The organism is Skermanella sp. TT6, from assembly GCF_016653635.2.
In the GTDB taxonomy this organism is placed as follows: domain Bacteria; phylum Pseudomonadota; class Alphaproteobacteria; order Azospirillales; family Azospirillaceae; genus Skermanella; species Skermanella cutis.
This window is the reverse complement of record NZ_CP067420.1, coordinates 397,907-454,143: the sequence shown is the minus strand read 5'-3', so window position 1 is coordinate 454,143 and position 56,237 is coordinate 397,907. Positions and strand designations below refer to the sequence as shown.

The window sequence follows — 56,237 nt, the reverse complement described above, 5'->3', positions numbered from 1 at the left end:
CGGCGACGGGGTCACCAAGACCGCCCATGCGCGCTACGTCGTCGAGGAGTTGGGCAAGCGCCGGCCGGCGGTGATCTACCAGACCACCGCCTACGGCCAGAGCGGCCAGGCGCACCTGCGCGACGCCTTCGCCAAGCTGGGCGTCGAGCCGGTGTTCGAGGAGGGCGTGGATCCCGGCATCCGCGACATGCTGCCGGTGCTGACCAAGGCCATGGCGGCCGACCCCGACGTGCTGGTCCTGCACCTGCACTCCGGCCCGACGGCGCTGTTCGTGCGGCAGGCGGCCGCCCTGAATCCCGGCGTGCCGATCGTCGCCGGCTCGGCGATGCACCAGCCCTCCACCGCGGCGCTGCTGGAGCCGGCCGAGCTGACGGGCGTCTGCGCCGAGACCTCGGCCTCGCCGGTGTCGGGCGGCTCGCCGGAGATGGAACGCTTCACCGCCGACTACCGCGCCGCCTTCGGCACCGAGCCGGACGCCTTCGCGCTCGGCCAGTACGACGGCATCCGCATGGTGCTGGACGCGGCGGCCAAGGGGGCGGAGACGCCTGAAGCCGTGCGCGACGCGCTGGCCAAGGGGACGTACCGCGGGCTCGCCATGACCTACCGCTCCGACGGCAGGGGCAATATGGCCCATTCCGCCGTGATCGTCTGCTACGACGGGTCGTCGCGCGTTCCCGCGGTGGCGAAGCGCTACGACGTGGCGCCGTGACGGGTGTCGCGCAGCTGCTGGTCAACGGCGTGGCGCTGGGCGCCGCCTATGCGCTGGTCGCCCTGGGCTTCGTGCTGGTGCTGAACGCGACCTCGGCCGTCAATTTCGCCCAGGGCGACCTGGTCATGGCCGGCGGCTTCCTGGCAGTGGCCCTGGCGGGGCTGATTCCCCTGCCCGGCATCCTGCTGCTGCCGCTGGTGGCGGCGCTGATGGCGGCGCTGGGGCTGCTGGTGTCGCTGCTGGCCTACCTGCCGCTTCGGCGCCGTCCCCCGGTCAGCGTCTTCATCAGCACCATCGCGGTCGGCATCATCCTGCAGAACGGCGCCACCCTGCTGTTCGGGCCGGAACCGAAGGCGGCGCCGGCGCTGTTCGGAGGCGGAACGCTGGAGATCGCCGGCCTGCTCGTGCCCGAGCAGTCGCTCGCGGTCGTGGCCGTGGCCGGGCTGCTGATCCTGGGCCAGCACTGGCTGTTCGCCCGCACCCAGCTGGGCCGGCGGCTGCGGGCGACCGCCCAGGATCCGGAGATGGCGCGGGCCTGCGGCATCCCCGTGACGGCGATGGTCGCCTTCACCTTCGCGCTGGGCGCCGCGCTGGCGGGCGCCGCAGGGCTGCTGCTTTCCAACCAGTTCTTCGTGACGCCCACGGCGGGCAGCGGGCTGATCCTGAAGGCCTACATCGCCGTGACCATCGGCGGCTGGGGATCGGTCGCGGGCGCCGTCGCCGGCGCGCTGCTGATCGCCGCGTTCGAGGTGCTGGTGTCCGCCACCCTGTCCTATTCGGCCGCGACGGCGGCGCTTTACCTGGCGCTGCTGGCGATCCTGGCGGTGCGCCCCCAGGGCCTGTTCGGCGAGGCGGCCCGCAGCCGTGCCTGAGTCCCGCCTCCCAGGAATCCCCGGACGCGGGGCCGCGCCCCTGCTGGCGGCGGCCGGCGCAGGCTTGGCGGCCTACGCGCTGCTGTTCGCCGATCCGTACGGGCTGCGGGTGCTGACCGTGGCCGGGGTCTACGCGCTGGCCGTGACCGGCTACCAGATGATCTTCGGCAATGCCGGCGCCCTGTCGCTGGCGCAGGGCACCTTCTACGGCATCGGCGCCTATGTCACCGGCATCCTGGGCAGCCGGTGGGGCCTCGGCTTCGAGGTGACCTTCCCGCTCTCGGTCCTGGCGCCGACCCTGCTGGCCCTGGTCGTGGCGGCACCGGTGCTCCGGCTGGAAAGCCATTATTTCGCCCTGGCGACGCTCGGCATCGGGCAGGTGGTGCTGCTCGCCGCGGTGGAGTGGCAGGGCCTGACCGGCGGCTCCAACGGGATCGCCGGCGTGCCGGGGATCGAGCTGTTCGGCTGGCGTCCCGGGCGGGGCCTGGGCCTGGCGCTGTTCGTCTGGACCCTGGCGGCGCTGGGCGCCCTGGCGGCGTGGCGGATCGGGCGGGGCCTGCGCGGGCTGGCCTTTCCCCTGATGCGCGACACGCCGGCGGCGGCCCGCACGCTGGGCATCGACATCGACCGGCTGCGGCTGGAATGCTTCGCCCTGGGCGCCGCCTATGCCGGCGCCGCCGGCGCGCTCGCCGCCCATATCCAGCGGGTGGTGTCGCCCGAGGTGCTGGAGTTCCCGGTCATGGTCACGATCCTGACCATGGCGGTGATCGGCGGGCTGGGCAGCGTCGCGGGGGCGCTGGCCGGCGCCGTCCTGCTGACCCAGTTGCCCGAGTGGTTCCGCGGGCTGGAAGGCGGCTACCTGTTGCTGTACGGCGTGGCCCTGCTGGCGACGGTGGTGGCGGCGCCGTGGGGGCTGGTCAGCCTGGCGGAGCGGCTGCGCGCGCGCTGGCTTCCCGAGCCGCCCCGCCCGCTGCCGTCCGCGCTGGCGCCGGAGCCCCGGCCGGCGGCCCCGTTCCGCGGCCCGGCACTGTATGTCGAAGGTTTCTCCAAGTCCTTCGGAGGCGTCCGGGCGGTCGACGGCGTCGGCCTGACGGTCGATCCCGGCGAGATCCTGGGGGTGATCGGCCCCAACGGATCGGGCAAGACGACGCTGATCAACCTGGTGACCGGCCTGGAGAAGCCGGACGCCGGCAGGCTGTACGTGCGGGGCGTGGAGCTGACCGGGCGGACGCCGCACGCGATCGCCCGCGCCGGCGTCGCGCGGACCTTCCAGACCGCCAGCCTGCCGCCCGGGACGGAGGCGCTGGGCGCCGTCGCGGCGGCGCGGATCACCCTCGACCGGGACGTACGGGAGGCGGAGGCGCACGCGATGCATTTCCTGGAAAGGGCCGGCGCCGCCGACCTGGCCCGCGAGCCTTGCGCCACCCTGCCGCCGGGGCTGCGGCGGCGGGTCGAGCTCGCCCGCGCCCTGGCCCGGCAGCCCGCCGTCCTGCTGCTGGACGAGCCGGCCGCCGGCCTGACCGAAGCCGAGCAGGCCGAGCTTGCCGGGACTCTCCGCGCGGCGGCCGACGCCGGTGCCGCCGTGCTGATCGTGGAACACAACATGCCGTTCCTGCTGCCGCTGGCCGACCGGATCACCTGCCTGGACGAGGGCCGCGTCATCGCCGAGGGGACGCCCGACGCAATCCGGCGCGACCGCCGGGTGCGCGCGGCCTACCTGGGATCGCCCGGGCCGGAGGTGCCATGAGTCCCCCGCCGCTGCTCGCCCTCCATGGTCTTTCCGTTTCCTACGGCGGCGCTCCCGTGGTGGATCGGGTATCGCTGGAGGTGAGGCCCGGCGAGGTGCTGGCCCTGCTGGGGGCCAACGGCGCCGGCAAGTCGAGCCTGCTGAAGGCCGTGATCGGCCTGCTGCCGGCGGCGGGCCGGGTGCTGCTGGACGGGTCGGACATCACCGTCCTGGCGCCGGAGCGGCGGGCGCGCCTGGGCATCGGCTACGTGCCGGAAGGCCGCAGGGTCTTCCCCGGCATGAGCGTGCGCGACAACCTGGAGGTGGCGAGCTTCGCGCCGGCCGCGGAGCGGACGCTGCTGCTGGACCGCGTCTTCGCCCTGTTTCCCCAGCTTCGGGCCAAGTCGGGCGAGCGGGCCTGGCGGCTGTCGGGCGGGCAGCAGCAGATGCTGGCGATCGGCCGCGCCCTGATGGGGGAGCCGCGCCTGCTCCTGCTGGACGAGCCATCCCTCGGACTGTCGCCGCTGCTGACGGCGCAGGTCATGGAGACGGTGCGCGAGATCGCCGCAGGGGGCACCGCGGTCCTGCTGGCCGAGCAGGCGGCGGCCCGCGCGCTGGAGGCGGCCGATCTCGGCGCCTGGCTCCGGCTGGGCAGGCTGGCGGAGACCGGGAGCGCCGCGGACCTGCGCAGGCGGCTGGAGGCCGATCCGGACTTTATGGGCAATCCCCTTGCGACGGGCCGGTCGGCCCTATAGCCTGCCGCCAACTCCCAGCGCAGCCGGATATTGAACGTGCAGTCTCATCTTCTCGCTCTCGCGCTCGGCGCCGCCATCGGCCTGTCGAGCGGCCTTCCCACCGCCGCACTGGCCCAGCAGGCGCCGGCCGGCGCCCAGCTGTCCGGGGCGCCGATCGGCGACTGGCGCGGCGGTCCCGTGGCCGATCCGAACGGCAAGTTCGTCTATTGCGTCTCGGAGAACCGCTTCGACAACAAGCTGGCCCTGGTGTTCGCCCGCAATCCCAACGGGGAGACCAACATCCTGATCGGCATCCCCGGCGCCGGCATGACCCAGGGGACCAAGTTCCCCATGAGCGTCCGGGTCGACGAGACGGTCAGGCGGAACTTCACCGCCGTCGCGATGGAGCCGGATCTGCTGGTGGTCCCCACCGGCAAGGACGACGAGCTCTACGAGGGCATGCGCAAGGGAAGCCGCCTGATCATGCAGGGGCCGACCGACACGGCGATCTTCCAGCTCCGCGGGACTTCCAAGGCGCTGGGCGATCTGCGCAGCTGCGTCCAGCAGGCGGTCTCGGGCGGCGGCCCCAAGCCGGGCGCCCCAGGCGGGGCCAAACCGGTCGCGGTCATCCTGCCGGAAGGGCTGCGGGCGCTGCTCGACGCCGCCGGCCTGCGCCAGGCGGTGCCGCTGTCGCTGGCGAACGTCCCGGAGGACCGCCGCCCCGCCGACTTCGCGTGGCGGCTGGGTCCGGTGTTCGGCGGCGTGCGCGGGCATCGGGCTCCGCCGGACGCGGATTTCGCGATGCTCACGACCAACTACCTGGACGCCCTGAAGCAGCGCTGCGGCGGCGAATTCAAGGCCGATCCGGCCGCGGTGGAAACCCTGCCGCGCGTGACCCTGCGGACCGCCATGGTCGCCTGCACCCCGCCGGAGGGCAAGATCAACGTCGCGATCCTGTTCTTCAAGAGCCAGGACAACGTCTTCAACGTGTTCTTCCATGAGGCGTCCGACGCCGACGTGGAGTTGGCCAAGAAGGCGCGCGACGGGCTGACCCAGGTCGTCCGCAAGCTCGGGTCGGAGCAGCCGCCGGCCGGCCAGCCGGCACCGGCCGCGCCGCCGGCGCAGAACTGACCGCCCGGGGACACGCCGAACGGGAGCAGGAACCGTGACCGTCACCATCTACCACAACCCCGAATGCGGCACCTCGCGCAATACCCTGGCCCTGATCCGCAACAGCGGCGAGGAGCCGGTGGTGGTCGAGTACCTGAAGGCGCCGCCGGGGCGCGACGAGCTGAAGGACCTGATCCGGCGCATGGGCGTGCCCGTGCGCGACGTGCTGCGCCGGAAGGGCACGCCCTATGACGAGCTGGGCCTGGACGATCCGGACCTGGACGACGACCGGCTGATCGACGCCATGACGGCGCATCCGATCCTGATCAACCGCCCGATCGTCGTCACTTCCCTGGGCGTGAAGCTGTGCCGCCCGTCGGAAACCGTGCTGGACATCCTGCCCTCGCCGCAGCGCGGCGCCTTCGCCAAGGAGGACGGCGAACGGGTGGTGGACGAGCAGGGCCGCCCGATCGGACCGGGACATGGATGACCGCGCCCCCGCCCCCGACACGCTCCCCGCGCTCAAGCCGGAGCTGCTGAGGCAGCCCGACCCCGCGAGCCTGGAGCCGGCGGCCCGGATGACCCATCCGCCGCGCATCCTGCTGCTCTACGGGTCCCTGCGGGAGCGTTCCTACAGCCGCCTCCTGGTCGAGGAGGCGGCCCGGCTGCTGCGGGCGATGGGGGCCGAGACGCGAATCTTCGACCCGCGCGAGCTGCCGGCCGCCAACGCCGTCGGCCCGGACCATCCCAAGGTTCGGGAGCTGCGGGACCTGTCGATCTGGTCCGAAGGCCAGGTCTGGTGCAGCCCGGAGATGCACGGGGCGGTGACCGGCGTGTTCAAGAACCAGATCGACTGGCTGCCGCTGTCGGAAGGCTCGGTCCGGCCGACCCAGGGCCGCACCCTGGCGGTGATGCAGGTCTCGGGCGGGTCGCAGAGCTTCAACGCGGTGAACACGCTGCGCCTGCTCGGCCGCTGGATGCGCATGGTCACCATCCCCAACCAGTCGAGCGTGCCCAAGGCCTACGAGCAGTTCGACGAGGCGGGCCGGATGCTTCCGGGACCGCTCTACGACCGGGTGGTGGACGTCATGGAGGAGCTGGTGCGCTTCACCTGGCTGCTGCGCGACCGGGCCGACTACCTGGTCGACCGTTACAGCGAGCGCAAGGAGGCGTTCAAGCTGCCGGAGAAACTGTGAAGGCACGTCGTGGAGGGTGCGCGTCCCGCGCACCTTGGGCGGCGGGACGCCGCCCCTCCGCACCGGGGCCGCTGGCCGGCAGCGGAAATTTCAGAACAGCCCCTCCTCGTGGCGGACCTCGCCGTTGACCAGGATGGCGGAGATCGCCGGGGTGCCCGCCCGGTTGACCGCGACGCGGATGTCGATCCGCTCGCCCTCCGCGGGCTGCTCCAGGGCGCGCCCCGTCCCTTCCGGAACGAAATACTCCTCGATGCCGTAGCGGATGCCCCGGCTCTCCGGCGGAACCAGCGCGTCCGCCAGCAGCAGGGCGACCACCGCCGCGGCACCCGCGGCCAGCAGCCCGCCGTCGCGGCGCCAGACCACCGCGCCCCCCGCCGCCGCGACCAGCAGGGGCGTCAGGGCCAGCTCCGCCCATGCCGACCGGCCGGCCGCCGACGGGTCGGCCTGGAGCGCCGGCAGGGCCAGCAGGGACGCTCCGGCGACGAGGCCCAGCAGCGCCAGCCGCTCCAGCGGAACCGCGAAGGCCGCCGCCCGGGGCGAGCCCGCCAGGACGCCGCCCAGGGCGATGAGGGCGGCGGCGATGGCGCTGCCCAGGCGCAGCACGTCCTCCTCCGCCGCGTCGCCGGCGGAGAGCAGCGACACGAGCGTCACGAGGATGAACCAGGCCAGCGACACAAGCGCCGCATGGTAGGCGACGATCCAGCGCATGCGCAGGATCGGGGGCAGCAGCGCCGCCCAGACCGGCAGGAACGGAAGATAGACCGGGAACGGGGAGTCCGGGACGGCCAGGCTGAACCAGACCGTGACCAGGGCCAGCGCGGCGCAGGCCGCCCACTCGCTCGGCCAGGCCCAGGCCGCCAGGATGGCGCCGAGCGCCCAGATCAGGACGCCGGCGGGGGGATCCGCCGGCAGGTGGTAGATCTGGCCGACCAGCATGATGCCGGCGCCGAACAGCAGCACGCCCAGCAGAAGCAGCGCTTCGGCGAAGTGGTGCATGCCGGCGCGCAGGGCGGCCCAGGCGGCGCCGTGCGTCCCCCACAGCGCCCCGAACAGCACGGCCAGCTTGGACAGCCGCCCCATGCCCTGCCAGTTGGCCGCCAGGAACAGGAGCGCTCCCATGGCGACCAGCACGGTGCCGAGCAGCGCCAGCAAGTTGGGCAGGGCGGCGGGGCGGGGCCGCGCCGCGGCGTCGGCCAGGACCGACTCCGCGTCCTCCGCCCGGATCCAGCCCCGCTCCACCCAGCGCGGCAGGTCTTCCCGCAAGCGATCGACGTAGTATTTACCGGCGTAACGATGGCGCAACACTGGCGTGTCCCGAACTGCCTCCCCGCAGCCGGATCATAGCAGAGCCGCGGCCCTAAAAGGCTTGTCCGATGCTGATATAGAGCTGCCAGCTCGAATCGCCCGGCTGCTTGTTCAAGGGCACGGCGACATCCAGCCGCAAGGGTCCGAAACCGGTGTAGTAGCGGGCCCCGATGCCGGCCCCCCAGCGCAGCTCTTCGGAGAAGTCCAGCGTGGAGCTCTCGTAAACATTGCCGCCGTCGATGAAGGGAACGATGCCGATGGTATCGGTCACCTTGACGCGCATCTCCGCGCCGACCTCGAGCAGGCTGCGTCCGCCGGCCGGATCGCCGAACGCGTCGCGCGGCCCAACATCCTGGTAGCCGTAGCCGCGAATCGAGCCGCCGCCGCCGGCATAGAAGCGCTTGTCCGCCGGAATGTCCGCGGTGCTGGAACCGAAGATGCTGCCCACCGACAGCCGCCCCGCCGCGACATACCAGCCGTCGCCCCGGAAGTCGTAATAGGCGCTGTTGGTGATCCGGGCGACCGTGAAGTTCGAGTCGGCGCCGCCGATCTGCTGGAAGGGCGTCAGGAGCAGGTCGGTGCGGAACCCGCTGGTCGGGTTGAGCAGGTCGTTGGTGGCATCGTAGCGGAGCGTCAGCGGAACGCCCACCAGGGTGCTCTCGGTGGTCGTGTCGGGCGGATCGACGACGCGGGACTGCTCCAGCGTGACGCCGCCGGACACCGTCAGCCGGTCGCTCAGCTGGCGCTCCAGCAGGGCCGACAGCACGATGGCGTCGCGATCGTAGGCGTCGGGCCGCTCGCGGATCAGGTTGGCGTCCAGGATCAGCGCCTGGTTGAGGGTCAGGAAGTCCGGCTTGCGGAAATTGGCGTTCAGCCGCACCTCGGTGTCGGTCAGGTCGTTCTCGCCGATGCGCGACACCGTGGCGGACAGCCGGAGCTGCTCGGCCCCGCCGAACAGGTTGCGATGGCCCCAATAGGCATTGGTGGCGAAACCGTCCTCGGTCGAATAGCTGAAGCCGGCGCCGATGACCCGGCGCGGCCGCTCCGCGACGGTGATGGTCACCGGCGTCACCCCGTCGGGACCCGGCTCGCGGGCCAGCCCGACCCGGACCGAGGAGAAGACGTTGAGGCCGGAGATCGCCTGCCTGGCGTCCTCGATCTCGTCCGGCCGGTACTCGTCGCCCGGCTCCCAGGGGATCCGGTTCCGCACCAGCTGCTCGTAGACCTGGTCCAGCCCCTCGACGCTGACCTGGCCGAAACGGGTCAGCGGCCCCGGATCGACCGTATAGGTCACGTCCATGGTGCGGGTCTCGTGGTCGACCACGGCGCGGCGCTCGGCGATCTTGGCGAAGGCGAAGCCGCGCGCCGCCAGCTGTCCGGTCAGCCGCGTCTCGGCATCGACGACGGTCGCGGACAGGGCGGGCTCGCCGACCTGGATGCCGATGTCCCCGGCGGTGATCGGCGCCCCTTCGAGCGGCGCGCCGCCGGCCCCGGCCACGGTGATGCGGTCGAAATTGTAGACCTGCCCGGGCGTCACGGTGACCGCCACCCTGGCGGGCTCGACCGAGGTGTCCACCGCGATCTCGACCCGGGCGTCGTAGTATCCGACCGAGCGCAGGGCGGTCTGCAGCCTCTCCCGGTCCGCGTCGGCGCGGCGGCGCAGGCCGATCGGGCTGGGCGGCGGCTGCCCGGACAGGCGGAACAGGGTCGCGGTGCCCTCCAGCAGCTCGCGGAGCGTTCCGTCCTCGACCCCGGTCAGGCTGACCTCGTAGGGGGTCTGCTGCGCCAGGACGGGAGCGGCGACGATGCCGCCGACCGCGAGCATCAGGGCCAAGCCGACGACGCCGCGCGTGATGGACGTCCGGGAGCGGGGCCGCGCCCCGCCGGAACTCCCGGCACGGGATCTGGATCTTCTGGAGGGGGGCGAGCCGGACTTCAGGGGTTCTCTCCGTTCGAACGGTGGTTGGCAAACACAGTGGTGCCGGACGATGTTCCTCAAGGCAACCCTTCATCGGGGCCTTCATCCGGGAGGGTTTTCGGGGCTTGCCCTTGAAACCGTTGGGAGCCCTCCCCATCCTAAGCGTCCAGGCGGAACGGCCTGCCATTCTGGGAACAGATGGCCGCAGGCGGTTCCGCTTGTAGTTCATGGCGCAAACTGTATACTGCGCCGCAACATGACCCGGGCACTGAGAAGGACTGCGATCCATTCTCCAGGTGTTTATCCGGGCATTTTTGTTTGCCTGCGGTACGCCGCGGCTCAACCCGGGACATCAGAGAAGTTCGGTATGGATCTGCGGAATATCGCCATCATCGCGCACGTCGACCATGGCAAAACCACCCTTGTCGACGTGCTGCTTCGCCAGTCCGGTGCCTTTCGCGAAAACCAGCAGGTCGCCGAACGGGCGATGGACAGCAACGACCTGGAACGTGAGCGCGGCATCACCATCCTCGCCAAGTGCACGTCGGTCCTGTGGGACGGCACCCGCATCAACATCGTCGACACCCCCGGCCACGCGGACTTCGGCGGCGAGGTCGAGCGCATCCTGAGCATGGTCGACGGCGTGGTGGTGCTGGTGGACGCGGCCGAGGGCCCGCTGCCGCAGACCAAGTTCGTGGTCGGCAAGGCGCTGAAGCTGGGCCTGCGCCCGATCGTCGTGATCAACAAGGTGGACCGCCCCGACGCCCGTGCGCACGAGGTCCATGACGAGGTGTTCGACCTGTTCGCGGCGCTGGAAGCCAGCGACGAGCAGCTCGACTTCCCGACCCTGTTCGCCTCGGGCCGCAACGGCTGGGCGGCGGAGAGCCTGGAAGCCGAGCGGGTCGACATGAAGCCGCTGTTCGAGCTGATCCGGAACCATGTCCCGGCTCCGAAGGTCGCCGCCAACAAGGACGACGCCAACTTCACCATGCTGGTGACGACGCTGGAGGCGAACCCCTATCTGGGCCGCATCCTGACCGGCCGCATCGAGACCGGCACCGCCCGCGCCAACATGCCGATCAAGGCGCTGTCGCGCGACGGCAAGGTGATCGAGACCGGCCGCATCTCCAAGCTGCTCGCCTTCCGCGGCCTGGAGCGGGTCGGCGTCGACGAGGCCGAGGCGGGCGACATCGTCGCCATCGCGGGCCTGACCAAGGCCACCGTCGCCGATACCATCTGCGATCCCGCCGTCGAGACCGCCCTGCCGGCCCAGCCGATCGACCCGCCGACGCTGGCGATGACCTTCTCGGTCAACGACAGCCCGCTGGCCGGACGCGAGGGCGACAAGGTCACCAGCCGCATGATCCGCGACCGGCTGTTCCGCGAGGTCGAGGGCAACGTGGCGCTGAAGGTCAGCGAGACCGACGGCACCGACGCCTACGAGGTCGCCGGCCGCGGCGAGCTTCAGCTGGGCATCCTGATCGAGACCATGCGCCGCGAAGGGTTCGAGCTGTCGATCTCCCGTCCGCGCGTGCTGTTCCAGAGCGACCCGATCACCGGCCAGCGCCAGGAACCGATCGAGGAAGTGGTGATCGACGTGGACGAGGAGTTCTCCGGAACCGTCGTCCAGAAGATCTCCGAGCGCAAGGGCGACCTGGTCGAGATGAAGCCCTCGGGCGCCGGCAAGACCCGCCTGGTGTTCCACGTGCCGTCCCGCGGCCTGATCGGATACCAGAGCGAGTTCCTGACGGACACCCGCGGCACCGGCCTGATGAACCGGCTGTTCCACGGCTATGCTCCGTACAAGGGCCCGATCGCGTCGCGCCACACCGGCGTGCTGATCTCCAACGGCGACGGCACCGCGGTGGCCTACGCGCTGTGGAACCTTGAAGACCGCGGCCCCATGATGATCGAGCCGGGCGTCCCGGTCTACCAGGGCATGATCATCGGCGAGCACACCCGCGGCAACGACCTGGAAGTCAACGTCCTGAAGGGCAAGCAGCTGACCAACATCCGCGCCGCCGGCAAGGACGAGGCGGTCCGCCTGACCAACCCGATCGTGATGACGCTGGAGAAGGCGATGTCCTACATCGCCGACGACGAGCTGCTGGAAGTGACGCCCAAGTCGATCCGGCTGCGCAAGCGCCACCTCGACCCCAACGAGCGCAAGCGCGCCCAGAAGCAGGCCGAGGCGAGCTGATCGCCCGGTTCCCCTGAGGCATCCGGTGTGCGGCGCCCCGTTCAGCGGGGCGCCGTTACCTTTTCCAGCCAGCGGATCAGCTCTTCCCGCTCCGCGTCGTTGCCGATGGTCTGGACCGGCATCTTGGTGCCCGGCGTGACCACGTCCGGGCCGCGCTTGAACAGGTCGCCGACCGTCTCGGCGGTCCAGACGATGTTGCCGTCCCGCAGCGCCGGGGAGTAGGGATAGCCCGGCACGGTGCCGATCCGGCGGCCGAACACGCCGTACAGCGTCGGCCCCGCCCGGTTGCCGCCGTCGGGCGTGACGGTGTGGCAGGCGCTGCACCGGCGGAACAGCTCCGCCCCGCGCTCCCCCTGCTCGCCCCTCGGCACGTCGGATGCCGCCAGCTTCGCGGCGCCGGTGCGGATCTCCAGCCCGGCCGCCGTGTCCCAGAGGCGGATCGCCCCGTCTCCCCCCGCGGTCAGAAGCCGCTTCCCGTCGGGCTCGAAGGCCAGCGCCCAGACCGGCCCGCGGTGCCCGGCGAGGGTATGGAGCACGCGGCCGTCGTCGATCGACCACAGGGCGATGCCGCCGGTCACGCCGGAAACGGCCCCGGTCGAGCCGTCGGCGGAGACCGCGACCGCGAGCACCGGCGCCGGATCGCCGACCACGGGACCGGCCGTTTCCGTTCCCGCATCCAGGTCCCAGATGCGGACGGCGCCGTCGATCCCGCCCGCCACGGCGCGCCGGCCGTCGGGCGTCAGCGCCAGCGCGTTGACCGGAAGCCCGCCGCCCAGGACCTTGATCTCCCTCCCGTCGGAGCGGTTCCAGAGCCGGACGGTGCCGTCCTCCCCGGCGCTGACCAGCCGGGCGCCGTCCGGCGTGAAAGCCACCGCATTGACGTTGCCGGCGTGTTCAGTCAGCTCGGCGAGTTGGGCGCCGCTCTCCAGGTCCCACAGCCGGACCGTGCGGTCCCAGGCCGCGGAGGCCGCCGTCCGCCCGTCCGGCGCCACCGCCACGGCGGCGACCCGCCCCTTGTGCCCGGCCATGACCCGCTCGGGGGCGCCCTGCCCCAACCGCCACAGGATGACCTTCCCGTCGTCCCCGCCGCTGACCACGCGGCTGCCGTCGGGCGTGAAGGCGACCGCGTTGACCGCCGCCTCGTGCCCGTGCATCAGCGCCAGGGCCGCCGCGGCCTTAGGGTCCCACAGCATCACCGAATAATCGAACCCGGCGCTCGCGGCGCGGGTGCCGTCGGCCGAGACGGCCAAGCCCTTGACCATGCCGCCATGGCCGACAAGCTGCGCCCGCGCCGGCATCGCGGCCAGCAGCAGCGCGCCGGCCACGATCAGGAAGCGGCGGATGGTTGGCGGTGCGAAGGGCACTGCGGTTGCTCCGTTCTGTCCAGGTACCGTCACCATGCATGGTTGACCGGCGAGGGTCAAATCCAGCCCGCCGGCGGTTGATGCGTCGGGCGATGTGTTTCGGGCCACAGATGAACGGCGATGGAAGCAGATATGACGCATGGTTCATCTCTGATCTGCTTCCATCGCCGTTCATCTGTGGCCAAACAATGAAAACCGATCCTACCCCGCCACCATCGCGTCCGCCCGGATCGTCTCCACCCGGATCTCCTCGGTCAGGCGGGCCTTGTATTCGGCGAACCGCGGCGTCGTCTTGATCGTGTAGGTGCGGGGGTGCGGCAGGTCGATCGGGATGTCGCATTTGATCCGGCCGGGCCTGGCCGTCATGACCACCACGCGGTTCGCCAGGAATATGGCCTCGTCGATGTCGTGGGTGACGAACAGGACGGTCTTCTGGTCGGCCTCCCAGATGCCCAGCAGAAGCTCCTGCATCAGCGCCCGGGTCTGGTGGTCCAGCGCCCCGAACGGCTCGTCGAGCAGCAGCACCTTGGGGTCGTTGGCGAGCGCCCGGGCCAGCGCCGTGCGCTGCTTCATGCCGCCGGACAGCGTCCTGGGGAAATGATCGGCGAACTGGCGCAGGCCGACCCGGTCCAGGAAATAATCGGAGATCTCCTTCTGACGGGCCTTCGGCAATCCCTTCTCGCGCAGCCCGAAGCAGATATTGTCGCGCACCGTCATCCAGGGGAACAGGCTGTAGGACTGGAAGACCATGCCGCGGTCGGGTCCCGGTCCGCCGACCGGCCGGCCGTCCATCAGCACCCGGCCCTGGCTGGGCAGGTCCAGGCCGGCGACGATGCGCAGCAGGGTGGACTTGCCGCAGCCGGACGGTCCCAGGATGGTGATGAAGTCGTTGTCCGCCACGGCCAGGTCGGTCGGCTGAAGCGCCACGGTGGCGGCTCCGCCCCGTCGCGCCGGGGGAAAGACCCGCCCGACGCCGTCGATGTCCAAGGTGCTCATTACGATTCCGCCGCCGTCAGCTGGCCCAGGAGAACAGGTGCCGGTTCACCTGCTTGAACAGGAAGTCGGAAACCAGTCCGATCACCCCGATCACGAAGATGCCGAAGATCATCTGTCCGGTGTCGAGGAAGCGCTGGGCGTCGATGATCATGAAGCCGATGCCGGCGCTCGCCCCGATCAGCTCGGCGACGATGACATAAGTCCAGGCCCAGCCCAGCACCAGGCGCAGGGTCTCGAAGATCTGGGGCGCCGCTGCCGGCAGCATGACCCGGAGCACGACGCCCCGGTTGCGGGCCCCGAGGGTATAGGCCGCCTCGACCAGCTCGGCGCGGGTGCCGCCGACGATCACCGCGACCATCAGGCAGATCTGGAAGACCGCGCCAATGAAGATCACGGACAGCTTCTGCGCCTCGCCCACCCCCGCCCACAGGATCAGCAGCGGGATGAAGGCCGAGGCCGGCAGGTAGCGGGCGAACGAGATCAGCGGCTCGAAGAAGGCCTCCACCGGCTTGAAGGCGCCCATCAGGATGCCGAGCGGCACCGCGACCGCCGTGGCGATCAGGAAGCCGCCGAGTACCCGCCCGACCGTCACCAGGACGTCGCCCGCGAAGCCGAACTCGAAGAACAGGGCATAGCCCGCCTTCAGCGTGTCCCAGGGGCCGGCGAGGAACAGCGGCTTGACGAGGCCGCTGGCGGTGACGGCCCACCACAGGGCCACCACCGTGACGAATCCCAGGACGCCCAGGGTGATCCGGCGTCCGGGGGAGACCGGCTTGAGGGGAACGAACAGATCGGACATTGAGAATGCTGCGCGCCTACTTCACGAAGGACGCGTCGACCATGGTCGAGACGTCGGCCGGGCGGCGCACCAGCCTGGCTTCCGCCATGACGTCGTTGGCCTCCTTCAGGAATTTCGGCAGGGTCTCGGCCATGTAGGTCCGGTTCATGTCGCGGTCGTACCATTGCACGAACTTGGCGGAGGCCTGGAACTGCTCCGGCGTCTGGTTCACGTCGGCGCCCATGATGCGGTAGGCCTCGTCCGGCTGCGCCTTGATCATGTCGAGCGCCTCGAACCAGGACTTGACCATGGCCTGGACCACCTTGGGGTTCTCGGCGATGTAGTCCGGCTGGAACGCCAGGGTGTCGACGATCACGCCCGGCGTCTCGGCCGAGGTCACGATGATCTTGCCGGCATTGTTGGTCCGCACCGTGGACAGGTAGGGCTCGTACGTGACAGCCAGGTCGAACTGGCCGGCGACGAAGGCGTTGGCCGCGTCCTTGGGCTCCAGGTTGGTGAGCTTCAGGTCGTCCAGCTTCATGCCCTGCTGCTTGAGGAGGTAGGCCAGCCAGAATTGCGGCACGCCGCCGAACTGCACGGCCACCGACTTGCCCTTGGCGTCCTTCAGCGACGCGATGCCGTCCCGCGCGGCGATCCCGTCGCCCCCGGCCGAGGTGTCGAGCACCAGCACCTGGGTGACCGGAACCCCGCTCGACGCGTAGAGGATGTGGGTATCGACCGTGGTCGTGATCGCCTGCACGTCGCCCGAGGCCATCGCCTGGTGCCGGTTGGACGTCGGCATCTTCTTGATCTCGACCTGGACGCCGTTGCGCTCGAAGATGCCGGCCTTCTGCGCCAGGGTGATCGGGGCGAAGCCGGTCCATCCGCTCATCGCCAGGGTCACCTTGGGCAGGTCGGCGCCCAGCGCCGAGGTGGCGGCGGACACCGCGACGGCCAGGGCCGCCGCTACGCCGAAGCATCGTCTCATCATCGAAAAACCTTCCTGTCTCTCGCAGCCGTGGTTCTTGGCCATGCCGGATGATGCATGCGGATCGGTGCGGTGCGGCATACGGCGGCCTGCGGAGTGTTCCACAGCATCACCGTGCTGTGAAGGGGCATGGAAGCGACGTCCAGCGGCCGGGCCGCATTTTGCATAACCTTACATTAACCATATTCCTGTTCTCTTTATCGGCGGCCCGTTTGGTGTATCGTATCGATAGAGAATCCCGTGCCTGCATCCCTGTTTCATCAACCAGTCCCCTGGCTCACCACAAGCCCGTCACAGGATCACGCCCGCATGACGCAGAAATTCGCCTACGCCGCCTTCATGTCGCTGGTGCTCATGGCGCCGCTGCCGGTCCTGGCGCAGCCCCCCTCGGCATCGCCGGCAAAGGCGTCGCCCGCCCGGGATTCGGTGGATGAACGGGCGCTGAACCTGTTCAGCGAGGTGTTCGAGCGTGTCCGCGGGCAGTATGTCGAGAAGATGACCGACGAGCAGCTCGTCAAGGCCGCGATCGAAGGCATGCTGACCTCGCTCGACCCCCATTCCAGCTTCCTCGACACCGCGGACTTCACCGAGATGCAGGTCCAGACGCGCGGCGAGTTCGGCGGACTGGGCATCGAGGTCACGCTGGAGAACGGCTACGTCAAGGTGATCTCGCCGATCGACGACACGCCGGCGGCGCGCGCGGGCTTCCAGAGCGGCGACCTGATCACCCAGATCGACGGCGAGCCGGTCCAGGGCCTCAGCCTGAAGCAGGCGGTCGAGCGGATGCGCGGCCCGGTCGGCCAGCCCATCAAGGTGATGGTCCGCCGCGGCGTCGCCGAGACGGCGCCGTTCGAGGTGAACCTGACGCGCGAGGTGATCAAGAGCCAGCCCGTCAAGTCCCGGGCGGAGGGCGACGTCGGCTATATCCGCATCACCGGCTTCAGCCGCCAGACCCAGCCGGGACTGGAGAAGGCCGTCCAGACGCTCCAGCAGCAGCTCGGGAACCGGCTGATCGGCTACGTGGTCGATCTGCGGAACAACCCCGGCGGCCTGCTGGACCAGGCGGTCTCCGTCGCGGACAGCTTCCTCGACAAGGGGAACATCGTCTCGACCCGGGGCCGCGACGGCGTGGAGACCCAGCGTTTCGACGCGACCGCCGGCGACCTGACCAAGGGCCTGCCGATCGTGGTGCTGGTCAACGGCGGCTCGGCCTCCGCGTCGGAGATCGTGGCCGGCGCGCTCCAGGACCAGCACCGGGCGGTCCTGATGGGGACCCAGACCTTCGGCAAGGGGTCGGTGCAGACCATCATGCCGCTGCCGGACCAGAAGGCGATGAAGATCACCACCGCCCGCTACTACACCCCGTCGGGCCGCTCGATCCAGGCGCTGGGCGTCACCCCCGACATCACGGTGGAGCAGGCCAAGCTGGAGCAGGTCGCCCAGGCGCCGGGCCGCAAGGAGTCGGACCTGCGCGGCGCCCTGTCCAACGACACGCCGCCCAAGGACGCGCCGCGCGGCCAGCCGCCGGCCGCGGCGCCCGCGCCGGCCCCGGCCGCTCCCGCCGTTCCCGGCAGCGCCGAGGACTACCAGCTCCGCCGCGCGGTCGACCTGCTGGTCGGCACCTCGCTGTTCCGCCAGCTTCCGGCGCAGCCGCCGGCCCAGCCGCGGATCACCAAGACCGCCGGCTGAGAGCCGGCGGGGGCCGAGCCGGCAGGCCGGCCCTCACGTAACGGCCTGCCGGCGGCGGTTCACACCGGCGGCAGGCTGTTCAGCTTCTCCTCGACTTCGGCGAAGCTCGGCATGTATTCGTGGGAAATGGCCTTGCGGCCGGTCTCCACGCTGATCTGCGGCGCCTGCCCGTGCAGGTGCGCGGTGATGATCACCCGGATCACGTGGTAGAACTTGATCTCGTCCTCGTAGATGCCCTTCAGGCGGTTGGCGATCGGGCCGAAGATGCCGTAGGCCAGGAGCACGCCCAGGAAGGTCCCGACCAGCGCGCCGCCGATCATCTTGCCCAGCACCGGCGGCGGCTCGTTCAGCGAGCCCATGGTCTTCACCACGCCCAGCACCGCCGCGACGATGCCCAGCGCCGGCAGCGCGTCGGCCATGCCCTGGAAGGCGTGGGCCACATGGTCGCCCTCGGCCAGGAAGCCCTTGATCTCGCGGTCCATGATGTCCTCGACCTGATGCGGGTCGTCCTGGCTCATGGAGACCATGCGCAGGTAGTCGCAGATCAGGTCCTGGGCGAAATGGTCGTGGGTGATCTTGGGATAGGCCTGGAAGATCGGGCTTTCGCTGGGCTTCTCGATATGCGGCTCGATCGCGACGGTGCCCTTGTTCTTGGCCAGCTTGAGCAGCTGGAACATCAGGGTCAGGATGTCCATGTAGTCGGACTTCTTGAACTTGGCCCCCTTGATGACCTTGGCCAGGTCCTTCAGCGAATGCTTGATCACGTGCCCGCTGTTGGAGATCAGGAAGGTGCCGACCGCCGCCCCGCCGATGGTCGCCATCTCGTGCGGCAAGGCGCCCATGACGATCCCCATGTTGCCGCCGGTCATCGCATAGACGCCGAACACGCAAATGAAAAGAAAAACGAGACCGCCAATTGCGAGCATGATCGTCCGATTTGCCGATAAAGAATTGTTCACCTTCTCGCGCTAGGTATTCTGCAAGGGCACGCAGCACGGCGCGCGGTTTTGCCGCAGAACCAGCACAAGACCAGCGCATGGTGTCGTGGAAGTCTTAATATTTCGTCAGTCAGGTGAGTCATGGCCAAGGGTGGCGGCGAGCGTCCCATCATCATCAAGCGGATCGAGGTGAGCGGCGGCGGCCACCACGGCGGCGCCTGGAAGGTGGCCTATGCCGACTTCGTGACCGCCATGATGGCGTTCTTCCTGCTGCTCTGGCTGCTCGGCTCGACCACCGAGGACCAGCGCAAGAGCCTGGCCGACTATTTCTCTCCCAGCCCGGCGGTCTCCAGTTCCAACAGCGGCTCCGGCGGGCTGCTGGGCGGCGTCACCATCTCGGTGCCGGGCAGCCTGTCGTCGCCCAACGCCGCCTTCACCGCCCAGGACAGCGCGCCGAGCACGCTGGTCGCGCCGACGGAGAACGACGGCGACAGCCAGGGCGCCGGAGAGGGGGCTGAGGGCGAGGACAGCGGGTCCGGCCAGCAGGCGGCGGGCGCGCCTCCGAAGCCCGGCGCGCCGCCCTCGCTGACGCCGGAACAGCGCGAGAAGCGCCAGTTCGACCGCGCGGCGGAGGAGCTGAAGAAGGCGATCGAGAATTCCCCCGACCTCCAGGGGCTCAAGAACAACCTGCTGGTGGACCAGACGCCGGAAGGCATGCGGGTGCAGATCGTCGACGCCGAGGGCAAGAGCATGTTCGCGCTCGGCAGCACCCAGATGAACGACGACATGCGCAAGCTGCTGACGCGGGTGGTCCAGGCGATCGGATCGCTGCCCAACAAGGTCGCGATCCGCGGCCACACCGACGCCACCCCCTTCGCCAACAACCCCCAGGGCAACTGGGACCTGTCCAGCCAGCGCGCCGGCGCCACGCTGCGCGCGCTGACCGCCATGGGCCTCAATCCCGGCCGCATCGCCGACGTCAGCGGCCGCGCGGAGGTGGACCCCCTGTTCCCGGAGAATCCCAACGATCCGCGCAACCGAAGGATCTCGATCATCCTGTTCAAGCAGGCGCAGTGAGGCGGAGGCGGGCGGGGCGCGGGATCAGGCGTGCGCCAGTTCCAGCAACGCTTCCCGGACTTGGCGCAGCGCCGGGTCGGCTTCCTTGTCCCGGCGCCGGATCAGGCCCAGCCGGCGGTGGGCGGGCATCGTCGGGGATCGGAGGATGGTGTTCATCAATGAAACCGCCGCCACCAAGAATATGAACCCGGCTGCGGGGCGGGGCACCCTGCGGGTCGTGCCCCGAAGCCCAGGCCCCGTTCGGCCATTGGGGCACCCAGACCTTCATCGCCGCCTTGCGCCACGATGGCCTGACCGTCCCCGGATAATCGCCGGAGCGATGAACCGCTCCCTTTTCGGGATTACTTCTGCCAAGCTCAAGGTCGACTTCCGATGTATCGGCGCCCTTATCGTTGAGGCATTCCGGAGAGTCGTCGGCTCGATCTGCGGCCTATACCCGCCAGACGATTACTGGAACCATCTTGAACGTGCCGCAATGCGTCGGATCAATAGCTCAGGACTCTAGGCTGCCCGTGTCGTCACTTCCCACACCAAGCGGTCGCCCAATTAGTTGCGCGCGACCTCAAGGTCATACTGGGCCTGCAACCCCATCCAGAAATCCGCGCTGGTGCCGAAATGCCTGGACAGCCGCAGCGCCGTGTCGGCGGTGATCGGGCGACGTCCGTTGACGATCTCGCTCATTCTGGTCCTCGATACACTTAGCGCCCGGGCCAATGCATCGACGCTGATGCCCAGCGGCTCCATGAAATCGGCACGGAGGCTGAAACCGGGTTGGATCGGCCCGACCGTCTCCCCATCAGGATCTATGGCATCCTTCAGACCGATCCGGCCGGCGTCCAGATCCTGGCGGGATAGAGTCATCGGACACCTTCATTGCATCGGACGAAGCGATATCCCGGAAAATATCAGCAGCCAACCAGGACGGGCAGAGCGGAACCGTGCCACCCTCACGCCTCCTCCAGGTACCGCCGGCGCAGGTGCTGCTGGTACACGCCGGCGTCCAGCGGGCGGCCGGTGGCCTGCTTGAGCAGTTCGTCGGCGGGGAGCAGGCTGCCCTTGGCGTGGATGTTGGTGCGCAGCCAGGACAGCAGCGGGGAGAAGTCGCCCTTCGCGATGCCGGGAAGCACGGCGTCGTCGGCGCGGCAGGCGGCGTCGAACAGCTGGGCGGCGGTCATGGCGCCCAGGGTGTATGTGGGGAAATAGCCCCAGGCGCCGCCCGGCCAGTGGATGTCCTGGAGGCAGCCGAGCCGGTCGTTCGGGACCTTCAGGCCGAGCAGGTCGCGCATGCCGTCGTTCCAGGCGCCGGGCAGGTCCTTCAGCGTCATGTCGCCGGCGATCAGCGCCTTTTCCAGCTCGTAGCGGATCAGGATATGGGCGGGATAGGTGACCTCGTCGGCATCGACCCGGATGAAGCCGGGCTCGACCCGGGTGTAGAGCCGGTACAGGTTGTCGGCGTCCCAGGCCGGGCCGGTGCCTCCGAAGCTCTCGCGCATCACCGGGGCGGCGAATTCCAGGAAGGCGCGGCTGCGGCAGGCCTGCATCTCGATCAGCAGCGACTGGCTCTCGTGCAGGCTCATGCCGCGCGCCTCGCCGACCGGCTGGCCCAGCCACTCGGCCGGGCGGCCCTGCTCGTAGAGGGCGTGGCCGGTCTCGTGAAGCACGCCCATCAGCGCCTTGGTGAAGTCCGCCTCGTCGTAGCGGGTGGTCAGGCGCACGTCGTGGGTGGCGCCGCCGCAGAAGGGATGCAGGCTGATGTCGAGCCGGCCGCGGTTGAAGTCGAAACCGACCGCCTGCATCATCCGGACGCCGAGCGCGCGCTGGGTCTCCACCGGGAAAGGCCCCCGGAGCGGCAGCAGGTCGGGCCGGCGGGCCTGGCGCTCCAGCACCTGGGCCAGGAAACCGGGCAGGAACCCGCGCAGGTCGGCGAAGAGGCGGTCGATGGTGTCGGTGTTGCCGCTCGGCTCGTAGGTGTCGAGCAGCGCCTCGTAGGGCTGGCAGCCCAGCGCCTCGGCCTTGGCGTCGGCGATCTGCCGCTGGAGGTTCAGCACCTCCGACAGGCTCGGCAGCAGCATCGCGAAGTCGCCGGCCGGCCGGGCGTCCCGCCAGACCATCTCGCAGCGGGAGACCGCGCGGGAGTTGGCTTCCACCAGGTCGGTCGGAACCGCGGTCGCGTGCAGGTAGGCCCGGTGCATCTCGTGCAGGTTCGCCGCTTGCCAGTCTGAAAGGTCGGTCTGGTGCTCGGCGTCGGCCAGCAGGTCGGCGTTGTCCTCGTCGGTCAGCAACTCGTGGCTGATCACCTTCAGGGTCGCCAGCTGCTCCGCCCTGCCGTCGGCGGCTCCGGGCGGCATCAGCGTCTCGGTGTCCCATTGCAGGATGCCCAGCGCGTCGGAAAGGGCGGCGATGCGGGCGAAGCGGCGTTCGAGCGTCTGATAGGCGGACATGGATTGCGGCTTCCCTGAAGGAGAAGGGTGAGGACGACGATCGGGGCCGTGTCAGCGCGGCTCCCGGGCGGGGTCGCGCCGCCACTGCGACGCGACATAGACGGCGATCAGCGTCAGCGCCAGCCCGTACCAGGTGACGGCGTACTGGAGATGGTTGTTCGGGATGGTGACGTTGGTCTGGCCGCCGACCGGCAGGCCGCCGGGATTGGCGGCGGGGCCGGCCTCCACCACCAGCGGCAGCGGGTTCTCCGTGCCGGCCGAGGCGGCCATGGCCGGGATGTCGTACCAGAACCACATGTTGGCGGCGGCGTCGTTGTCCGGCTGCATCCAGCCCGGCCCCGGCGGCACGCGGGAGATGCCCTCCACCGCGACGGTCCCGGCGGGCAGCCCGTCCGGGCGGGTCGCGGGGTCGCGCGCCTCGGTCGGGACCCAGCCGCGGTTGACCAGCACCGTGGTGCCGTCGTCGCGCCGCAGCGGCGTCACCACATGATAGCCGATCCGGCCGTTGAAGCTGCGGGCCGCCAGGTGCAGTTCCCGGTCGTGGAGGAATTCGCCGGTGACCGAGACGCGGCGGAAATCCCAGCCCGAGGGGTCGTCGATGCGGGACGGCAGGGGTGCGGGGTCGGCGTCCAGGCCGGCCTCGATCCGGTCGATCAGGTCGTTCTTCCAGGAGAGGCGCTCGACCTGCCAGGTGCCGAGGCCGGCCATGATCGCGACGGCCACCAGGGTACACAGGGTGGCGCCGAGGCCGGGGCGGAAACGCCGCCCGCCTTTGTCAGCGAGGGCAGCCATGGTTCCTCAATTCCGGGGGTCCGCCCGAGACTCCGGGGTCTCGGGGATGTCGTATTCGCTGGCGCGGTGGCGGAACTGGAGGGCCCATCAGGTAGGCCTTGGCGGGCCGCAGCATCCCGAGCGCCAGCCCGAGGATCACCACGGTCCAGACGGCGGCGTGGAGCCAGAGCGGCCAATCGACCGACATGGCGACCCAGAGGGCGACGGGAACCACCGTGAAACCCAGGATGAAGGTCATGAACACGGCGGGGCCGTCGCCGCTGTCGCCGCGGGCGAGCGCGAGGCCGCAGACCTCGCACCGGTCCGAGACGGACAGGAAGCCCTTGTACAGACGCCCCTCCCCGCACCGCGGACACCGGCACTTCAGCGCCGCGGCGAGGGGAGGGACCCGAGGGTACCGGGTTGGCGTCAGGGCGTCAGGCTCCCCACCAGTAGATGGACACGAACAGGAACAGCCAGACGACGTCGACGAAGTGCCAGTACCAGGCCGCCGCCTCGAAGCCGAAATGGCTCTGGGGCGTGAAGTGCCCGGCCGCCGTGCGCCACCAGCAGACCGCCAGGAAGATCGTCCCGATGACGACATGGAAGCCGTGGAAGCCGGTCGCCATGAAGAAGGTCGAGGGATAGATGCCGTCGGTGAAGCCGAAATGGGCGTGGGTGTATTCGTAGATCTGGAAGCCGCTGAACAGCACGCCCAGCAGCACGGTCAGGCCAAGCGCGACGCTGGCCGTCCGCCGGTCGCCCTCGATGATCGCGTGGTGCGCCCAGGTCACCGTGGTGCCCGACAGCAGCAGGATCAGCGTCATCATCAGCGGCAGGTGGAAGGCGTTGAACGTCTCGATGTTCTCGGGCGGCCAGACCCCGCCGATCGCCTCCTTGGGGAACAGGCTGGCGTCGAAGAAGGCCCAGAAGAAGGCCGCGAAGAACATCACCTCCGACGCGATGAACAGCGCCATGCCGTAGCGCAGGCCCAGCTTGACGACGGGGGTGTGGGCCTTCTGGCGGACCGCCTCCTTCAGGACGTCGCGCCACCAGCCGGCCATGACCGCCAGGACGGCGACGAACCCGAGCGCCAGCAAAAGCCAGCCGCTGCCGTGCATGAACAGGATGGCGCCGACCGCCAGCAGGCCGCCGGAAAAGGCGCCGAGCAGCGGCCAGGGGCTGGGATCGACCAGGTGGTAGGGGTGGCTGTGGCCGCCCCCGGTGGCATGCGCGTTAGTCTCGGCCATGCTGTGTAACCCTCGTTCTATGCTCTTATTCGTTGATTGACGTTACCTGTCCCGCCGCCCCGCCGCCATGGGCCCGGAAGAAGGTATAGGACAGGGTGATGGTCTGGACGTCGTCCAGCTTGGGATCGTCGGCCATGGCCGGGTCCACGAAGAAATAGACCGGCATGTCCACGCTCTGGCCGGGCTCCAGCCGCTGCTCGGTGAAGCAGAAGCACTGGATCTTGTTGAAATAGATGCCGGTCTTGTCCGGCGTGACGTTGTAGGTCGCGGTCCCGACGATCGGCTCGTCCGAATTGTTGACGGCGCGGTAGCTCATCATCGCGGACTCGCCGATCCGCACCTCCATCTGGTGGATTTCCGGCCGGAAGCCCCAGGGCAGCGCGCCGTTGACGTCGGCGTTGAAGCGGACCTTGACGGTGCGGTCCAGGATCTCCCCCGCCGGCCCTTCCGCCCGCTGCGTCGTGCCGCCGAACCCGGTGACCTTGCAGAACAGGTCGTAGAGCGGCACCGCGGCGAAGGACAGGCCGATCATGCCGAAGACCAGCCCGAACAGGCCGCCCATCAGGATCAGGTTCTTGCGCCGCGTTCCCTGGTGCGTCCTGGGGTCCCTGCCCGGCGTCATGCGCTTCCTCCGATGCGGACCAGGGTGATGACGTAGAGCAGGGCCACGAGGGCCAGGAGCGCCAGGAGCACGGCGATGTTCTTGCCGCGCTGTCGGCGCTTCTGCTCGTCGGTCAGCTGATGGCCGGGAAGGCGGTTGGCATTCATGGGACCCACGCGCTCGCTTGCTTTGCGGAAACTGGCTTTACGGAAGCCGGGCCAGCGGCCCGGCCAGCTGCTCGCCGATCAACAGCGACAGCAGCAGGAAGAGATAGAGGATCGAGAAGACGAACATCTGCTTGGCCGCCTTGTCCGTCCTGTCGTACCAGACCTGGACGGCCAGGGCCACGAACAGGCCGCCCAGCACGACCGACCCGGCGAGATAGGCAAGGCCGGCGATGCCGACGAAATAGGGGGCGACCGCGATGGGGAACAGCAGAAGCGTGTAGACCAGCATCTGCTTCTTGGTCTCGCGCTCGCCGGAGACGACCGGCAGCATCGGCACGCCGGCCTTGGCGTAGTCGCCGTTGCGGAACAGGGCCAGCGCCCAGAAATGCGGCGGCGTCCACATGAAGATCAGCAGGAACAGGATGATCGAGGCGATGCTGACGTCGCGGGTCACCGCGGCCCAGCCGATCATCGGCGGGAAGGCGCCGGACGCGCCGCCGATCACGATGTTCTGCGGCGTGCGGCGCTTCAGCCAGATCGTATAGACGAAGACATAGACGAAGGAGGCCAGCGCCAGCAGCCCGGCCGCGACCCAGTTGACCGCCAGCCCCATCAGCATGACCGAGCCGACGGTCAGGACCACGCCGAAGCTGAGCGCCTCGTCGGGGTCCACCCTGCCCTCGGGCAGGGGGCGGTTGCGGGTGCGCTGCATCATGCGGTCGATGTCGCGCTCGTACCACATGTTGATGGCGCCGGACGCGCCGGCGGCGACGGCGATGCAGAGGATGGCGGTCAGCGCCAGCACCGGATGGATATGGCCGGGGGCCACGATCATGCCGGCGAAGCCGCTGAACACCACGAGGGACATGACCCGGGGCTTCAGCAGTTCGAAATAGTCGCGGACGCCGCCGGTGGCGAAGCCCTCGGCCGGCGCCTGGGCGTCCGGCCGCATGGTGATGTCTGTCATCTCTTCACGTCTTCCCCTGGTACCTCGGGATCACGGGCCCGTTCCGCCGCGCCCGCGATCCCTCCCCCTGCCGGCCGCCGTGCGCTTACTTCACGCGCGGCAGCTCGTTGAACTGGTGGAACGGAGGCGGCGAGCTGACCGTCCATTCCAGCGTGGTCGCCGAGTCACCCCAGTAGCTGGCGCCGACGCGCTGGCCGCGGGTGATCGTGTAGAGCGCGATGCCGACGAACAGGACCGCGGCGGCGAACGAGATGTAGGAGCCCACCGACGAGATCATGTTCCACCCGGCGTACGCATCCGGATAGTCCGGGATACGGCGCGGCATGCCGGCCAGACCCAGGAAGTGCTGCGGGAAGAACGTCAGGTTGACGCCGACGAAGGTCATCCAGAAATGGACCTTGCCCCAGAACTCCGGATACTGACGGCCCGACATCTTGCCGATCCAGTAGTAGAAACCGGCGAAGATCGAAAAGAGCGCGCCCAGCGACAGCACATAGTGGAAGTGGGCGACGACGTAGTAGGTGTCGTGCAGGACGATGTCCATGCCGCCGTTCGCCAGCACGACGCCGGTGACGCCGCCCACGGTGAACAGGAAGATGAAGCCGACGGCCCACAGCATCGGCGTCTTCAGCTCGATCGATCCGCCCCACATGGTGGCGATCCAGGAGAAGATCTTGATGCCGGTCGGCACCGCGATGATCATCGTCGCGGCCGTGAAGTAGGCCCGGGTGTCCACGTCGAGGCCGACGGTGAACATATGGTGGGCCCACACGACGAATCCCACGACGCCGATCGCGACCATGGCGTAGGCCATGCCCAGGTAGCCGAAGATCGGCTTCTTGGAGAAGGTCGAGATGATGTGGCTGATGATGCCGAAGCCCGGCAGGATCATGATGTAGACTTCGGGATGGCCGAAGAACCAGAACAGGTGCTGGAACAGCACCGGGTCGCCGCCGCCGGCCGGGTCGAAGAAGGTGGTGCCGAAGTTGCGGTCGGTCAGCAGCATGGTGATGGCGCCGCCCAGGACGGGAACCGCCAGCAGCAGCAGGAAGCCGGTGATCAGCATCGCCCAGGCGAACAGCGGCATCTTGTGCAGCGTCATGCCGGGGGCGCGCATGTTGAAGATGGTGGTGATGAAGTTGATGGCGCCCAGGATCGACGACGCCCCGGCCAGGTGCAGGGCGAAGATCGCCATGTCGACCGACGGCCCGGGATGCCCGACGGCGGAGCTGAGCGGCGGGTAGATGGTCCAGCCGGTGCCCGCGCCGGTGCCGACGAAGGCGGACCCCAGCAGCAGCAGGAAGGCCGGGACCAGCAGCCAGAAGCTGATGTTGTTCAGCCTGGGGAAGGCCATGTCGGGCGCGCCGATCATGAGCGGCACGAACCAGTTGCCGAAGCCGCCGATCAGCGCCGGCATGACCACGAAGAACACCATGATCAGCCCGTGGGCCGAGATGATGACGTTCCACAGCTGGCCGTCGGCGACGATCTGGCTGCCCGGAGCCTGGAGCTCCATGCGCATGATCACCGAGAACAGGCCGCCGATCAGGCCGGCGATGATCGAGAAGATGATGTAGAGAGTGCCGATGTCTTTATGGTTGGTCGAGAAGAACCACCGCGCGACGAATCCCGGCTTGTGGTCGTGGCCGTGATCGTCGTGGGCGGATGCTCCGGTCGCTCCGTGACCCATGGTGCTAGTCCCTTACCCTCGGGTTGTCGTTGCGCTGGCGGCGGCGCGGCCTGGGGCCTGCGCGGTGCCGCCGCGCTGATTGTTCCTGGTGCCCGTGTTCCCGGTACCCTTTCGCCGGGGGCCGCTCATTCCTGGACGGCGGGAACCGGTGCGGCCGGCGCCTGGGCCACCTGGACCGCCGGAGCCTTCGGGGCGTTGGAGGCGAACTCCTCCTTGGCCTCGACCAGCCACTGGGCGAACCGCTCCTTGGAGACCGCCTCGATGGCGATCGGCATGTAGCCGTGGTTGGTGCCGCAGATCTCCGAGCACTGGCCGTAATAGACGCCCTCGCGGTCGATCCGCGCCCAGGTCTCGTTCAGGCGGCCGGGAATGGCGTCCTTCTTGATGCCGAGGGACGGCATGGCCCAGCTGTGCAGCACGTCGCCCGCGGTGACGATGATGCGGATGTTGGTGTCGACCGGCAGCACGATCCGGTTGTCCACCTCGAGCAGGCGGCGCTGGCCGGGCTGGATCTCGTCGTCCGGGATCATGTAGCTGCTGAAGGTCAGGTCCTCATGGTCCGGATACTGGTACTCCCAGAACCACTGGTGGCCGATGACCTTGAGGGTCATCTCGGCGTTCTCGGCCTTGTCCATGAAGTACAGGACCTTGAACGACGGCACCGCGATCACGACCAGGATGACCACCGGCAGCACGGTCCAGGCGACTTCGAGGATCGTGTTGTGGGAGGTCCTGGTCGGGTTCGGGTTGGCCTTGGCGTTGAAGCGGACCATGACGTAGATGAGCAGCGCCAGCACCAGCAGGGTGATGCCGGTGATCACCACCAGAAGCAGGTTGTGGAAATCCGTCAGCTGCTCCTTGACGGGGGAGGCCGACGCCTGGAGGCCGAGCTGCCAGGAGTGCGGCTCTCCGACAGCGGGTTGTCCCTGGGCCAGGGCGGCACCGGCGCTGCCGAATACGGAAAACAAAAAGGCCGTCAAGACGGCGCTGATCCTGTGCACATTCATCCCTAACCACTCTTCCTTGCGGCGGAGCCGCCCGCTCCGCATGTCTGACGAAACCCGTCCCCCGCTTTGCGCGGGGTGATTCTTGTGGCCGGCTCCTTCCGGTCGCCCCGGGAGCCCGCGGGAAGGACCCGCTTGCCCCGGTGCCGGAAACCGCCGTGCGGCTGAACATACCTGTTTGTTCATGACCTGATCAACCGGCGCTCCCGATCAGGGAGGTACATATCGTCGCAGGTGCGCCCGAATTGATCCCGCTCAAAGATCATGGTTTTTACATACGCGCTCGACATCCCCGGCGTCAACTTGACGCAGCGGACCGATCCGTCTGATTTGGCTATACTTTTCGCCTAATATGCGAGCCCGTGGCAAGGTTGGCACGGTCGCGGCGGAGGCGCGGCGCGGCAGGACCAGTGATCAGGCGCGCGGTGCGCGCTTTCGCCGCATGCCGGTCGGCGAGGACTCGGGCATGCATTCACACTCCCGGAAAGCCGCCTCGGGAAAAATGTTATCGTCATGGGTATGCTCGGCCCGGGGTGCCGAGCGCCCGCCCGTCGCAACATGCCGTCGATAGAGACCAGTCCATGGCCAAGAAGACCGAAGTCGAAGCCATCGCCAACCAGCTGTCCTTCGCCGTGAAGGAACTCTCCACGGTCGCCGAGCGCCTGAGCAAGGCCGGCTATGCCGAGATCGCGGACGAGATCAGGACCCTGGCGAACAGCGGCGGCTTCTTCGCCGAGGAGTTCGCCCGCCTGTCCCGCGAGCGGGCATCGTGAGAGGTGCTGCGACCCCGCGAGCACCCTACCCCGCCGCCACCCGCTCCCGGTACTTGCGGATCGCGACGTTGACCTGCTCGGACAGGTCCGCCGGCGCGCGGTCGGGGTTCAGGCCGGACATGATGGCGTCGGACAGGGGGCGCAGCAGGCGCAGCGCCGCCGGTTCGCTGACGCGGCCGCTGTTAACCATGCGCTGGCCCAGGTTGCGCAGTTCGGTCACCATCTCGACCAGCGCCGCATAGGGCGTGCCGGGCAGCCGGTCGAGCAGATCGTCGCAGGCGTCGATCAGGGACTCCAGGTATTCGCGGTTGGCGGAGTCGTCGTTCAGCGCCGGCGTGCCGGAGACGATCAGGCCGGCCAGGAAGCTGACCTGGAAGGCGTCGCGGCGGCGCTTCTCCTCGTCGATCTGGCGCTGGGCGCGGGCGATCACCTCGTCCAGGGTGGCCAGTTCGGCGGAGTGGCCCTCGGCCTTGGCGCGCAGCGTGTTGGGCACGTCGAACAGCGGGATCGAGCTGGGGCCGCGCGCCGGATCCTTGCGGCGGTCGGGGCCGATATAGGCCGAGGTCACGATGAAGGGCTTGCGCTGGCGGACCAGTCCCACCAGCCGCTCCATGACGGCATTGACCGACAGGGGCTTCACCAGCAGCCCGTCGGCCCCGCTCTCGACGATGGCGCGGACCCGCTCGTTGCTCGCGACCGAGGTCGTCATGATCACGGTCACGAATGGGTTGCGGCCCAGCTTGCCATGGCGGATCGCGCGGACCAGCCCGCAGGGGTCCTCCCCTTCCAGGTCGGCGTCGAGCACCACCACGTCGGGCGGGTCGCTCCCCCCCTCCAGGAGCGTGCGGAGGGATCGGATGTCGGGAACGTCGACGATCCCGGAGAACCCCTCCGCCTGAAGGAGGGACTTGAGGGCGATGCGGACCGAGAGATTTCCCTCTCCCATCAGAATGCCGATCCTGGATCGGTGTGCCCTGGCGATCATTCAATCAATCCGCGATCGTCGCTCCCGTTGGTTCGGCAGCGGTCATATGAGCTTCGTCCGAACCTGAGAATGACACGCCGTTTTCAGACGGCAAGCGCCACTATCGCATCTCCGGCGGGAGCAATGTCGCAGCCCGGCGGTTGAGGCAGGGGTGAAGCCGCTGCCGCGGCCGAAGCCAACAGTTCGAGGATCGGCGACATGACAGACACCAGCAGTCCCCAGATCGCCCGGCGCATGACCGCCGGCCTCCTCCCGGTCCCCTTCGCGGGCGGCCCGGCAATGCCGGGATGGAGCTCGGCCGGACTGGGGATCCCGTCCTTCGACACAGCGGGCGGGCGCGACGTGGCGCTGATCGCGGAGTTGAACGATCTGCTGCAGCTCGACTGCGACGCGGTGGGCGCCTACACGCTGGCGATCGCGGCCCTGCGCGACGGCGGCCTGCGCGACCGGCTGACCCAGTACCGCGAGGACCACGAACGGCACATCGTCGATCTGATCGATCTGATCAGGACTCGCGACGGCGTGCCGATCCGGCTGCCCCATTTCCCGACCGGCCTGTTCAAGCTGCTGGTCCAGGCCGGCGGCTCGGCCGGAAGCCTGGCCGGCGGCGACCGCGCGGTGCTGCTGGCCTTCGTCACCAACGAGGGGCAGGCCCGCGACAAGTACCGCCGCCACGCGCGGGGCGACCATCCGGCCGACGTGGAAGCCATGCTGAAGCGAGCCGCCCGCGACGAGGAGACCCATTTCGAATGGGCCTGGGACTCGCTCGACCGGCTCGGCGTCGGACGCGGGACGCTTCCGGGGATCGCGGCCGAGAGCTTCGGCTTCTTCCACGGCGCCAACGCGGACATCCTGGAAGCGGCCGGCAAGCTGGGCCTGGACGTGCTGGCGCGGACCCTTCGGCGCGTCTGATCCGCGGGAGGTACCCGTATCCGGAGGGTCCGGTATCGGAGGAGTAGTCGGCAACAAGTCCCGCCCCCGCGGCGTTTGGATGCCGACGCCGGCGGAGGTCCGGGGCCGGCAGGGCTCCAGGGAACGGCTCCGGGCGACCAGCAAGCACGATAGAGGACATCATGACCAGCTCGCATGAACCCGACGCGCGTCGGGGGAACTTGCGGTATTACCTGTTGGGACTGGCCGTGGTGGCGGTCATCGCGGTGATCGCGGCAATCTCCTTCGGCGTCCAGAGCGGCAGGCTGGAGGAACAGCTCGCCCAGCGCGAGCGGGAACACCAGCAGTCCCTCGCCGCCTTGACCGGCGAGCGCGACACCGCCCGCGAGGAGCGGCAGGCCTTCCAGGGCGACCTGGAGCGGCTGCGCACCACGGTCCAGGACGAGCGCCGGCTGGCCGGCGAGGTGAACCGCCTGGGACAGGAGATCCAGTCCGCCCAGCAGCAGCTCCAGGAACTCGGCGCCCAGCGGGAGGCGGCCCAGGCGGAGACCCAGGCCATCCTGCAGCAGCGTGCCGAGGCGGAGCAGCAGACGGCCCAGGTCGTCGAGCAGCTTCGCCAGCAGACCCAGCAGCTGGAACGGACCCAGGCCCAGGTGACCGAGGCCGGACAGCAGCAGGCGACGATCCGCGACCAGCTGGCCGCGATGAGCGACCAGGTCGCCCAGCGGACCTCGGAGGCCGAGCAGATCGCCCAGCGCGTCGCCGAGGTGCGCCAGCAGGAGGCGCAGCTTCGCGACAGCGTGGCGGCGCTCAGCCAGGAGTCCGCCGCGAAAGCCGACCAGGCGGCGCAGGCCGCGCAGCAGACGGAGGCCGCGGTCACCCAGCTCGACCAGTCCCGGCAGGAGCTGAACCGGGTCCGCCAGGAACTGGCCGACGCCAACGACCAGCTCACCGGCGCCCGGCAGGAGCTGGAGAACGCCCGCCGCGAGCTGGAGCAGACGGTCCAGCGGAACCGGCAGGCGGTCGCCGAGATCGAGCAGCGCCAACAGGATCTGGCCGGGATCGCCGAGCAGGTCGAGCAGCGGAACGCCGACCTGGGCGCTGCCGAGCAACGGCTCGCCGACCTGACCACCCAGGCCGATGCCCAGCAGGCCCGGCTGGAGGAAGTGGTCGAGAGCGCCCGGCAGGCGCGCGAGGCCGAGGTGGAAGCCCGCCGCAGCGTCGCCCAGCTGAGCGACGACGTGACCGGACGCACCGGCGAGCTCCAGCAGATCGAGCAGCGGATCCAGGAGGCCCGCCAGACCCTCCAGCAGGAGCAGCAGGGCCTGGCGCAGCTTCGCGACCAGGTGGCGGAGCAGACGGCCCAGCTCCAGGCGCTGGAGCAGCGCCGGATGGAAGGGCTGCAGCAGCCCGGCGGCGAGGCGGCTCCCCAGCAGCAGCCGGAGCAGGCGCCGGCCCAGCAGTAAGGGCCGGTCCGCGGACCGCGAAGGCGGCATGGGAAAGCCCGCCTCCCGGATCGGGAGGCGGGCTTTCCCATGGGCGCCGTGCCGGCGTCAGGGACGGGTCTGCGGGGTCACCGTGGTGTCCGTCTCGGCACCGGCGGGGGAACCCGAGCTCAGGCCCGGACCGTTCGGCGTCTCGAACACCTTCGCGGCGTCGCGCGCCTTGATCGAGGCGGCATCGCGGCCCAGCAGGGTGTCCGGGGACGGGGCGTTGCCCTCCGGGGCGCCGGGGCGCGACGACGAGACATGCTCGTGGTGGGTGTCGGGATCGACATAATCCACCGTGCGCCGCTCCGCCCTGCCATACCGCGGGCCCGTGTGGGCGGGGGCGCCGTAATCGAACGCGTCCTCGGTCAGGACGGCGTCGTCATAGTCGAACTCCTCCAGCCGGCCCGCCCGCTCCGGCGTCCAGCGCTCGCGCCGCTTCTCGCTCCGCGACCCGGCGATGGCCAGCCAGGCGACGCTGATCGCCAGAAGCGCCACGGGGATCGGGTTGTCGCGCACGGTCGTCGAGAGATTCGACACGAAGGTCTGACCCTGGCCGCTGTTGCGCAGATAGCCCCAGACCTCGTCCATCATGCGGCCCGGGGAGAGACGGTCCTCGATGGCCGCCAGTGTCGCGGCGGTGTTCTGCCGGGTCTGCTCAATTTCCCGTTCGATCTGCTCAGGGGTCCTGTGGTCCGTGTTCGCCATCTCCAGCCTTCCATTGCATTGAGACGCGGCTCTTCCTGCCGCCTTCCCCTGCAAACCAACCTCTCCCCCGTTAGTTCCGGGTAGGGCCTTCCGCCGCGGTCCGGGGCTGGGGCGCCAGGCGGCCGCCCTGGTCCATCCAGGCGGCATAGTTGGCGTGGATCCAGGCCGGGACCGCCAGGCTGGCGATGGCCAGCAGCGTCATCGCGGTCTTGGTCCCTTCCGTGAAGGGACCGATCCTGGCGTCAAGCCCCAAGAGCACGTAGACCACCACCACATGGTAGGCATAGACCTGAAGCGAATGCTTGCCGATGAAGGTCAGGAACCGCCAGGCGAACAGGCGGTTCAGCAGCGTCCCGGCGGCCCGCGCCACCGGCGACGACGCCTCCCGGCCGGCGACCAGCAGCCAGGCGATCAGGTAGGCCAGGCCCGCGAAGTTCAGCAGGTAGACGAGGGCGAACTCGCCGCGGTTGTTGTAGACGTCGAACCGCAGCGCCATGCTGTCGGGCACCAGGCCGTTGGTGAAGCCGAGCCTGAAAGCCATGAACAGCAGGACCAGCGCGATCGAGACCTTCAGCAGGTCGGTGCGCCGGGGCGAGAACCAGCGGTCCCAGTCCAGCTTGCCCTGGGCATCGGCCGCCCCGAGCAGCAGCCCGGTGACGAACACGATCTGCCAGGCGAGCGGATTGAAGTGGCTGCGCAGCACGAAGCCGGGCGCGAAGGCGCCGACCGTCTCCTCGACGATCCGGATCGCCGGCAGATGCAGCCCCAGCTGGACCATCAGCCAGAGCAGGACGCTGCCGCCCAGCACCTCGCGCCAGTAGCCCCGCGCGATCCAGCGCAGCAGCAGCGGCGACGCGACCAGATAGACGATGTATTGCGGCAGGATGTCCATGAAGGTCGGCTGGTAGAGCAGCAGGAACGCCGAGATCCCGGTCAGCGTCGGGGTCTGGTACATCTCCCACATGAAGTGCCCCCACAGCGGGCGCGAGTTTGGGATCAGCACCGCCATGAACAGGATCGCCGCCAGGACGATCACCGCGTAGACATAGAGTTCGTAGGCCCGGTTGAGGATCTTGGCGTCCATGAGGGACGTCTGTCCCTTGGCGATCATGCGCGTATAGTAAAGGCCTATGATGACGCCGGAGATGAAGACGAATCCCTGGGCATCCTGGACATAGCCCAATTCCGAGTGGTTGATCCGCGCGAGCAATAACTCACCCTGGAACGGCAAATGATTAAGCATCATAAATACGAGGAAATAACCACGCAAACCGTCGAGGATTGCAAAACGCTTCATGGCACTCTCCACGGCCGGGGCGACTGCATGCCGATAGTACAGATTTTGGTATGTACCGATTGGTGAACCGGCGCAGATCATGTTTATTCCTTAAAGTGCCTTTCAATACCCCTTTCAGTGTAGAAAGAGACCAGAAGATCGACCTGAATATCCTGAGCCGGCAGGGAACATCCTGTCGGTTCAGGACGTTGAATCGGGTTGCGCATCGGCAACAGTGCCGAGGCGAATGTTCCGTGTCCCCCGCAATTCACAGTTTGACCATAATTGGAACCCATACGCTCTGCCGTCGCCGGGCAGCCCGCCAGGCTTCATGACAGCTTCACAGCAACAGCAGCCGAGCGAGCGTTTCCCAACCATGGTCAAGCACGTCTTCCCCGCAGTTCTGTCCGGTATCGTCGGTTTCGGCATGATGGTCGGGAGCGCCGCGGCGCAGGCTCCCGAGCAATGCGCCGCCCCGTCGCTGGTGATCCCGGCTTCCGCACGCGAGATGCCGCGGACCAGCGCGGCCCTCAGCCGCAAGCAGGATCTGCGCATCGTCGCCGTCGGCTCGTCCAGCACCCAAGGGACCGGCAGTTCGGGTCCCGCCATGACCTATCCGGCCCAGCTCGACCGGATCCTGGAAACCCGCTTCCCCGGCGCGAGGATCGAGGTGGTCAACAAGGGGATCGGGGGAGAGAAGGCGGCCGCGACCCTGGCCCGGCTCGACCGCGACGTGCTGGCGCTGAAGCCCGACCTGGTGATCTGGCAGCTCGGCACCAACGACGCCCTGGGGAAGGTCGATGCCAAGGTGTTCGGCATGCAGGCGGTGGAGGGCATCAAGCGCATCCGGGAATCGGGCGCCGACCTGATGCTGCTGGAGCCGCAGTTCCTGCCCAAGCAGGTGGGCAACGCGACCTATGCGGCCTATGTGGACGCGGTCCGCGCCCTGGGAGCCGCGCACGGCATCCCGGTGTTCCGCCGCAATGAGGTGATGAAGCACTGGCTCGACAGCAAGCAGTTCACCCCGACCACCATGCTGTCCAGCGACCAGCTGCACATGACCGACGCCAGCTACCGGTGCCTCGCGGAACTGATGGCCAACGCCATCGTCCCGGCGGCGATGCCGGCGGTCCAGCCGCCCGCCGGTCAGACCATCAAGGTGCTGAGCGGTCCCACCGCGGTGCGCAGCGCCGAAACGCCCAGGTAGAACACGGCCGCGACGAAACCCCAGCAGGCGACCGCGGCCGTCAGCGCCAGGATCGCCTGCATCTGGACGGGCAGTTGCTCCTCCGGGCCTTCCGAGAACCGGGACATCATACGCTCTCCGGCGATCCGGCGTATCAAAGCGTTCATGTCGAATCCGAATCCGTTGTTCATTCTCGATCCTCTCCCTTGCCGGGCGATGCTAATTATGGAAACAGGGCGGACGGGTGTCAAAAATGTGACATTCCGGACGCGATCGGAAGAAAACCGGGATGCGGAAGCCGGGCCGGGAATCGCCCGGCCGGAAGCGCCTTCTCTCTTCAGTCGTAACACCGGCTGGGTCACTGACGGACCGTGATCCCGACCGGCTATAGTCGCGCCGCAAGCCGAAGACTTCTCGCAAAAGGCCGGGACAGACGGACGGGGGACAGGACATGTTGGGGATCGCCGCCGTCGCAGTGCCGATGGGGTTCCTGTTCGGCTCGGGCTGCGCCGACCAGCCGACCGTGGTGGAGCTGTTCACCTCGGAAGGATGCTCGTCGTCGCCGGCGGCCGACGTGCTGCTGAACGAGCTGGCCGGCCGGCCCGACGTTCTGGCGCTGTCGTTCCATGTGGACTGCTGGGACGATCTCGGCTGGGCCGACCCCTTCGCCACCGCCTGGGCGACCCGGCGCCACCGCGACTACAACGACGCCCTCGGCCGTTCCTCCGTCTATACGCCGCAGATGGTGATCGACGGATCGGCCGAGGTGTTCGGCGGCAACGCGCGCCTGGTCGGCCAGGCCGTGGCGGCGGCGCGGGCGGCGCGGGGGCAGGCACGCCGGAACCCGCTTGGCATCGGCCTCCGCGAGCGCTCCGGCGGGCTGGACATCACGGTTCCCGCCGGCCATCGGCGGCGCGAGACCCGCATCCTGGCGGTGCGCTACGACCTGCGCCGCGGAGTCCTGGTGAAGGCGGGCGAAAACCGCGGACGCCGGCTGTCCCACAGCCACGTCGTGCGCGAAATGATCGACCTGGGCGCCTGGACGGGCGATGCCTGCCGGCTGCGCGCGCTGCCGGCACCGGCCGGCCAGGGGATCGCCGTGCTGGTCCAGGAACTCGACGGGGCGGGCCGCCCGGCCGCGATCCTGGGCGCCGCGCGCCAGGAACGCGGCCTGCTGGGCGTCAGCGCCGACCCGAGGGAAGCGGTCGCCCGCATGGTCCGGACGATCCGGGCGAACCGCGACGGCGGGGCGACCCCGCTGTAGCCGGCGTTCAGTCCTCGCGCGGGCCGAGGAACCGCTCCAGCAGGGCGCGGGCCGCCGCGGTCGGGGTCGTCTCCGCACGGGTCACCGCCTGCTCGGCCCGGGGAAGCTCGGCGCGGACGGCGGGGTGGCGGCGGAAGGCGTCGGTCAGGGTTTCCGCGATCTCGCTCCACATCCAGGCGCGCGCCTGTTCGGCCCGGCGGGCGTCCAGGGCGCCGGAGCCGGACAGGGTGCCGCGGTAGCGGCCGACGGTCTCCCAGATCTCCGGCACGCCGGTTCCGGTCGCGGCCGAGCAGGTCAGCACCGGCACCTTCCAGTCCTTCGACGGCGAGCGCAGCAGCGCCAGCGCGTGCCGGTACTCCGCGACGGCATGGCGGGCGGCGTCGACCAGGGCGCCGTCGGCCTTGTTGACCACGATCAGGTCCGCCAGCTCGACGATGCCCTTCTTGATGCCCTGGAGCTCGTCGCCGCCGCCGGGCAGCAGAAGCAGCATGAACAGGTCGACCATGTCGGCCACGGTCGTCTCGGACTGGCCGACCCCGACCGTCTCGACCACCACCACGTCATAGCCCGCCGCCTCGCAGGCCAGCATCGCCTCCCGCGTGCGCCGGGCGACGCCGCCCAGGGTGCCGCCGCTGGGCGACGGCCGGATGAAGGCCGAAGGATTGCGGGTCAGTTCCTCCATCCGGGTCTTGTCGCCCAGGATCGAGCCGCCGGTGCGCTGGGACGACGGGTCCACCGCCAGCACCGCGATCCGGTGCCCCTGCCCGATCACATGAAGGCCGAAGGTCTCGATGAAGGTGGACTTGCCGACACCCGGCACGCCCGAGATGCCGATCCGCACCGACCGGCCGGTATGGGGCAGCAGCTCGGCCAGAAGCGCCTCGGCCCGCTCCCGGTGGTCGGGCCGGCTCGACTCGATCATGGTGATGGCGCGGGCCAGGGCGCGCCGGTCGCCCGAGCGGATCGCCTCCGCGGTTTCGGCGGCGGACGGGACTGCGGCGCGGGAGGCGGAGGGGGATCTGCGCATCATGGCGTCAACCTACAGGGCGGCCCGGCGGCGCTCAAGCGGCCGGAACCTGCTCGACCCCATGCAGGGTCCGCGAAGCGCCGTCCCGGGCGGGGACGGTGCGCCAGGGCGGGAACTCCACCCGCGCCGTGGTCCCGCAGCCCACCTTGCTTTCCAGGATCAGCCGGCCCTGGTGCAGGTTGGCGATCGCGTTGACCAGCGACAGCCCCAGGCCGGTGCCGCCGACCTGGCGGGTCAGGCTGTTGTCCACCTGGTAGAACGGTTCCAGCACCCGGGAGAGGTGCTCCTCCGCGATGCCGATGCCGGTATCCCGGACCTCGATCGCGACGCCGCCGTCCTTCAGGGCCAGGGTGCGGCAGGTGACCGTGCCGCCGGCGGGCGTGAACTTCACGGCGTTGGACAGCAGGTTGACGACGATCTGCCGCACCGCCCGGGCATCGGCATGGAGGTTGGGCGCCGTCGCCGGGATCTGCCGGTCGAGCAGGACGTCGCCCCGGCGCGCCAGGTCGGAGACCATGGAGCAGCACCGCGTCACCAGCGCGCCGAGATCGATCAGGTCCTCGTTGATCGTGCGCCGCCCGGCCTCGATCTTGGAGATGTCGAGGAGGTCGCTGATCAGCGACAGCAGGTGCTCGCCGGCATGGCGGATGTCGTTGACGTATTCCTTGTACTTGGCGTCGCCGAGCGGCCCGAACAGCTCGTCCGCCAGCAGTTCGGAGAAGCCGATGATCGCGTTGAGCGGCGTGCGCAGCTCATGGCTCATGTTCGCCAGGAAGGCCGACTTGGAGCGGTTGGCGACCAGCGCCTGGTCGCGCGCGGTGCGCAGCGCCTCCTCCGTCCGGCGGTGGCTCGTGATGTCCTGGAAGACCCAGGCCGACAGGGCGGTGCCGTCGTCCTCGGTATCGACCTTGAGCAGCGACCGCCGGCTGATCGAGACGGTGCGCTCGCCGGTGCCGGGCGCGGTCAGGGTCGTCTCCGCGCTGGCGCCGGGAACCATGGCGCGGATCGCCGGCGACACGCCGAGCAGGCTCAGCACGTCGTCGATCCGGCGCCCGGCGACCTCGTCCGGGACGATGTCGAAGATCCGCTGGAACTCCCGGTTCATGGTGAAGGCGTGGAAGACCGACTCCCCGGCAGCCCGGAGCGACACCAGGACCGCCCCCGGGAGCACGTCGATCAGGCCGTGGACCGCGGGCTCGTCGAACCGGGTCCAGGCATGGAAACGCCGGATGTCGCCCGCGAGCCGGTCCGCCAGCCGGGCCGTGCCGCCCGCCGCCGCGGCCAGCCGCCCGGGGAGTTCCCCCCAGCCGTCCACCACCTCGGGCGACCAGGGCGGGCAGCGGTCCGTGACGGTCTGGCGCCAGCGCTCGAAGCTCTTGCGCGGGCTGAGCCGGCCATCCTCGGCGGAGGCCGCCTTCAGCGGGTCGCCGCCCCAGAAGATCTCCTGGATCACCTCGCGCCGGAAAGCCAGGGCCACCAGCCGCGGCTGCGCCGAGAGTTCGACCATGAGCATCCCGGCGACCGTCTCGTCGAAGGCGCTCGACTGCGGCTCCAGCTCGTGCAGGCAGTCGGTGGCGGTCACGGCGCCGCCGCCATGGTGCTCGACCAGGTGGCGGATCTCGTGGGTGTCCGGCGTGCGGCCGAACGCGGCGACGGCCCCGTCCACATAGAGGGCCACGCCGTCCGCCATGCCAAGGTCGCGCAGGCCGCGGTCGCCGCACAGCAGCGCCGCGACGCTGTCGCGCCCGGCTTCGAAGACGCCGTCGAGCGCCGCCAGCCGGGCTTCGGTGCGCCGCCGGGCCTGGGCGATGTCGGCGGCGATGCTGCGTTCCAACGCGCCCGCGGCGATCAGGGCGATGCGCGAGAGCAGGTCGTGCGTTCCGGCGCGGCACCTCCGCCCGGTCGGGTGGTGGCAGGCGATCAAGCCCCACAGCCGTCCCCCGACCATGAGCGAGGCGACCAGGGTTGCGCCGACGCCCATGTTCCGCAGATATTCCAGATGGATCGGCGAGACCGCCCGCAGGGTGCTGCGGCCCAGGTCGACCGGCCGGGCCGGGTCGCGCCCGGCGGCATCGGCGACCAGCGGCACCACTTCGCCGTGGACGTCGGCGATGGCGCGCAGCAGGTTGACGCGGTAGAGCTCCCGCGCCTGGGCCGGGATGTCGCTAGCCGGGAAATGGAGGCCGAGATAAGCCGGCTCGCTGGCGTGCCTGACCTCGGCGATGACGTCGCCGCTCCAGTCCGGCAGGAAGCGGTACACCATGACCCGGTCGAACCCGGTGGACCGCGAGACCAGGTCGGCCGTCCAGCGGGCGATGTCGTAGCGGGTGGCGCAGCCTTCGAGGCGTTCGATGAAGCCGGCCAGATCCGCCGTCGCGGTTCCGCCCGGGACGCCCTCGCGGGGGCCGTCCTCGCCGGGCGGTTCGAGCTCGAGCAGGGCGCGGCCGTCGTGGCGATGGAAGCGGGCCTCCAGCGCCGGTCGGCCTGCGGGGGGCTCGAAATCGAAGCGGACCGCCGGATCGGCGCCGCCGGCCGCCTGCGCGAGGGCCGCGCGCAGCGCCGCGGCGCCGGCCGGGCAGCTCCGCTCCAGCGGGACGCCCAGCACCTCCTCCGGGGGAACGCCCAGGTACCTGGCGAGGTTGGCGGCCGCGTGGGTGACCGTCAGGTCCGGCTCCTCGAGTACCAGCAGCGTGCCGTGCGCCTGGATCGCGCCGGGGATATGGATCGGCTCCCGGGCGCAATCGCTGAGCGACGGCGTTTCAGGCGCCGGGGTCGCGATCGGGGCTTGGTCGGTCATGGTCGGCTATCCGGCTGGGCTCGCGAAGCTGGTCGAGCCAGCGTTCGAGCGCGGCGAACGTCGCTCCCGCCGCCTCGACCGCTTCTCGGCGGGTGTCTTCCGTAGTGACGAAACGGTCCAGCAGCACCTTGAGCGACCCGCGTTCAGCCTCCAGGTCGATACCGGCGGAGGCGAAATAGGCAGCACCCCGGTCCGGGCCGACGCCGAGGCTGCGCTGAAGATGGGGCAGCATCGCCCGGCCCCCGTGGGCAGACCCGTCCAGCACCCAGCGGCAGCCGAGCCGCGCCGCCGCCGTGGCGGGGCGCGGCAGGTCCCCGGCGAGCGGCGGCTCCGGCCGGTCCCGGCCCGGCTGCCCGCCGCCGTCCTCCGCGAGGCTTCGCAGGTCGGCGGCGAGCAGCGGGGAACGGGCGGTCCGGCCCCGGGCTTCGGCGCCGAGCAGCGGCTCCATCGGGATGACGAAGCCGTACAGCGCGCGAACCGCGCCCAGATAGCCTTCCGGCGTCGGGCGGCGCTGCGTGAGCGGGCGCAGGACGGGGTGGAGATGCAGCCGCTCATGCACCGGCCACGTAGCCTCCCTCATGCGCCGCACAACGTCTTCGGCAGTGGGCGGAACGGGCAATCCAGAAATCCGGGTATGGGAAGGCACTGTTTCAACCATCAAGCAAGGTTACATTATGAAGAGTCGGTACGCACGACGAAATCGGTACTTCCGAACGGGGCAACTTGACGCTGGGCGGAGTCCGCGACCTTTTCAATAGGTCACCGGCATGCGCTCGATCGCCTTTTCCCCGGCCGCTTCCTGCTGGCGGGTCCACATGGCGGCATAGGCGCCGCCGCGGGCCAGCAGGTCGGCATGGCGCCCGCGCTCGACGATGCGGCCGTCCTCCAGGACGATGATCTCGTCGGCGTCGATCACGGTGGACAGCCGGTGCGCGATCACCAGGGTGGTGCGGCCCCGGCTGACCTCGCGCAGGTTGGCCTGGATCTCGCGCTCGGTATGGGTGTCGAGCGCCGAGGTCGCCTCGTCGAACAGCAGGATCGCGGGCCGCTTCAGGATGGTCCGGGCGATCGCGACCCGCTGCTTCTCCCCGCCCGACAGCTTCAGCCCGCGTTCGCCGACCATGGTCTTGTAGCCGTCGGGCAGCCGGGTGATGAAATCGTGGATATGGGCCAGGCGGGCGGCCTGCTCGACCTCCTCCGCCGTGGCGCCGGGGCGCCCGTAGGCGATGTTGTAGAAGATCGTGTCGTTGAACAGCACGGTATCCTGGGGGACGATGCCGATGGCGGCGCGCAGCGACGCCTGGGTCACCGTCGCGATGTCCTGCCCGTCGATCAGGATGCGGCCGGCGCCCGGGTCGTAGAACCGGAACAGCAGCCGGCTGATCGTGGACTTGCCGGCGCCGCTGGGGCCGACGATCGCGACGGTGCGGCCGGCCGGCACCGCCAGCGATACGCCCTTCAGGATCGGGCGCCGGGAATCGTAGCCGAACTCCACCCCCTCGAACGCGACGGTGGCGCCGTCCACCGACAGGGGCCGGGCGTCGGGCGCGTCGGCGACCTCCCGGTCGATGTCGAGCAGTTCGAACATCTTCTCCATGTCGGCGAGGCTCTGCTTGATCTCGCGGTAGACGAAGCCGAAGAAGTTGAGCGGCTGGTAGAGCTGGAGCAGGTAGGTATTGACCAGCACGAAGTCGCCCAGCGTCATGGTCCCGGCCATGATGCCGCTCGCCGCCATGTACATCACGATGGTCAGCCCGACCGAGATGATCGCCGCCTGGCCGATGTTCAGCAGGGACAGGCTGGTCTGGCTGCGCACCGCGGCACTCTCGTAGGAGCGGAGCGCGCCGTCGTAGCGGCGGGCCTCGTGGTCCTCGTTGCCGAAATACTTGACCGTCTCGTAGTTGAGCAGGCTGTCGATCGCCTTGGTGTTGGCCTGGTTGTCCATCTCGTTCATCTCGCGGCGGAACTTCATCCGCCACTCGGTGATGACCAGGGTGTAGGCGATGTAGGCGACGACGGTCAGGAAGGTCGCCAGCGCGAACCAGACGTCGAACATGCTCCACAGGATCGCGCAGACCAGCAGGATCTCCAGCAGGGTCGGCAGGATGTTGAACAGCATGAAGGACAGCAGCGTCTGGATCGCCCGGGTGCCCCGCTCGATCGAGCGCGACAGCCCGCCGGTCTGGCGTTCCAGGTGGAAGCGCAGCGACAGCGCGTGCAGGTGCCGGAAGACGTTGAGCGCCACCGACCGGATCGACCGCTGGGCCACCTTGGCGAAGATCGCGTCGCGCAGTTCGCCGAAGGCCAGGGCCAGCACCCGGGCGAGGCCGTAGGCCAGGATCAGCCCGACCGGCAGCGCCACCGCCGCGGCCCCCGTGGCGCCCAGCGCGTCGACCGCGTGCTTGTAGAGGATCGGGACATAGACGTTCGCCAGCTTGGCGACGATCAGGCAGGCCATCGCGGCGACGACGCGGACCCGAAGCTCGGTCTCGCCGCTCGGCCAGAGATAGGGCAGCAGGGAACGGATGGTCTCCCGCTCCCCCAGCTTTCTGGCACGGGTGAAGCGGGTCGTGTCGGTGACGCTCATGAAGGCTGGCCTGATGCGGCTGGGTCCGGAAGAGCTAACCTAGGCCGGCCGGGTGCGGGAGTCCACCGGGGCGGGGGAAAGCTCCACACCGCGAATGCGCTGTTCCAGCGGCGCGGACGGCGGAACCTTATCTATTTTTCAGCCATCAGCGTGCTGTGCAAGGGCACACCGTCCGCCTCCGGTTCATGATCAACAGCGCCGTCGCGAAGGCGCGCGAGAGATTCCGGCGAGAGCCGGTCGACAAGTCCCCGATGGGAGCGCAGCCGGTCGAGCACTTCCGCTCCCGTAGGCGCGATGGGGACCGCAGAGGCCGAGACCTCCTTCGCGAGCGGCAGGGTCGCCGCGAAACGAAACTGAAGAGGCAACACCTAAACCTCCAGCCAACAATATGAGCCACCTTTCGGCGAGCCCGACAGTGAGAAACCCATTTCCATGTAAAGCGGTATGGCTCCTTCGACAGGGCGCATTACCCGAAGCTTCCTGCAACTGATCGCCCGCGCATAGGTGAGGGCCGCCTCCACTACACAGAACCTTACTGCGGACTTGAGCGGGTGTACAGGGTTCGGGGCTCCCTCAAGTACATGGACGGAGAGATGCTCTCGTCCTTTCGAAGGCTTGCCGATAGCCAAGCCGCATAGAACCGTTCCACTCCAGATGGCCACTTCGAAACGGTCCAAGGCGTTCTGCCAAGCTTTCCTTTCTTCCGGCCAATTCCAGTCAAACCGCCGATCTGGATGACTTCGCCAAGTTTGAGACCAAGCCTCAAGAGCAATTCCATCAATTTCAGTAAGCTGGACTGGCACAGGGACAGGGGATGGTGAGATAGCGGCAAGCAAGGATTGAATGCGCATTTCAGCTTCGCGGTAAGCCTCATTTCGCGCATATTGATAACGCGTGATGGGAGTCCCCAGGATTTCCACGGCCGTTATTCCAAATTCCGATATGCAACTTTTTCTATGGTTACATACATATAAGTCTATTAATACGCCTTGAATCGTCAACGTCACAATCTTAAGGCATTGAATGCGCAGTGATCATAGTGCATCAGCTGATGAAAGGAAGATTTTTGTATCGTCTTGCCTGCCCTGGACGCGACGGAAGCGACATCGCCTGTACCGCAAGAGCCCGTCCAAAAACCGTGCATGCCCAAAGCTTCTTATGCCATCATGGCAGCAAGGCGGTTGCAGTCCGGGCCGCGGCGGCCCAAATGGTGGCGGCAGGGTGGAAGCGGCATCGGAATGTTCATGAACGGCCCGGAAAGATCGGACGAAACCCGGACCTTCCTGTTCCTGGCGGGCATCGCCGCGGCGGGACTGGCGGTGGCGATCGGGTTCCACCTGATCTGGGGGGCGCTGATCCCGCGCAACGATCCCCTGCCGAAGGCCGCCATCTTCGATCCGGCGTTGCGCGTCGCCTTGACGGAGTACGGGACGTCCGTGACCGAGACGCGCGCGGTCTTCACCGCGTCCACGCCGCAGGGCACCCGCACCGTCAGCAACTGCTCCGACTACATGAAACTGCTGGACCAGGGCGTGCGCGCGGCACCCGGGGAGCCCGACGAGGTGCTCGACACCTACCGGAACTGCCCGTTGCTCTTCCTGCTCCGGCAGGCGCGGCAGCCCGTCACCTATCTGGCGCCGCTCTCCCATCTGGCGGGAACGATCGCCGAGCGCCTGGACATAGGGACCCTCCCGGCGGAGTTCCGCCCGCCCCTGTCGGCCAAGGACGACGAGTCCCCGTTCCGTCCCCGTTTCGTCGTCGACGAGGAGAATCTCAGGTTCTCGTCGGCGGACAATTCCTGGTCCATGACGATCCTGGCTTCGGGCAGCTTCTCCGGAAATGGGAGGGAGGACATCGCGGCCAGGATCGACCGGGGGCAGTCCCGCCGCTACGTCATCCTGTCGGCGCGGCCGAACGGCAGCCTCGCCGCCAGTTCGCCGGAAAGCCTCGCGATGACCACCACCCTGCCGGTCCGGCTGCGCTGATCAGGCCGGCACCCGGCCTGTCCTGCCCCCGGCCCGGCCCTCGGTCCTGTTCAGGTATCCGACGACCAGATACGTCAACGGCGTCGCGAGCGCCTCGAAGCCCGACTTGACCAGCCACTGGGTGACGGCGGCGCCGACCAGCGCCTCGGCCGGCAGCACGCCTGCGAAGGCGACGGTCATGAAGACGGCGGAGTCCAGGAACTGCCCGACCAGGGTCGAGCCGATGGTGCGGACCCACAGCAGCCGGCCGCCGGTCAGGCCCTTCAGCCAGGCCAGGACGTAGGCGTTGACGAACTCTCCCGCCAGATAGGCCGCGAAGGACGCCAGCAGCAGGCGCGGCGTGGCGCCCAGGATCGCCTCGAACGCCGCCTGGTCGTGCCAGAAGGGGGCCGCGGGCAGGGCCAGCGCCAGCGCGAAGGCCGCGACCGCCAGGATGTTGCACAGGAAACCCAGCCAGATCACCCGCCGGGCGGCGTCCAGGCCGTAGACCTCCGTCAGGACGTCGCCGATGATGTAGCTTACGGGGAAGATCAGGACGGCGGCCGGAAGGACAAGCCCGCCGACCATGATCAGCTTGACCGCCGCGACGTTCGAGACGATCAGGCAGGTCACGAACAGGGCGACGATCAGAAGAAAGCTGGACGAATAGCCGGGGCTCGGCGATCTGGACATGGTCGTTCCGGGGAAGCGGCAAAACGCGCCCTATGCCGATTGCCGCCGCGCGAGTCAACGCCGACGGTATCATTGGGCTTTCCCTTCGGCCTCCGATCGACTATATGGGCGCTCCCCATGAGAACCGCCGATTTCGATTTCGATCTGCCGCCCGACCGGATCGCCGACCAGCCGGCGCGCCCGCGCGACGCCGCGCGCCTGCTCCATGTCGGCCGGTCCGGCGGCGGCGACGCCTTCACCGACCATATCGTGCGCGACCTGCCCGGCCTGCTGAACCCCGGCGACCTGCTGGTCTACAACGACACGCGGGTGATCCCGGCGCGGCTTTCCGGCCGGCGCGGAGAGGTCCGCGTCGAGGTGACCCTGCACAAGCGGGAGGGCGCCGATACCTGGCACGCCTTCGCCAAGCCGGGCAAGCGGCTGCGCGTCGGCGATGCCATCGCCTTCGCGCCCGACCTGTCGGCGGAGGTGCGGGACAAGCGCGAGGGCGGCGACGTCGAGCTGCGCTTCTCGGTCGCCGGGTCGGACCTGATGGCGGCGCTGCACCGCCACGGCGTGATGCCCCTGCCCCCCTATATCCGCCGGCCCGAGGGCGAGGCGGCGGAGGATCGCCAGGACTACCAGACGGTCTTCGCCGCCCGGGAGGGCGCCGTCGCCGCCCCGACCGCCGGACTGCATTTCACGCCCGACCTGCTGGCGCGGCTGGACGAACGCGGCATCCGCCGGGTTCCGGTGACGCTCCATGTCGGGGCCGGCACCTTCCTGCCGGTCAAGGTCGAGGACATCCGCGACCACCGCATGCATGCCGAATGGGGCGAGATCGGACGGGAGACGGCGGAGGCCGTCGCGGAGGCCAGGCGGGCCGGCGGGCGGGTCGTCGCGGTCGGCACCACGTCGCTCCGGCTGCTGGAAAGTGCCGCGGCCGAGGACGGAACGCTTGCGCCGTTCAGCGGCGACACCGACATCTTCATCACCCCCGGATACCGCTTCAAGATCGTGGACCTGCTGCTGACCAATTTCCATCTCCCCCGCTCGACGCTGTTCATGCTGGTCTCGGCCTTCGCCGGGCTGGACCGCATGCGCGCCGCCTACGCCCATGCCATCGCCTCGGGGTACCGGTTCTATTCCTACGGCGACACCTCGCTGCTGGAAAGGGCACCCCGGGAATGACCGCCCCCATGGGTTTGGGTTTGGGTTTCGAACTCCTGAAGACCGAGGGCGCCGCCCGGCGCGGCCGCCTGACGACCGCCCACGGCGCGGTCGAGACCCCGGCCTTCATGCCGGTCGGCACGGTCGGCACGGTCAAGGGCATGCTGCCCGGATCGGTGAGGGAGACCGGCGCGCAGATCCTGCTGGGCAACACCTACCACCTGATGCTGCGCCCGACGGCGGAGCGGGTGGCCCAGTTCGGCGGGCTGCACAGGTTCATGAACTGGAACGGCCCGATCCTGACCGACTCCGGCGGCTTCCAGGTGATGTCGCTGTCCGACCTGCGGACCCTGGACGAGGACGGCGTCACCTTCAAATCGCACCTGGACGGGCGGCGCCACCGCCTGACGCCGGAACGGTCCATGCGGATCCAGCACCTGCTGGACAGCAACGTGACCATGTGCCTGGACGAATGCACGCCCTTCCCCGCCACCCATGAAGTGGCGGAGAAGTCGATGAGGCTCAGCATGCGCTGGGCCCGGCGCTCGCGCGACGCCTTCGTGGAGCGGCCGGGCTACGGGCTGTTCGGCATCGTGCAGGGCGGCGTCTACCCCGACCTGCGGGCGGAATCGGTGGAGGCGCTGACCGGCATCGGGTTCGACGGCTACGCGGTCGGCGGGCTGGCGGTCGGCGAGGGCCAGCAAATGATGTTCGACGTGCTGGATTTCACGACGCCGCTGATGCCGGCGGACCGGCCGCGCTACCTGATGGGCGTCGGCCGGCCGAGCGACCTGATCGGCGCGGTCCGGCGCGGGATCGACATGTTCGACTGCGTGATGCCGACGCGGTCGGGCCGCACGGGGCAGGCCTTCGTCCGGCGCGGCGTGCTGAACATGCGGAACGCGCGCCATGCCCACGACACCCGCCCGCTGGACGAGGAGTGCCGCTGCCCCGCCTGCCGCGACTATACCCGCGGCTACCTGCACCACCTGTTCAGGGCCGGCGAGATGCTGGGGCCGATGCTGCTGACCTGGCACAACCTGACCTATTACCAGGACCTGATGGCGGAGCTGCGGCGCGCCATCGAGGAAGGCTGCTTCGAGCGGCGCGCGGCCGAGCTGGAGGCCGGGCTGGCGCTCGGCGACCTGCCCGCGGTTCCCGACCCGCTCGCCGGCCCCGTGGCCGCACCCCCTGTTCCCGAGGAGAGTTCGAGTGTCCCAGTCGATCTATGACGGCCTGACCCAGCTCGGCGGCAGCACCGCCCAGCCGGCCTCGCCCGAGGAGGCGGTGCTGGAGCGCGTGCCGAACCCGCACCCCGGCACGGCCTATCTGGTGCGCTTCGCCGCCCCCGAGTTCACCTCCCTATGCCCGATCACCGGCCAGCCCGACTTCGCCCACCTGGTGATCGACTATGTTCCGGGCGACTGGCTGGTCGAGAGCAAGTCGCTGAAGCTGTTCCTGACCTCGTTCCGCAACCACGGCGCCTTCCACGAGGCCTGCACTGTGGGCATCGCCAAGCGGCTGGAGGCGGAGCTGAGTCCTTCCTGGCTGCGCATCGGCGGCTATTGGTACCCGCGCGGCGGCATCCCGATCGACGTGTTCTACCAGACCGGGCCGGTTCCGGACGGCGTCTGGATCCCGGACCAGGGCGTGGCCCCCTACCGTGGCCGTGGCTGAACCCAGGCGGAAGACATCCGATGGGATCCGGGAGGCGATCCGCGATCGGGCGCTGGGTCTCGGCTTCGACGCGGTCGGGTTCGCCCCCGCCCGGCTGGGAGACGAGGCCCGCGAGCGGCTGGGCGAGTTCCTGGCCCGGGGCATGCACGGCGACATGGGCTGGATGGTCGAGAAGGCCGACCGCCGGGGCGACCCGCAGGTGCTGTGGCCGGATGCCCGCACCGTCATCGCGCTCGGAATGTCCTACGCGCCGCACGAGGACCCGCGGGGGTTGCTGGAGCATGCCGACCGCGGCGTCGTCTCGGTCTACGCGCGCGGGCGCGACTACCACGACGTGGTCAAGTCCCGGCTCAAGGCGCTCGCCCAGTGGGTCCACCGGGAATTCGCGGCGGAGGTCAAGGTCTTCGTCGATACCGCCCCGGTCATGGAGAAGCCCCTGGCGGAACGGGCCGGGCTGGGCTGGCAGGGCAAGCACACCAACCTGGTGTCGCGCGAGCATGGCTCCTGGCTGTTCCTGGGCGAGGTCTATACCGCCCTGGACCTGCCGCCGGACCCGCCGGGCAAGGATATCTGCGGCTCCTGCCGGCGCTGCCAGGACGCCTGCCCCACGGCGGCGTTCCCGGAACCCTATCGGCTCGACGCGCGGCGCTGCGTCTCCTACCTGACGATCGAGCACAAGGGACCGATCCCGGAGGAGCTGCGCCCCCTGATGGGCAACCGGATCTACGGCTGCGACGACTGCTTGGCCGCCTGCCCCTGGAACAAGTTCGCCCGCCGCACGCGGGAGGCGGCCTTCCTGCCGCGCGCGGAACTGACGGCGCCCCGGCTGGCCGATCTGGCGCAACTGGACGATGCCGGGTTCCGACAGGTCTTCGCCGGCTCCCCGATCAAGCGGATCGGCCGCGACCGGTTCGTCCGCAACGTGCTGACAGCGCTGGGCAACAGCGGCGATCCCGCCTTTTCCGCCGTCGTGGAGCCGCTGACACGCGACGCCTCGGACCTGGTGCGCGACGCCGCCCGCTGGGCGCTGGAGCGGCTGGGCGGGACACCCCCCGAATTTTCCCTTTGACCGCGGGGCACCTTCGCGTCAGACCCTTGGCGGAACTCCACGGCCCGCGAGAGACCCCGCCATGACGATCCTTCAACTTCTGCTCGGCCTTGTGCTCCTGGTGGCCGGGGGCGAGGCCCTGGTCAGGGGCAGCGTGGCGGTGGCGCAGCGGCTGGGCGTCTCGCCCATGCTGATCGGGCTGACGCTGGTCGGCTTCGGCACCTCCACCCCGGAACTGGTCACCAGCCTCCAGGCGGCCCTGATCGGCGCGCCGGGGGTTGCGATCGGCAACGTGGTCGGCAGCAACATCGCGAACATCCTGCTGATCCTGGGCGTCTCGGCGGTGATCCTGCCGATGGCCACCACCAAGGAGGCTTTCCGGCGCGACGGGCCGGTGCTGATCGGCGTCAGCGTGCTGCTGGTGGCGGCGGTCCTGGCCGGGTCGCTCGCCCGCTGGGTCGGCATCGTCTTCCTGATGCTGCTCGCCGCCTACACCGTCTACACCTATTTCACGGAACGGGACGACGGGAGCCCGTCCGCCACGGTGCATGCCGCCGAGGCCGACAGCGTGGCCGACCTGCCGCCGCGCACCATGGGGTTCGGCCTGGGCGGCCTGTTCATCGTGGGCGGCATCGCCGGGGTCGTATACGGGGCGAGCCTGCTGGTCGACGCGGCCCTTGTGATCGCCCGGGCCGCCGGACTGTCGGAGGCGGTCATCGGCCTGACCCTGGTGGCGATCGGCACCTCGCTGCCGGAGCTGGTGACCTCGGTCATGGCCGCGATCCGGAAGCAGACCGACGTCGCCTTCGGCAACATCATCGGCAGCAACATCTTCAATATCCTGGGCATCGCCGGCGTCACCGCCGTCGTCACGCCGATCTCGATCCCGCCCGAGATCGCCGGCTTCGACATCTGGGTGATGCTCGCGACCGCCGGGCTGCTGGTGGTCTTCGCCGTCACCGGCTGGCGCGTCAACCGCTGGGAGGGGGCGGCGCTCCTGGGATGCTATGCGGCCTATCTCGCGGTCCAGCTCTCGCCCGGCGCCCGGGCGGTCCTGGGCCTCGCCTGAGGAGGCGGCGCCGATGACAGGCGGGCGGCGGCACGATCCGCGCTTCGGTCCCGACCCCGATGCCCTGCACCCCCTGGCGGACCATCCCCGGGTGATGTTCGTGCGCAACCTGCCGCTCCCGCCCAGCGTGGAGATCGGCGCCTACACCTATTACGACGACCCGGAGGGGCCGGAAGCCTTCCTCCGGAACGTGCTGTACCATTACGAGTTCACCGGCGACCGGCTCCGGATCGGCCGGTTCTGCGCCCTGGCGACGGGAACCGCGTTCCTGATGAACGGCGGCAACCACCGGACCGCGGCGCCGTCCACCTATCCCTTCCTGATCTTCGGGGGCGCCTGGGCCGGGCGCTTCGAGGGCGAGGCCGACTTCCCGGGCCGCGGCGACACCGTGGTCGGCAACGACGTCTGGACCGGCTGGAAGAGCACGATCCTGCCCGGCGTCACCATCGGCGACGGCGCGATCGTCGCCGCGCGGGCGGTGGTGACGCGGGACGTGCCGCCCTACGCGGTGGTCGCCGGAAACCCGGCGCGGATCGTCCGCATGCGCTACGGCCCGCGGGACGTCGAACGGCTGCTTCGGCTGCGCTGGTGGGACTGGGACGCGGAACGGATCACCCGCAACATCCCCGCCATCGCCGGCGGCGACGTCGACGCGCTGGCGGCGGCGACCTGACGCACGCGCCGGCGCCCCTCCCGCTCCGCCGACCCAGTCCCCACATAAGGGGCTGTCCCCACTGTCCTGGAACCCTGATGCTCGGATCGGCCCATCTTCAACGTGTCTATGAAGCGGCGGAGGACTGCGTCGCCGCCGGACGCTACACCAACGCCGCCAAGCTGCTCGCCAGCCTGCTGGTGCAGGATCCGGAGCCGGACCACGAGCGGATCGCCGCAGTGCTGGACGCCCTGATCGAGATGTCGGCCGAGCCGTCGGCGCTGATCAACCGCGCCGCCATGCTGCTCGACCCCGCCATGGGGGAGACGGACCCCGAGCGGGCGCTGGCCCTGCTCCAAGACGCCGCCGACCAGACCGACGACCCCGAGCACCCGGAGCATACCCTGTCCGGGCTGGCCCACGGCATGATCGGCGACTGCTATATCCGGGGCGCCGGCGTGTCGGCCGATCCCGATGCCGGCTTCGGCCATTACCTGCTGGCGGCGGAGTACGGCAACGCCAAGGCCGCCTTCAATGTCGGCCTCGCCTATGACCAGGGAATGCTGGGCCAGGCGGTCGACCGCGACGCCGCCAAGCGCTTCTACCGGATCGCCGCCGACGGAGGCGAGGCCTCGGCCATGACCCGCCTCGCGGTGCTCTACATGACCGATCAGGACCCGCCGGACGAGGTCACGATCGTGGACCTGCTGGAGGCCGCCGTCGAGCGGGGCGACGAGGACGCGGCCGAGATCCTGCAGAACCTGCAGGACGACGTCCTGGAGTGACGCCAGCGCCGTCGCGCCCCGGCGGGGCCCCCGTCAGCGCACGCCCTGGGGCCAGATCACCACGCGGACGGTCTGGAGCAGGATGATCAGGTCGAGCATCAGGCTGCAGTTCTTGACGTAGTAGAGGTCGAACTTCAGCTTCTCGCGCGCGTCGGCGATCGACGCGCCGTAGGGGTAGTTGACCTGGGCCCATCCGGTGATCCCCGGCTTGACGATGTGCCGGTAGGGATAGCAGGACATGTCCTTGATCAGGTCGTTGACGATGCTGGGACGCTCCGGCCGGGGGCCGACGAAGCTCATCTCGCCGCTCAGCACGTTGAAGATCTGCGGGATCTCGTCGATCCGGATCTTGCGGATGATGCCGCCGATGAAGGTCACCCGAGGGTCGTCGACCGACGCCCAGCGGGCGACGCCATCCTTCTCCGCGTCGACGCGCATGCTGCGGAACTTGATGACCGAGAACTTGCGCCCGTTCAGGCCGACCCGCTCCTGCCGGTAGAAGATGGGCCCCCCGTCCTCCAGCTTGACCGCTAGCGCCGTGAAGCACAGCAGCGGCAGAGCGAACAGCAGGAAACCCAGGCTGACCGTGATGTCGAACGTCCGCTTCACCGCCGTCTCGAACCGGCCCATGGTGCTGCCGTTGGAGAACAGCAGCCAGTTCGGATAGGGGCGGTCGATCTCGAGCTGGCCGAACTCCCGCTCGAAGAAGGTCGCGGTGTCGAGGATGCGGATGCCCCTGAGGCGGAACTGGAGCAGCGTCTCGCGCGGGACGCTCTGTTCCGGGTGCTCCAGCGCCACCACCACCTCGTCGGCGTTCAGCGTCTCGCACAGGGACAGCAGGTCGTTGGCCCGCACCACCCGGCTCTCGGTGACGCAGGTGGCGCACGGCTCGACCGGCGCGAAGCCCAGCACGATGAAGTTGGCCGGCCGGAGCTCCCGCTCCGCCCGCTCGATCCGCTGCGCCTGCGGCCCGGTGCCCAGTACCAGCACCCGGTTCTTCAGGGACTGGATGCTGGCGATGCGGGTCACCACCGCACGGTTCCCGAGCAATCCCACCGAAGCCAGGGCCAGCGCCGGGAACAGCGCGCTCATCCAGATCCTGCTGCCGGGGACCACGTAGAAGATCGTCATCAGGCACAGGAACGAGAGGCCGAGCCCGATCAATATGCGCAGATAAAGCACCTTGATCGTCAGCAGGTATTTCCGCTCGTACAGTCCCATCATGAAAAGGCACGGTATCGTCATCGCCGTGAACACGATGGTTTGATGAAGATGTCCCTCCTGGTTGGTGAGAACTATGTCCAGTGTTGCATAGCTGAGGCTGAGACACAGGATCATGGCGCTTGCCAGAACACCCGCGTCGGCAAGCGCCAGGAAAAGGAAAGAGGTCGGAACGAACATGTTGAAAACGCGGATCATATTGAATAGCCCCCTACCCGGTTTTCTGTCCGAAAGCGCCTTTTTGAAGGAATTCTATAAATTTTCATGAAAAAGCGCGCATTGACCGAGGTCCGCAGAATGAGTTCTTGGCGCGGAGGATAGCACCGGTTGACCGCCGGACACTCGTTCTTGTGCATAAAATGGGCAAACCTTTTGACGTACCGCATTGTCCCGAAAGGAGAAATCGGGTTTGCGAAGTAACTTTGCGGACGCTGGTATCGCCCGAACGGGCAGCGCTGGGAACCTTTTACATAGTTACAAAAAAACCGCGTTTGGAGAACAATCCGTTATTGTCACTGGTCGTGACGCAGCGCGGAAATGTCTTATATTGCAGCGCCTCATAATTGTTTCATCGACCTTTCCACAAATGTTACAGAAGCGGATAGCAGAGGCTTAATGACTCTTTAACGCTGAATCATGTACTCCTGGCGGCAGAAAGCCTCCTGGCGGCCGTATGTTTTCCACAGGCAACTCGTGGATTTCCAGCATGCGCCCTATCAACTTATGAAGCCTGACGGGATGACTGAAAAGAAATCGGAAGTGAGGGCGGCCCTCGCCACCTGCCGCAATGCCTTCGTCATGACTGCGGCGTTCAGCGCGTTCATCAACCTGTTGATGCTCGTGTCGCCCATGTACATGATGCAGGTTTACGACCGGGTGTTGCACAGCCGCAGCGAGGCGACCCTGCTGATGCTGACCCTGATCACGGTCGGCCTGCTGGGCGTGATGGCCCTGCTGGAGGTGGTCCGCTCCCGCGTGCTGGTCCGCGTCGGCGGCCGGCTCGACCAGGAGATGAGCGAACGGATCCTGTCCGCCCAGTTCCAGGCCAGCCTGCACCGGGTCGGCAGCAATCCCGCGCAGGCCAGCCGCGACTTCGACACGGTCCGCCAGTTCCTGACCGGCTCGGGCATCTTCGCTTTCTTCGACGCGCCGTGGACGCCGCTGATCCTGGCGGTCATTTTCATCTTCCATCCCGTCCTGGGCCTGATCGCGCTGGTCGGCGGCATCCTCCTGTTCGCCCTGGCCATCGTCAACGAGGCGGTGACCAAGAAGCCGCTGGAGGAAGCCAACCGCAATGCGGTCGTGGCGGCGGGCGCCATCGAGAGCAGCATGCGCAACGCCGAGGTGCTCGAGGCGATGGGCATGTTCGGCAATTTCCGCCGCCGGTGGGCGGGGCGGCGCGAGGAGATCCTGCGTCTCCAGGCTATCGCCAGCGACCGCGCCGGCGTCATCATGGGCCTGACCAAGTATCTGCGGCTGCTGCTGCAGACCGCGATCCTGGGCGGCGGCGCCTGGCTGGCGATCCACGAGCAGATCTCGCCGGGCGTGATCATCGCCGCCTCGATCCTGATGGGCCGCGCCCTGGCCCCGGTCGAGCAGGCGATCGGCACCTGGAAGCAGTTCGTCGGCGCCCGCATCGCCTATCGCCGCCTGAACGAGCTGCTGAGCCGCATCCCCAAGGCGGTGCCGCGCACCGAGCTGCCCCGCCCGGTCGGCGACCTGAAGGTGGAGACGGTCGTCGTGGTCCCCCCCGGCGGCTCGGCGCCGACCCTGTCGCGGGTCAGCTTCGACCTGGCCGCCGGCCAGGTGCTGGGCGTGATCGGCCCGAGCGGCGCCGGCAAGTCCACCCTCGCCCGGCTGCTGGTCGGCGCGTGGCGGCCCTATGCCGGCACGGTGCGGATCGACGGCGCCGACCTGCACAATTGGGACCCGGAGCGGCGCGGCACCTTCATGGGGTACCTGCCCCAGGACGTCGAGCTGTTCGACGGCTCGGTGTCCGAGAACATCGCCCGGTTCGGCGAGCTGGACAGCGAGGCGATCGTCGCCGCCGCCCGGCGGGCCGGCGTCCACGACATGATCCTGCGGCTGCCCCAGGGCTACGACACCCCGATCGGCACCGGCGGCTGCGCACTGTCCGGCGGCCAGCGCCAGCGCATCGGCCTGGCCCGCGCGGTCTATGGCGGCCCGGCGATGGTGATCCTGGACGAGCCGAACTCCAACCTGGACGACGAGGGCGAGTCCGCCCTGGTCCATGCCATCTCGGAGCTGAAGCGCGCCGGCACGACGGTGATCATCATCTCCCACCGGCCCAGCATCCTGAGCGCCACCGACCAGATCCTGGTGCTGGCCGACGGCGGCGTCCGGATGTTCGGCAACCGGAACGAGGTCCTGTCCCGCTTCACCCGCCCCGTCGTGGCGTCCGCTTCCACCCCGGCCCAGCCGGGCCTGACCGCCCAGCAGGCTTCCTGACATGACCAGTCTGATCGAGACCAACCCCGGCCTCCTGC

The 56,237-nt window shown here is 69.1% G+C and carries 53 protein-coding genes and 1 pseudogene (2 of these 54 running past the window's edge); 26 read left to right on the top strand and 28 right to left on the bottom strand.

The annotated features are described in order from the left end of the window. The 7 genes in view from IGS68_RS02120 to arsH are tightly spaced (at most 36 nt apart) and all read left to right on the top strand, a layout consistent with a single transcriptional unit that may run on beyond the window. Positions 1-709, top strand: the 3' portion of a protein-coding gene (locus IGS68_RS02120; RefSeq protein WP_201076972.1) for an ABC transporter substrate-binding protein. It extends 419 nt beyond the left edge of the window; 709 of the gene's 1,128 nt are visible here — the last part of the coding sequence; its start codon lies off the left edge, out of view; the stop codon is at positions 707-709. Then, entirely contained in the window at positions 706-1,581 is an 876-nt protein-coding gene (locus IGS68_RS02115; protein WP_201076970.1) for a branched-chain amino acid ABC transporter permease, read from the top strand. The genes IGS68_RS02120 and IGS68_RS02115 overlap by 4 nt, the downstream gene beginning before the upstream one ends. Further along, positions 1,574-3,328 (top strand): branched-chain amino acid ABC transporter ATP-binding protein/permease, encoded by a 1,755-nt coding sequence (locus IGS68_RS02110; protein ID WP_247881131.1) that lies wholly within the window; start codon positions 1,574-1,576, stop codon positions 3,326-3,328. Before IGS68_RS02115 ends, IGS68_RS02110 begins: the two co-directional genes overlap by 8 nt. Beyond that, positions 3,325-4,062 carry an ABC transporter ATP-binding protein gene (locus tag IGS68_RS02105; protein WP_201076968.1) on the top strand — a complete coding sequence of 246 codons (738 nt, stop codon included), beginning with the start codon at positions 3,325-3,327 and terminating at the stop codon, positions 4,060-4,062. Before IGS68_RS02110 ends, IGS68_RS02105 begins: the two co-directional genes overlap by 4 nt. Positions 4,063-4,098: 36 nt before the next feature. After that, on the top strand, positions 4,099-5,172 hold the full coding sequence (locus IGS68_RS02100; RefSeq protein WP_201076966.1) for a hypothetical protein: 1,074 nt from the start codon (positions 4,099-4,101) through the stop codon (positions 5,170-5,172). 34 nt (positions 5,173-5,206) lie between these two features. After that, a complete protein-coding gene (gene arsC / locus IGS68_RS02095; protein ID WP_201076963.1) occupies positions 5,207-5,641 on the top strand; it encodes an arsenate reductase (glutaredoxin) in 435 nt (144 codons plus the stop codon). Continuing rightward, a complete protein-coding gene (gene arsH / locus IGS68_RS02090) occupies positions 5,634-6,347 on the top strand; it encodes an arsenical resistance protein ArsH (protein WP_201076961.1) in 714 nt (237 codons plus the stop codon). The genes arsC and arsH overlap by 8 nt, the downstream gene beginning before the upstream one ends. 90 nt (positions 6,348-6,437) lie before the next feature. On the opposite strand, the gene IGS68_RS02085 is transcribed toward arsH, so the two are convergent. Next, complete coding sequence (locus IGS68_RS02085; RefSeq protein WP_201076959.1) at positions 6,438-7,649, bottom strand: GDYXXLXY domain-containing protein; 1,212 nt, start codon at positions 7,647-7,649, stop codon at positions 6,438-6,440. A gap of 55 nt (positions 7,650-7,704) precedes the next feature. Further along, positions 7,705-9,477 carry an autotransporter assembly complex protein TamA gene (locus IGS68_RS02080; protein WP_201081002.1) on the bottom strand — a complete coding sequence of 591 codons (1,773 nt, stop codon included), beginning with the start codon at positions 9,475-9,477 and terminating at the stop codon, positions 7,705-7,707. Positions 9,478-9,937: 460 nt separating this feature from the next. Between IGS68_RS02080 and typA the strand changes: the two genes are divergently transcribed. Next, positions 9,938-11,770, top strand: a complete 1,833-nt coding sequence (gene typA / locus IGS68_RS02075) for a translational GTPase TypA (protein ID WP_201076957.1) — start codon at positions 9,938-9,940, stop codon at positions 11,768-11,770. Positions 11,771-11,811: 41 nt separating this feature from the next. On the opposite strand, the gene IGS68_RS02070 is transcribed toward typA, so the two are convergent. The 4 genes from IGS68_RS02070 to IGS68_RS02055 all read right to left on the bottom strand — a co-directional run bounded on the left by IGS68_RS02070 (position 11,812) and on the right by IGS68_RS02055 (position 15,899). Further along, positions 11,812-13,134 (bottom strand): c-type cytochrome, encoded by a 1,323-nt coding sequence (locus IGS68_RS02070; protein ID WP_247881130.1) that lies wholly within the window; start codon positions 13,132-13,134, stop codon positions 11,812-11,814. Positions 13,135-13,335: 201 nt separating this feature from the next. Then, positions 13,336-14,130, bottom strand: a complete 795-nt coding sequence (locus IGS68_RS02065; protein ID WP_201076954.1) for an ABC transporter ATP-binding protein — start codon at positions 14,128-14,130, stop codon at positions 13,336-13,338. Between the two features lie 16 nt (positions 14,131-14,146). Further along, on the bottom strand, positions 14,147-14,929 hold the full coding sequence (locus IGS68_RS02060; RefSeq protein ID WP_201076952.1) for an ABC transporter permease: 783 nt from the start codon (positions 14,927-14,929) through the stop codon (positions 14,147-14,149). 16 nt (positions 14,930-14,945) lie between these two features. Beyond that, a complete protein-coding gene (locus IGS68_RS02055) occupies positions 14,946-15,899 on the bottom strand; it encodes an ABC transporter substrate-binding protein (RefSeq protein ID WP_201076950.1) in 954 nt (317 codons plus the stop codon). Between the two features lie 306 nt (positions 15,900-16,205). Here IGS68_RS02055 and IGS68_RS02050 point away from each other — a divergent pair, with 306 nt between their 5' ends. Further along, positions 16,206-17,585 (top strand): S41 family peptidase, encoded by a 1,380-nt coding sequence (locus tag IGS68_RS02050; RefSeq protein WP_201076948.1) that lies wholly within the window; start codon positions 16,206-16,208, stop codon positions 17,583-17,585. A 59-nt stretch (positions 17,586-17,644) separates the two neighbouring features. Here IGS68_RS02050 and motA read toward each other — a convergent pair whose 3' ends face one another. Next, the gene (motA, locus tag IGS68_RS02045) at positions 17,645-18,454 is read right to left on the bottom strand and encodes a flagellar motor stator protein MotA (protein WP_412766131.1); all 810 of its coding nucleotides are present in this window, start codon (positions 18,452-18,454) and stop codon (positions 17,645-17,647) included. 210 nt (positions 18,455-18,664) lie between these two features. Between motA and IGS68_RS02040 the strand changes: the two genes are divergently transcribed. After that, positions 18,665-19,600 (top strand): flagellar motor protein MotB, encoded by a 936-nt coding sequence (locus tag IGS68_RS02040; RefSeq protein WP_201076944.1) that lies wholly within the window; start codon positions 18,665-18,667, stop codon positions 19,598-19,600. 24 nt (positions 19,601-19,624) lie between these two features. On the opposite strand, the gene IGS68_RS35885 is transcribed toward IGS68_RS02040, so the two are convergent. Further along, positions 19,625-19,756, bottom strand: a complete 132-nt coding sequence (locus tag IGS68_RS35885; protein ID WP_256445789.1) for a hypothetical protein — start codon at positions 19,754-19,756, stop codon at positions 19,625-19,627. Between IGS68_RS35885 and IGS68_RS35310 the strand changes: the two are divergent. Beyond that, positions 19,731-19,937, top strand: a pseudogene (locus IGS68_RS35310) (IS630-like element ISSpo6 family transposase); the annotation flags it as partial. The gene IGS68_RS35885 and the pseudogene IGS68_RS35310 sit on opposite strands and share 26 nt — an antisense overlap. Before the next feature lie 209 nt (positions 19,938-20,146). Here IGS68_RS35310 and IGS68_RS02035 read toward each other — a convergent pair. The 10 genes from IGS68_RS02035 to coxB form a co-directional block, all read right to left on the bottom strand. Further along, the gene (locus IGS68_RS02035; RefSeq protein ID WP_201076943.1) at positions 20,147-20,461 is read right to left on the bottom strand and encodes a HigA family addiction module antitoxin; all 315 of its coding nucleotides are present in this window, start codon (positions 20,459-20,461) and stop codon (positions 20,147-20,149) included. Between the two features lie 86 nt (positions 20,462-20,547). Continuing rightward, positions 20,548-22,041, bottom strand: coding sequence for a carboxypeptidase M32 (locus IGS68_RS02030; RefSeq protein ID WP_201076941.1), 1,494 nt, complete (start codon positions 22,039-22,041; stop codon positions 20,548-20,550). Between the two features lie 51 nt (positions 22,042-22,092). After that, complete coding sequence (locus IGS68_RS02025) at positions 22,093-22,833, bottom strand: SURF1 family protein (RefSeq protein ID WP_201076940.1); 741 nt, start codon at positions 22,831-22,833, stop codon at positions 22,093-22,095. Further along, positions 22,817-23,149: a DUF983 domain-containing protein gene (locus tag IGS68_RS02020; RefSeq protein ID WP_247881336.1), complete on the bottom strand. Its 333-nt coding sequence runs from the start codon at positions 23,147-23,149 to the stop codon at positions 22,817-22,819. The genes IGS68_RS02025 and IGS68_RS02020 overlap by 17 nt, the downstream gene beginning before the upstream one ends. 100 nt (positions 23,150-23,249) lie before the next feature. After that, the gene (locus IGS68_RS02015; protein WP_201076939.1) at positions 23,250-24,062 is read right to left on the bottom strand and encodes a cytochrome c oxidase subunit 3; all 813 of its coding nucleotides are present in this window, start codon (positions 24,060-24,062) and stop codon (positions 23,250-23,252) included. Positions 24,063-24,087: 25 nt separating this feature from the next. Beyond that, on the bottom strand, positions 24,088-24,684 hold the full coding sequence (locus IGS68_RS02010) for a cytochrome c oxidase assembly protein (RefSeq protein ID WP_201076938.1): 597 nt from the start codon (positions 24,682-24,684) through the stop codon (positions 24,088-24,090). After that, positions 24,681-24,830, bottom strand: a complete 150-nt coding sequence (locus IGS68_RS02005; RefSeq protein WP_201076937.1) for a hypothetical protein — start codon at positions 24,828-24,830, stop codon at positions 24,681-24,683. Before IGS68_RS02005 ends, IGS68_RS02010 begins: the two co-directional genes overlap by 4 nt. A gap of 37 nt (positions 24,831-24,867) precedes the next feature. Next, on the bottom strand, positions 24,868-25,797 hold the full coding sequence (gene cyoE / locus IGS68_RS02000) for a heme o synthase (protein WP_201076936.1): 930 nt from the start codon (positions 25,795-25,797) through the stop codon (positions 24,868-24,870). Positions 25,798-25,882: 85 nt separating this feature from the next. Continuing rightward, a complete protein-coding gene (gene ctaD / locus IGS68_RS01995; RefSeq protein WP_201076934.1) occupies positions 25,883-27,487 on the bottom strand; it encodes a cytochrome c oxidase subunit I in 1,605 nt (534 codons plus the stop codon). A 125-nt stretch (positions 27,488-27,612) separates the two neighbouring features. Beyond that, entirely contained in the window at positions 27,613-28,467 is an 855-nt protein-coding gene (gene coxB, locus IGS68_RS01990; protein WP_371821876.1) for a cytochrome c oxidase subunit II, read from the bottom strand. Positions 28,468-29,072: 605 nt separating this feature from the next. Between coxB and IGS68_RS01985 the strand changes: the two genes are divergently transcribed. Further along, a complete protein-coding gene (locus tag IGS68_RS01985) occupies positions 29,073-29,264 on the top strand; it encodes a hypothetical protein (RefSeq protein ID WP_201076931.1) in 192 nt (63 codons plus the stop codon). 25 nt (positions 29,265-29,289) lie between these two features. On the opposite strand, the gene IGS68_RS01980 is transcribed toward IGS68_RS01985, so the two are convergent. After that, positions 29,290-30,249: a response regulator gene (locus IGS68_RS01980; protein WP_201076930.1), complete on the bottom strand. Its 960-nt coding sequence runs from the start codon at positions 30,247-30,249 to the stop codon at positions 29,290-29,292. 198 nt (positions 30,250-30,447) lie between these two features. On the opposite strand from IGS68_RS01980, the gene IGS68_RS01975 reads away from it, so the two are divergent. Both IGS68_RS01975 and IGS68_RS01970 read left to right on the top strand, forming a co-directional pair. Next, complete coding sequence (locus IGS68_RS01975; protein WP_201076929.1) at positions 30,448-31,161, top strand: ferritin-like domain-containing protein; 714 nt, start codon at positions 30,448-30,450, stop codon at positions 31,159-31,161. A 161-nt stretch (positions 31,162-31,322) separates the two neighbouring features. Next, on the top strand, positions 31,323-32,606 hold the full coding sequence (locus IGS68_RS01970) for a coiled-coil domain-containing protein (protein ID WP_201076928.1): 1,284 nt from the start codon (positions 31,323-31,325) through the stop codon (positions 32,604-32,606). Between the two features lie 87 nt (positions 32,607-32,693). On the opposite strand, the gene IGS68_RS01965 is transcribed toward IGS68_RS01970, so the two are convergent. Further along, the gene (locus tag IGS68_RS01965) at positions 32,694-33,335 is read right to left on the bottom strand and encodes a DUF3618 domain-containing protein (protein WP_201076927.1); all 642 of its coding nucleotides are present in this window, start codon (positions 33,333-33,335) and stop codon (positions 32,694-32,696) included. A gap of 70 nt (positions 33,336-33,405) precedes the next feature. After that, positions 33,406-34,578 carry an OpgC family protein gene (locus IGS68_RS01960; RefSeq protein ID WP_247881335.1) on the bottom strand — a complete coding sequence of 391 codons (1,173 nt, stop codon included), beginning with the start codon at positions 34,576-34,578 and terminating at the stop codon, positions 33,406-33,408. 409 nt (positions 34,579-34,987) lie between these two features. On the opposite strand from IGS68_RS01960, the gene IGS68_RS01955 reads away from it, so the two are divergent. After that, on the top strand, positions 34,988-35,818 hold the full coding sequence (locus IGS68_RS01955; protein WP_201076924.1) for an SGNH/GDSL hydrolase family protein: 831 nt from the start codon (positions 34,988-34,990) through the stop codon (positions 35,816-35,818). Here the strand turns inward: IGS68_RS01955 and IGS68_RS01950 are convergent. Then, the gene (locus tag IGS68_RS01950) at positions 35,758-35,964 is read right to left on the bottom strand and encodes a hypothetical protein (RefSeq protein ID WP_206379347.1); all 207 of its coding nucleotides are present in this window, start codon (positions 35,962-35,964) and stop codon (positions 35,758-35,760) included. The genes IGS68_RS01955 and IGS68_RS01950 overlap by 61 nt on opposite strands. A gap of 284 nt (positions 35,965-36,248) precedes the next feature. Here IGS68_RS01950 and IGS68_RS01945 point away from each other — a divergent pair, with 284 nt between their 5' ends. Then, positions 36,249-37,061 (top strand): DUF1223 domain-containing protein, encoded by an 813-nt coding sequence (locus tag IGS68_RS01945; protein ID WP_201076920.1) that lies wholly within the window; start codon positions 36,249-36,251, stop codon positions 37,059-37,061. A 7-nt stretch (positions 37,062-37,068) separates the two neighbouring features. On the opposite strand, the gene meaB is transcribed toward IGS68_RS01945, so the two are convergent. From meaB to IGS68_RS01925, 4 genes are all read right to left on the bottom strand, one after another. After that, entirely contained in the window at positions 37,069-38,088 is a 1,020-nt protein-coding gene (meaB, locus tag IGS68_RS01940) for a methylmalonyl Co-A mutase-associated GTPase MeaB (protein WP_201081000.1), read from the bottom strand. Between the two features lie 34 nt (positions 38,089-38,122). Continuing rightward, the gene (locus IGS68_RS01935; protein WP_201076918.1) at positions 38,123-40,885 is read right to left on the bottom strand and encodes an ATP-binding protein; all 2,763 of its coding nucleotides are present in this window, start codon (positions 40,883-40,885) and stop codon (positions 38,123-38,125) included. Further along, positions 40,848-41,444, bottom strand: a complete 597-nt coding sequence (locus IGS68_RS01930; RefSeq protein WP_201076912.1) for a biliverdin-producing heme oxygenase — start codon at positions 41,442-41,444, stop codon at positions 40,848-40,850. The genes IGS68_RS01935 and IGS68_RS01930 overlap by 38 nt, the downstream gene beginning before the upstream one ends. A gap of 192 nt (positions 41,445-41,636) precedes the next feature. Then, a complete protein-coding gene (locus IGS68_RS01925; protein WP_201076910.1) occupies positions 41,637-43,472 on the bottom strand; it encodes an ABCB family ABC transporter ATP-binding protein/permease in 1,836 nt (611 codons plus the stop codon). Positions 43,473-44,710: 1,238 nt separating this feature from the next. Here IGS68_RS01925 and IGS68_RS01920 point away from each other — a divergent pair. Then, positions 44,711-45,457, top strand: a complete 747-nt coding sequence (locus tag IGS68_RS01920; RefSeq protein ID WP_201076908.1) for a hypothetical protein — start codon at positions 44,711-44,713, stop codon at positions 45,455-45,457. Here the strand turns inward: IGS68_RS01920 and IGS68_RS01915 are convergent, their stop codons facing one another. Further along, complete coding sequence (locus IGS68_RS01915; protein ID WP_201076906.1) at positions 45,458-46,129, bottom strand: queuosine precursor transporter; 672 nt, start codon at positions 46,127-46,129, stop codon at positions 45,458-45,460. Positions 46,130-46,246: 117 nt separating this feature from the next. Here IGS68_RS01915 and queA point away from each other — a divergent pair, with 117 nt between their 5' ends. The 7 genes from queA (at position 46,247) to IGS68_RS01880 (ending at position 52,509) form a co-directional block, all read left to right on the top strand. After that, positions 46,247-47,299 (top strand): tRNA preQ1(34) S-adenosylmethionine ribosyltransferase-isomerase QueA, encoded by a 1,053-nt coding sequence (queA, locus tag IGS68_RS01910; protein WP_201076904.1) that lies wholly within the window; start codon positions 46,247-46,249, stop codon positions 47,297-47,299. Positions 47,300-47,307: 8 nt separating this feature from the next. Further along, positions 47,308-48,510, top strand: coding sequence for a tRNA guanosine(34) transglycosylase Tgt (gene tgt / locus IGS68_RS01905; RefSeq protein ID WP_201076902.1), 1,203 nt, complete (start codon positions 47,308-47,310; stop codon positions 48,508-48,510). Then, positions 48,503-48,955 carry a preQ(1) synthase gene (gene queF / locus IGS68_RS01900; protein WP_459559360.1) on the top strand — a complete coding sequence of 151 codons (453 nt, stop codon included), beginning with the start codon at positions 48,503-48,505 and terminating at the stop codon, positions 48,953-48,955. The genes tgt and queF overlap by 8 nt, the downstream gene beginning before the upstream one ends. Beyond that, positions 48,942-50,024, top strand: coding sequence for a tRNA epoxyqueuosine(34) reductase QueG (queG, locus tag IGS68_RS01895; RefSeq protein WP_371821875.1), 1,083 nt, complete (start codon positions 48,942-48,944; stop codon positions 50,022-50,024). Before queF ends, queG begins: the two co-directional genes overlap by 14 nt. 61 nt (positions 50,025-50,085) lie before the next feature. Beyond that, the gene (locus IGS68_RS01890) at positions 50,086-51,072 is read left to right on the top strand and encodes a calcium/sodium antiporter (protein ID WP_201076896.1); all 987 of its coding nucleotides are present in this window, start codon (positions 50,086-50,088) and stop codon (positions 51,070-51,072) included. A 13-nt stretch (positions 51,073-51,085) separates the two neighbouring features. Then, complete coding sequence (locus IGS68_RS36115; RefSeq protein WP_201076894.1) at positions 51,086-51,745, top strand: CatB-related O-acetyltransferase; 660 nt, start codon at positions 51,086-51,088, stop codon at positions 51,743-51,745. A gap of 77 nt (positions 51,746-51,822) precedes the next feature. Next, positions 51,823-52,509, top strand: a complete 687-nt coding sequence (locus IGS68_RS01880; RefSeq protein ID WP_201076892.1) for a tetratricopeptide repeat protein — start codon at positions 51,823-51,825, stop codon at positions 52,507-52,509. Positions 52,510-52,542: 33 nt separating this feature from the next. On the opposite strand, the gene IGS68_RS01875 is transcribed toward IGS68_RS01880, so the two are convergent. Then, positions 52,543-53,928, bottom strand: coding sequence for a TIGR03013 family XrtA/PEP-CTERM system glycosyltransferase (locus tag IGS68_RS01875; RefSeq protein ID WP_201076890.1), 1,386 nt, complete (start codon positions 53,926-53,928; stop codon positions 52,543-52,545). A gap of 540 nt (positions 53,929-54,468) precedes the next feature. Between IGS68_RS01875 and IGS68_RS01870 the strand changes: the two genes are divergently transcribed. Both IGS68_RS01870 and IGS68_RS01865 read left to right on the top strand, forming a co-directional pair. After that, a complete protein-coding gene (locus tag IGS68_RS01870) occupies positions 54,469-56,199 on the top strand; it encodes a type I secretion system permease/ATPase (protein ID WP_247881129.1) in 1,731 nt (576 codons plus the stop codon). A 1-nt stretch (position 56,200) separates the two neighbouring features. Then, positions 56,201-56,237: the start of an HlyD family type I secretion periplasmic adaptor subunit gene (locus IGS68_RS01865; protein ID WP_201076886.1), read on the top strand. Its footprint extends 1,331 nt past the window's final position; the window shows 37 of its 1,368 coding nt (coding positions 1-37); it begins with the start codon at positions 56,201-56,203; its stop codon lies off the right edge, out of view.

Excerpts from the sequence above, each read along its gene's own strand:
- IGS68_RS02105 (WP_201076968.1), top strand. The coding sequence starts at position 3,325 with ATGAGTCCCCCGCCGCTGCTCGCCCTCCATGGTCTTTCCGTTTCCTAC.
- arsH (WP_201076961.1), top strand. The coding sequence starts at position 5,634 with ATGGATGACCGCGCCCCCGCCCCCGACACGCTCCCCGCGCTCAAGCCG.
- IGS68_RS02080 (WP_201081002.1), bottom strand. The coding sequence starts at position 9,477 with ATGCTCGCGGTCGGCGGCATCGTCGCCGCTCCCGTCCTGGCGCAGCAG.
- typA (WP_201076957.1), top strand. The coding sequence starts at position 9,938 with ATGGATCTGCGGAATATCGCCATCATCGCGCACGTCGACCATGGCAAA.
- IGS68_RS02065 (WP_201076954.1), bottom strand. The coding sequence starts at position 14,130 with ATGAGCACCTTGGACATCGACGGCGTCGGGCGGGTCTTTCCCCCGGCG.
- IGS68_RS02060 (WP_201076952.1), bottom strand. The coding sequence starts at position 14,929 with ATGTCCGATCTGTTCGTTCCCCTCAAGCCGGTCTCCCCCGGACGCCGG.
- IGS68_RS02055 (WP_201076950.1), bottom strand. The coding sequence starts at position 15,899 with ATGATGAGACGATGCTTCGGCGTAGCGGCGGCCCTGGCCGTCGCGGTG.
- IGS68_RS02050 (WP_201076948.1), top strand. The coding sequence starts at position 16,206 with ATGACGCAGAAATTCGCCTACGCCGCCTTCATGTCGCTGGTGCTCATG.
- motA (WP_412766131.1), bottom strand. The coding sequence starts at position 18,454 with ATGACCGGCGGCAACATGGGGATCGTCATGGGCGCCTTGCCGCACGAG.
- IGS68_RS02040 (WP_201076944.1), top strand. The coding sequence starts at position 18,665 with ATGGCCAAGGGTGGCGGCGAGCGTCCCATCATCATCAAGCGGATCGAG.
- IGS68_RS35885 (WP_256445789.1), bottom strand. The coding sequence starts at position 19,756 with ATGAACACCATCCTCCGATCCCCGACGATGCCCGCCCACCGCCGGCTG.
- IGS68_RS02035 (WP_201076943.1), bottom strand. The coding sequence starts at position 20,461 with ATGACTCTATCCCGCCAGGATCTGGACGCCGGCCGGATCGGTCTGAAG.
- IGS68_RS02030 (WP_201076941.1), bottom strand. The coding sequence starts at position 22,041 with ATGTCCGCCTATCAGACGCTCGAACGCCGCTTCGCCCGCATCGCCGCC.
- IGS68_RS02025 (WP_201076940.1), bottom strand. The coding sequence starts at position 22,833 with ATGGCTGCCCTCGCTGACAAAGGCGGGCGGCGTTTCCGCCCCGGCCTC.
- IGS68_RS02015 (WP_201076939.1), bottom strand. The coding sequence starts at position 24,062 with ATGGCCGAGACTAACGCGCATGCCACCGGGGGCGGCCACAGCCACCCC.
- IGS68_RS02010 (WP_201076938.1), bottom strand. The coding sequence starts at position 24,684 with ATGACGCCGGGCAGGGACCCCAGGACGCACCAGGGAACGCGGCGCAAG.
- IGS68_RS02005 (WP_201076937.1), bottom strand. The coding sequence starts at position 24,830 with ATGAATGCCAACCGCCTTCCCGGCCATCAGCTGACCGACGAGCAGAAG.
- cyoE (WP_201076936.1), bottom strand. The coding sequence starts at position 25,797 with ATGACAGACATCACCATGCGGCCGGACGCCCAGGCGCCGGCCGAGGGC.
- ctaD (WP_201076934.1), bottom strand. The coding sequence starts at position 27,487 with ATGGGTCACGGAGCGACCGGAGCATCCGCCCACGACGATCACGGCCAC.
- IGS68_RS01985 (WP_201076931.1), top strand. The coding sequence starts at position 29,073 with ATGGCCAAGAAGACCGAAGTCGAAGCCATCGCCAACCAGCTGTCCTTC.
- IGS68_RS01980 (WP_201076930.1), bottom strand. The coding sequence starts at position 30,249 with ATGATCGCCAGGGCACACCGATCCAGGATCGGCATTCTGATGGGAGAG.
- IGS68_RS01975 (WP_201076929.1), top strand. The coding sequence starts at position 30,448 with ATGACAGACACCAGCAGTCCCCAGATCGCCCGGCGCATGACCGCCGGC.
- IGS68_RS01970 (WP_201076928.1), top strand. The coding sequence starts at position 31,323 with ATGACCAGCTCGCATGAACCCGACGCGCGTCGGGGGAACTTGCGGTAT.
- IGS68_RS01965 (WP_201076927.1), bottom strand. The coding sequence starts at position 33,335 with ATGGCGAACACGGACCACAGGACCCCTGAGCAGATCGAACGGGAAATT.
- IGS68_RS01960 (WP_247881335.1), bottom strand. The coding sequence starts at position 34,578 with ATGCTTAATCATTTGCCGTTCCAGGGTGAGTTATTGCTCGCGCGGATC.
- IGS68_RS01955 (WP_201076924.1), top strand. The coding sequence starts at position 34,988 with ATGGTCAAGCACGTCTTCCCCGCAGTTCTGTCCGGTATCGTCGGTTTC.
- IGS68_RS01950 (WP_206379347.1), bottom strand. The coding sequence starts at position 35,964 with ATGAACGCTTTGATACGCCGGATCGCCGGAGAGCGTATGATGTCCCGG.
- IGS68_RS01945 (WP_201076920.1), top strand. The coding sequence starts at position 36,249 with ATGTTGGGGATCGCCGCCGTCGCAGTGCCGATGGGGTTCCTGTTCGGC.
- meaB (WP_201081000.1), bottom strand. The coding sequence starts at position 38,088 with ATGCGCAGATCCCCCTCCGCCTCCCGCGCCGCAGTCCCGTCCGCCGCC.
- IGS68_RS01935 (WP_201076918.1), bottom strand. The coding sequence starts at position 40,885 with ATGACCGACCAAGCCCCGATCGCGACCCCGGCGCCTGAAACGCCGTCG.
- IGS68_RS01925 (WP_201076910.1), bottom strand. The coding sequence starts at position 43,472 with ATGAGCGTCACCGACACGACCCGCTTCACCCGTGCCAGAAAGCTGGGG.
- IGS68_RS01920 (WP_201076908.1), top strand. The coding sequence starts at position 44,711 with ATGTTCATGAACGGCCCGGAAAGATCGGACGAAACCCGGACCTTCCTG.
- IGS68_RS01915 (WP_201076906.1), bottom strand. The coding sequence starts at position 46,129 with ATGTCCAGATCGCCGAGCCCCGGCTATTCGTCCAGCTTTCTTCTGATC.
- queA (WP_201076904.1), top strand. The coding sequence starts at position 46,247 with ATGAGAACCGCCGATTTCGATTTCGATCTGCCGCCCGACCGGATCGCC.
- tgt (WP_201076902.1), top strand. The coding sequence starts at position 47,308 with ATGGGTTTGGGTTTGGGTTTCGAACTCCTGAAGACCGAGGGCGCCGCC.
- IGS68_RS01890 (WP_201076896.1), top strand. The coding sequence starts at position 50,086 with ATGACGATCCTTCAACTTCTGCTCGGCCTTGTGCTCCTGGTGGCCGGG.
- IGS68_RS36115 (WP_201076894.1), top strand. The coding sequence starts at position 51,086 with ATGACAGGCGGGCGGCGGCACGATCCGCGCTTCGGTCCCGACCCCGAT.
- IGS68_RS01880 (WP_201076892.1), top strand. The coding sequence starts at position 51,823 with ATGCTCGGATCGGCCCATCTTCAACGTGTCTATGAAGCGGCGGAGGAC.
- IGS68_RS01875 (WP_201076890.1), bottom strand. The coding sequence starts at position 53,928 with ATGATCCGCGTTTTCAACATGTTCGTTCCGACCTCTTTCCTTTTCCTG.
- IGS68_RS01870 (WP_247881129.1), top strand. The coding sequence starts at position 54,469 with ATGACTGAAAAGAAATCGGAAGTGAGGGCGGCCCTCGCCACCTGCCGC.